Annotated in this window: 48 protein-coding genes (1 of these 48 running past the window's edge); 27 read left to right on the forward strand and 21 right to left on the reverse strand. The window is 72.4% G+C overall.

Annotation, left to right across the window (positions count from 1 at the left end):
- Positions 1-65 precede the first annotated feature (65 nt).
- Positions 66-1,124 (reverse strand): hypothetical protein, encoded by a 1,059-nt coding sequence (locus AB0D99_RS06815; protein WP_362357724.1) that lies wholly within the window; start codon positions 1,122-1,124, stop codon positions 66-68.
- Positions 1,125-1,624: 500 nt separating this feature from the next.
- On the opposite strand from AB0D99_RS06815, the gene AB0D99_RS06820 reads away from it, so the two are divergent.
- The 16 genes from AB0D99_RS06820 to hypE all read left to right on the forward strand — a co-directional run bounded on the left by AB0D99_RS06820 (position 1,625) and on the right by hypE (position 18,112).
- Positions 1,625-2,866, forward strand: coding sequence for a serine hydrolase domain-containing protein (locus tag AB0D99_RS06820; RefSeq protein ID WP_362358157.1), 1,242 nt, complete (start codon positions 1,625-1,627; stop codon positions 2,864-2,866).
- A gap of 225 nt (positions 2,867-3,091) precedes the next feature.
- Positions 3,092-4,792: an enoyl-CoA hydratase-related protein gene (locus AB0D99_RS06825; RefSeq protein WP_362357726.1), complete on the forward strand. Its 1,701-nt coding sequence runs from the start codon at positions 3,092-3,094 to the stop codon at positions 4,790-4,792.
- Positions 4,793-4,849: 57 nt separating this feature from the next.
- Positions 4,850-5,932, forward strand: coding sequence for a hydrogenase expression protein HypE (locus tag AB0D99_RS06830; protein ID WP_362357728.1), 1,083 nt, complete (start codon positions 4,850-4,852; stop codon positions 5,930-5,932).
- A 90-nt stretch (positions 5,933-6,022) separates the two neighbouring features.
- Positions 6,023-7,807, forward strand: a complete 1,785-nt coding sequence (locus AB0D99_RS06835) for a nickel-dependent hydrogenase large subunit (protein WP_362357730.1) — start codon at positions 6,023-6,025, stop codon at positions 7,805-7,807.
- Entirely contained in the window at positions 7,804-8,364 is a 561-nt protein-coding gene (locus tag AB0D99_RS06840) for a hypothetical protein (protein WP_362357732.1), read from the forward strand. Before AB0D99_RS06835 ends, AB0D99_RS06840 begins: the two co-directional genes overlap by 4 nt.
- Positions 8,361-9,017: a DUF5947 family protein gene (locus AB0D99_RS06845; protein ID WP_362357734.1), complete on the forward strand. Its 657-nt coding sequence runs from the start codon at positions 8,361-8,363 to the stop codon at positions 9,015-9,017. Before AB0D99_RS06840 ends, AB0D99_RS06845 begins: the two co-directional genes overlap by 4 nt.
- Entirely contained in the window at positions 9,014-9,652 is a 639-nt protein-coding gene (locus tag AB0D99_RS06850) for a DUF6084 family protein (protein WP_362357736.1), read from the forward strand. The genes AB0D99_RS06845 and AB0D99_RS06850 overlap by 4 nt, the downstream gene beginning before the upstream one ends.
- Entirely contained in the window at positions 9,649-11,046 is a 1,398-nt protein-coding gene (locus AB0D99_RS06855) for a hypothetical protein (RefSeq protein ID WP_362357738.1), read from the forward strand. Before AB0D99_RS06850 ends, AB0D99_RS06855 begins: the two co-directional genes overlap by 4 nt.
- Positions 11,043-11,558, forward strand: a complete 516-nt coding sequence (locus AB0D99_RS06860) for a hydrogenase maturation protease (RefSeq protein WP_362357740.1) — start codon at positions 11,043-11,045, stop codon at positions 11,556-11,558. The genes AB0D99_RS06855 and AB0D99_RS06860 overlap by 4 nt, the downstream gene beginning before the upstream one ends.
- Complete coding sequence (locus tag AB0D99_RS06865; protein WP_362357742.1) at positions 11,555-11,695, forward strand: hypothetical protein; 141 nt, start codon at positions 11,555-11,557, stop codon at positions 11,693-11,695. The genes AB0D99_RS06860 and AB0D99_RS06865 overlap by 4 nt, the downstream gene beginning before the upstream one ends.
- Before the next feature lie 169 nt (positions 11,696-11,864).
- Positions 11,865-12,260 carry a hydrogenase maturation nickel metallochaperone HypA gene (locus AB0D99_RS06870; protein WP_362357744.1) on the forward strand — a complete coding sequence of 132 codons (396 nt, stop codon included), beginning with the start codon at positions 11,865-11,867 and terminating at the stop codon, positions 12,258-12,260.
- Between the two features lie 2 nt (positions 12,261-12,262).
- A complete protein-coding gene (gene hypB, locus AB0D99_RS06875; RefSeq protein WP_362357746.1) occupies positions 12,263-12,958 on the forward strand; it encodes a hydrogenase nickel incorporation protein HypB in 696 nt (231 codons plus the stop codon).
- The gene (gene hypF, locus AB0D99_RS06880) at positions 12,955-15,570 is read left to right on the forward strand and encodes a carbamoyltransferase HypF (RefSeq protein WP_362357748.1); all 2,616 of its coding nucleotides are present in this window, start codon (positions 12,955-12,957) and stop codon (positions 15,568-15,570) included. Before hypB ends, hypF begins: the two co-directional genes overlap by 4 nt.
- Before the next feature lie 10 nt (positions 15,571-15,580).
- Positions 15,581-15,898, forward strand: coding sequence for a HypC/HybG/HupF family hydrogenase formation chaperone (locus tag AB0D99_RS06885; protein ID WP_362357750.1), 318 nt, complete (start codon positions 15,581-15,583; stop codon positions 15,896-15,898).
- Positions 15,895-17,034, forward strand: a complete 1,140-nt coding sequence (gene hypD, locus AB0D99_RS06890; RefSeq protein WP_362357752.1) for a hydrogenase formation protein HypD — start codon at positions 15,895-15,897, stop codon at positions 17,032-17,034. Before AB0D99_RS06885 ends, hypD begins: the two co-directional genes overlap by 4 nt.
- Before the next feature lie 37 nt (positions 17,035-17,071).
- Complete coding sequence (gene hypE, locus AB0D99_RS06895; RefSeq protein WP_362358158.1) at positions 17,072-18,112, forward strand: hydrogenase expression/formation protein HypE; 1,041 nt, start codon at positions 17,072-17,074, stop codon at positions 18,110-18,112.
- A 3-nt stretch (positions 18,113-18,115) separates the two neighbouring features.
- Here hypE and AB0D99_RS06900 read toward each other — a convergent pair whose 3' ends face one another.
- A complete protein-coding gene (locus AB0D99_RS06900; protein WP_362357754.1) occupies positions 18,116-18,343 on the reverse strand; it encodes a hypothetical protein in 228 nt (75 codons plus the stop codon).
- Positions 18,327-18,572 carry a DUF6400 family protein gene (locus tag AB0D99_RS06905; RefSeq protein WP_362357756.1) on the reverse strand — a complete coding sequence of 82 codons (246 nt, stop codon included), beginning with the start codon at positions 18,570-18,572 and terminating at the stop codon, positions 18,327-18,329. The genes AB0D99_RS06900 and AB0D99_RS06905 overlap by 17 nt, the downstream gene beginning before the upstream one ends.
- Positions 18,573-18,886: 314 nt before the next feature.
- On the opposite strand from AB0D99_RS06905, the gene AB0D99_RS06910 reads away from it, so the two are divergent.
- Both AB0D99_RS06910 and AB0D99_RS06915 read left to right on the forward strand, forming a co-directional pair.
- The gene (locus tag AB0D99_RS06910; protein ID WP_362357758.1) at positions 18,887-20,968 is read left to right on the forward strand and encodes a SpoIIE family protein phosphatase; all 2,082 of its coding nucleotides are present in this window, start codon (positions 18,887-18,889) and stop codon (positions 20,966-20,968) included.
- Positions 20,969-21,048: 80 nt separating this feature from the next.
- A complete protein-coding gene (locus AB0D99_RS06915; protein WP_362357760.1) occupies positions 21,049-22,848 on the forward strand; it encodes a SpoIIE family protein phosphatase in 1,800 nt (599 codons plus the stop codon).
- A 49-nt stretch (positions 22,849-22,897) separates the two neighbouring features.
- Here AB0D99_RS06915 and AB0D99_RS06920 read toward each other — a convergent pair whose 3' ends face one another.
- Together AB0D99_RS06920 and AB0D99_RS06925 are read right to left on the reverse strand one after the other, a co-directional pair.
- Entirely contained in the window at positions 22,898-25,099 is a 2,202-nt protein-coding gene (locus AB0D99_RS06920) for a family 16 glycoside hydrolase (RefSeq protein ID WP_362357762.1), read from the reverse strand.
- Between the two features lie 2 nt (positions 25,100-25,101).
- The gene (locus tag AB0D99_RS06925) at positions 25,102-27,594 is read right to left on the reverse strand and encodes a ThuA domain-containing protein (protein WP_362357764.1); all 2,493 of its coding nucleotides are present in this window, start codon (positions 27,592-27,594) and stop codon (positions 25,102-25,104) included.
- Positions 27,595-27,790: 196 nt separating this feature from the next.
- Between AB0D99_RS06925 and AB0D99_RS06930 the strand changes: the two genes are divergently transcribed.
- On the forward strand, positions 27,791-28,816 hold the full coding sequence (locus AB0D99_RS06930; protein WP_362357766.1) for a multicopper oxidase domain-containing protein: 1,026 nt from the start codon (positions 27,791-27,793) through the stop codon (positions 28,814-28,816).
- 92 nt (positions 28,817-28,908) lie between these two features.
- On the opposite strand, the gene AB0D99_RS06935 is transcribed toward AB0D99_RS06930, so the two are convergent.
- Positions 28,909-29,394, reverse strand: a complete 486-nt coding sequence (locus AB0D99_RS06935; protein WP_362357768.1) for a VOC family protein — start codon at positions 29,392-29,394, stop codon at positions 28,909-28,911.
- Positions 29,395-29,691: 297 nt separating this feature from the next.
- Between AB0D99_RS06935 and AB0D99_RS06940 the strand changes: the two genes are divergently transcribed.
- Positions 29,692-30,432 (forward strand): type II CAAX endopeptidase family protein, encoded by a 741-nt coding sequence (locus AB0D99_RS06940; protein ID WP_362357770.1) that lies wholly within the window; start codon positions 29,692-29,694, stop codon positions 30,430-30,432.
- A 42-nt stretch (positions 30,433-30,474) separates the two neighbouring features.
- Here AB0D99_RS06940 and AB0D99_RS06945 read toward each other — a convergent pair whose 3' ends face one another.
- The 7 genes from AB0D99_RS06945 to AB0D99_RS06975 all read right to left on the reverse strand — a co-directional run bounded on the left by AB0D99_RS06945 (position 30,475) and on the right by AB0D99_RS06975 (position 38,969).
- Entirely contained in the window at positions 30,475-32,202 is a 1,728-nt protein-coding gene (locus AB0D99_RS06945) for an alpha/beta-hydrolase family protein (protein WP_362357772.1), read from the reverse strand.
- A 186-nt stretch (positions 32,203-32,388) separates the two neighbouring features.
- Positions 32,389-32,997 carry an alpha/beta hydrolase gene (locus AB0D99_RS06950; protein WP_362357774.1) on the reverse strand — a complete coding sequence of 203 codons (609 nt, stop codon included), beginning with the start codon at positions 32,995-32,997 and terminating at the stop codon, positions 32,389-32,391.
- Positions 32,994-34,274: an MFS transporter gene (locus AB0D99_RS06955; protein WP_362357776.1), complete on the reverse strand. Its 1,281-nt coding sequence runs from the start codon at positions 34,272-34,274 to the stop codon at positions 32,994-32,996. The genes AB0D99_RS06950 and AB0D99_RS06955 overlap by 4 nt, the downstream gene beginning before the upstream one ends.
- Positions 34,275-34,427: 153 nt before the next feature.
- Positions 34,428-35,342 (reverse strand): TauD/TfdA family dioxygenase, encoded by a 915-nt coding sequence (locus AB0D99_RS06960; RefSeq protein WP_362357778.1) that lies wholly within the window; start codon positions 35,340-35,342, stop codon positions 34,428-34,430.
- A 31-nt stretch (positions 35,343-35,373) separates the two neighbouring features.
- A complete protein-coding gene (locus AB0D99_RS06965; RefSeq protein WP_362357780.1) occupies positions 35,374-36,348 on the reverse strand; it encodes a quinone oxidoreductase in 975 nt (324 codons plus the stop codon).
- 51 nt (positions 36,349-36,399) lie between these two features.
- A complete protein-coding gene (locus AB0D99_RS06970) occupies positions 36,400-37,458 on the reverse strand; it encodes a 3-keto-5-aminohexanoate cleavage protein (protein WP_362357782.1) in 1,059 nt (352 codons plus the stop codon).
- Positions 37,459-37,943: 485 nt separating this feature from the next.
- Positions 37,944-38,969 (reverse strand): AraC family transcriptional regulator, encoded by a 1,026-nt coding sequence (locus AB0D99_RS06975; protein WP_362357784.1) that lies wholly within the window; start codon positions 38,967-38,969, stop codon positions 37,944-37,946.
- A gap of 213 nt (positions 38,970-39,182) precedes the next feature.
- Here AB0D99_RS06975 and AB0D99_RS06980 point away from each other — a divergent pair, with 213 nt between their 5' ends.
- Positions 39,183-40,676 carry a long-chain fatty acid--CoA ligase gene (locus tag AB0D99_RS06980; RefSeq protein WP_362357786.1) on the forward strand — a complete coding sequence of 498 codons (1,494 nt, stop codon included), beginning with the start codon at positions 39,183-39,185 and terminating at the stop codon, positions 40,674-40,676.
- 57 nt (positions 40,677-40,733) lie between these two features.
- Here the strand turns inward: AB0D99_RS06980 and AB0D99_RS06985 are convergent, their stop codons facing one another.
- From AB0D99_RS06985 to AB0D99_RS07000, 4 genes are all read right to left on the reverse strand, one after another.
- Complete coding sequence (locus tag AB0D99_RS06985; protein ID WP_362357788.1) at positions 40,734-42,134, reverse strand: M1 family metallopeptidase; 1,401 nt, start codon at positions 42,132-42,134, stop codon at positions 40,734-40,736.
- Positions 42,135-42,166: 32 nt separating this feature from the next.
- Complete coding sequence (locus AB0D99_RS06990; protein WP_362357790.1) at positions 42,167-46,075, reverse strand: Pls/PosA family non-ribosomal peptide synthetase; 3,909 nt, start codon at positions 46,073-46,075, stop codon at positions 42,167-42,169.
- A 178-nt stretch (positions 46,076-46,253) separates the two neighbouring features.
- Positions 46,254-46,580, reverse strand: coding sequence for a hypothetical protein (locus tag AB0D99_RS06995; protein ID WP_362358159.1), 327 nt, complete (start codon positions 46,578-46,580; stop codon positions 46,254-46,256).
- A 5-nt stretch (positions 46,581-46,585) separates the two neighbouring features.
- Positions 46,586-47,185 carry an RNA polymerase sigma factor gene (locus AB0D99_RS07000; protein WP_362357792.1) on the reverse strand — a complete coding sequence of 200 codons (600 nt, stop codon included), beginning with the start codon at positions 47,183-47,185 and terminating at the stop codon, positions 46,586-46,588.
- Between the two features lie 417 nt (positions 47,186-47,602).
- Here AB0D99_RS07000 and AB0D99_RS07005 point away from each other — a divergent pair, with 417 nt between their 5' ends.
- Positions 47,603-48,406, forward strand: coding sequence for an endonuclease (locus AB0D99_RS07005; protein ID WP_362357794.1), 804 nt, complete (start codon positions 47,603-47,605; stop codon positions 48,404-48,406).
- Between the two features lie 52 nt (positions 48,407-48,458).
- On the opposite strand, the gene AB0D99_RS07010 is transcribed toward AB0D99_RS07005, so the two are convergent.
- Positions 48,459-48,866, reverse strand: a complete 408-nt coding sequence (locus AB0D99_RS07010) for an ATP-binding protein (protein ID WP_362357796.1) — start codon at positions 48,864-48,866, stop codon at positions 48,459-48,461.
- Between the two features lie 349 nt (positions 48,867-49,215).
- Complete coding sequence (locus AB0D99_RS07015; RefSeq protein WP_362357798.1) at positions 49,216-49,974, reverse strand: GntR family transcriptional regulator; 759 nt, start codon at positions 49,972-49,974, stop codon at positions 49,216-49,218.
- A 361-nt stretch (positions 49,975-50,335) separates the two neighbouring features.
- Between AB0D99_RS07015 and AB0D99_RS07020 the strand changes: the two genes are divergently transcribed.
- Complete coding sequence (locus tag AB0D99_RS07020) at positions 50,336-51,484, forward strand: substrate-binding domain-containing protein (protein ID WP_362357800.1); 1,149 nt, start codon at positions 50,336-50,338, stop codon at positions 51,482-51,484.
- Positions 51,485-52,082: 598 nt separating this feature from the next.
- Here the strand turns inward: AB0D99_RS07020 and AB0D99_RS07025 are convergent.
- Positions 52,083-52,739: a response regulator transcription factor gene (locus tag AB0D99_RS07025; protein WP_362357802.1), complete on the reverse strand. Its 657-nt coding sequence runs from the start codon at positions 52,737-52,739 to the stop codon at positions 52,083-52,085.
- Positions 52,736-53,932: a histidine kinase gene (locus tag AB0D99_RS07030; protein ID WP_362357804.1), complete on the reverse strand. Its 1,197-nt coding sequence runs from the start codon at positions 53,930-53,932 to the stop codon at positions 52,736-52,738. The genes AB0D99_RS07025 and AB0D99_RS07030 overlap by 4 nt, the downstream gene beginning before the upstream one ends.
- A 123-nt stretch (positions 53,933-54,055) precedes the next feature.
- Here AB0D99_RS07030 and AB0D99_RS07035 point away from each other — a divergent pair, with 123 nt between their 5' ends.
- The 4 genes from AB0D99_RS07035 to AB0D99_RS07050 form a co-directional block, all read left to right on the forward strand.
- Positions 54,056-54,715 (forward strand): response regulator transcription factor, encoded by a 660-nt coding sequence (locus AB0D99_RS07035; RefSeq protein ID WP_362357806.1) that lies wholly within the window; start codon positions 54,056-54,058, stop codon positions 54,713-54,715.
- Positions 54,716-54,900: 185 nt separating this feature from the next.
- Entirely contained in the window at positions 54,901-56,118 is a 1,218-nt protein-coding gene (locus AB0D99_RS07040; RefSeq protein WP_362357808.1) for an amino acid decarboxylase, read from the forward strand.
- A gap of 278 nt (positions 56,119-56,396) precedes the next feature.
- On the forward strand, positions 56,397-57,164 hold the full coding sequence (locus AB0D99_RS07045; protein WP_362357809.1) for an MHYT domain-containing protein: 768 nt from the start codon (positions 56,397-56,399) through the stop codon (positions 57,162-57,164).
- A 25-nt stretch (positions 57,165-57,189) separates the two neighbouring features.
- Positions 57,190-57,671, forward strand: the start of a protein-coding gene (locus AB0D99_RS07050; protein WP_362357811.1) for an ATP-binding protein. The gene runs 1,975 nt beyond the window's last position; 482 of the gene's 2,457 nt are visible here — the first part of the coding sequence; it begins with the start codon at positions 57,190-57,192; the stop codon falls past the right edge of the window.

Here is a 57,671-nt window from a genome sequence, read left to right on the forward strand (position 1 = left end):
TGCCGAACCGCACGGTTCGGCAGCCCCTCGGCCGTGATGCGGGCGCCGGCCTCGTCCGCGCAGCCTCAGCGCACGGTCACGCCGGTGGTCCGCTGTTCGGGAATCTGTCCGCCCACGGGGGCGTAGCGAGGGGCTCCGGTGTACCAGGCGTGCAGACCGGACAGGAAGCCTCGGGCTCCGTCGAGCCAGGCGTCGAGTGCGATCCGTTCGCCGTGGCTCAGCCCGGTCTGCTGGACGAGCGCGGGCAGTTCGCTCCGCGTGAGGTGCTCGAAGTGGGCCAGTCGGGCGGTCACCAGATCGGCGGCCGCATGCATGGCTTCCTGGACCGTGATGTCCAGGGACGTCTCGAGCACCACGACGAGGTTGTTGACGTCGTACTCGTCATGGACCTCGCGCTGGTAGGAGGCGATGTCGTTCGCGAGTCCCATGTAGTCCATGAAGGCGTCGAGCAGGGCGCAGACCGTGCGGCTCTGCCGGAGCCGTTCGGGGATCCGGGCGCCGGTGGCGAGTTCCACGGAGTACGGGGCGGTGTACGCGGCGAAGCTCTCCCGGCGGAACTGGGCGTACTCGATGAGGTCCGGGACGCGGCCGGTGAGGCTGTTGGCCAGTTCCTGGACTCCCGCGTCGATGTACTTGGCCAGTGCCTGGTTCAGTCCCTGTCGCCAGTGCGCGAGCCCTGGCGGGAACAGGCACCGCTGGAGGTCGGCCATGCCCCTCTCCACGGCGTTGACCGGCTCCGGCAGCCGGGCGCCCGGCTCCTGGGGCAGGAAGCCGTGCAGACGTGCGGTGAAGACCTGCGCTCCCGCGAGGTTCCCCGTCTGCTTGAAGGCGGAGGCGAAGTAGTCGTCCCAGGCGAGAGCCCAGAGGTTGAACCGGTGATTGAGCCGGAGGTCGGCGAGAGAGGCGTCGGGCAGGGTCCATGCCGTCAACTGGTCGACGGCCATGGCGTGGAACTGCGACCGGGTCCAGATCGCCCGGTGGCCGCCCGGGGCGTCGCCGCCGGCCACCATGCCCATCTCGCGCGCCCACGTCTCGGCCTCCTCGCGCAGGGCCGGAAGGTACGGATTGACCCGCACCGGGTACGGCATCCGCAGTGTCGGGAGTTCGATGTCCTGCACTGTCATGGGATCCCTACCTCCCTGTCGGCACCAAGCGAGGACGTGAGCGCGCCGTACTGTCGAAGGTCGTCACGGCCGACCGGGCTCGGTGCCGGAGGCCGACGGTCCACTGCCGCCCGGGGCGGAGGTCGAGCAATTCCCGCCATGGAGCGCCACGAACCTTCCCATCCCGTCCGATCCGCAATCCGGTGCTGTCGCCCACGGACTTCGATCAGACCAGTTTGTACAGAATGAAACGATCCTTCTGGTCGGGATTGGCTCAAATTCGATCCCGAAGCTGGCCATGCTCGGCCAGTAACGGCCAGCCGTCGCGGCGCGTCGGACATCGATCGGAACCACGACAGGCTCGACTCTGCGTGTCGGGAGCCTTGTCGACGCGTTGAGACTACTGATCCCTGGGGGCCGGAAGCTGCGCATGGATCGAGCCTTCGGGACGCGTTGCCTCATACCCCGGCCCCTGCGTCGCACCGGCACCACGACCAGGAAGAGAAGCCGAAGAAGTGAAGCTGCCACCCAGGCCCCACCGACGTCTCGTCGCGAGCGCCACCGTCATCGCCGCGCTCGTGGCCGGATTCGCTCCCGCCGCCGCGTCCGCCGCGCCCTCGCACCCGGCCGCCCCCGCCACGACCACCGAACGCGCCGCTCCCGCACCGGACATGGAGGGGGTGGTCGGTGCGCTGAAGGCGGCCATGGCCCACGGCGCACCGGGAGCGATGGCCCGCTTCACCGGCCCCGACGGCGCCAGGTCACGGACCGTGGGGGTCCGTGACCGCGTCTCGGGCGCGCCCATGGACACCACGGCACGCTTCCGGATCGGCAGCGTGAGCAAGACCTTCTCCAGCGTCGTCCTGCTGCAGCTGGTGGACGAGGGCGAGCTGGAACTCGACGCCCCCGTGAACCGGTACCTGCCGGCTCTGCTGCCCGACGAGCGGATCACGGTACGTCACCTCCTCACGCACCGCAGCGGGTTGCCCGACTACACGGAGAAGATGTTCGAGCGGACGGTTCCCGGCTTCGAGGCCGTACGGAACCGGGTGTTCGGCCACCAGGAGCTGGTCGACCTCTCCCTCGCCGAACCGCGCACCGTCGAGCCCGGCGCCGCCTACGCGTACTCGAACACGAACTTCGTGGTGGTCGGCATGCTCATCGAGCACGCCACCGGCAACCCGGTCGCCAAGGAGTACGAGCGCCGCATCATCAAGCGCCTGGGACTGCGCAACACCTCCTACGTGCACCCCGACACCCGGATCAAGGGAGTCCACGTGCGCGGCTACCTCCATCCGGACGAGGCCGGCGCCCCCGTCGTGGACTCCACGGAACAGACCGCGTCCTGGGCGCAGTCGGCAGGCGCCGTCATCTCCCACCCCGCGGACCTGAACACCTTCATGACCGCCCTGATGCGCGGCAGGCTGCTCTCGCCCCGCATGACGGAGGCCATGACCACGGTCACCCCGACCGACACCACCGGCACGCGCTTCTACGGGCTCGGCCTGCGCCGCTACGACCTGTCCTGCGGCACCCAGGTGTTCGGCCACACCGGCACCGTGCAGGGCTTCTACACCTACGCCTTCGCGACGCGTGACGGCCGGCGCAGCCTCGCCGCGACCGCGAACACCTCGAACCGCGGCGCCGCGAACACGGCGCTCGGCGGGACCCTGGAAGCCGCGTTCTGCGGGAAGAAGCCGCCGACGGCCCGCGGGTTCGCCACGCCGCCGACGGCGGAGCAGGACCTGCCCGAACGTCGCTGAGACGGACGGGGGCGCGCGACGCCGGTGCCCGGGCGCACGGGCGTCGCCGCCCCCGGTGACCGTGTCGAGGCCCGCCCGCCAATCGGTGGGACGCACGCCCCGAACGGGTGAGGTGAGGGCTCCGCCGCCCACGCCCGCGGCCGGCGGTGCCGGATGATCGCTGACGGTTCGGTGGACCGCCCTTCCCTGGGGGCGTACCGTCCCCAGCAACCCGGAAGGGCCGCCATGCGCATCCTGCTCATCGCCAGCAGCTTCAACAGCCTCACTCAGCGGGTCCTGGTCGAGCTGCGGGACCGCGGGCACACCGTGCCCGTGGAGGTCACGCCCGACGGACCCGCCGTGCGGGAGGCCGTCGCACGCCACGCGCCCGACCTGGTCGTCGCACCCATGCTCAAGGCCGCCGTGCCCAGGGACGTCTGGACCGCGCACCGTTGTCTGATCGTGCACCCGGGCCCCGTGGGCGACCGGGGTCCCTCGTCGCTCGACCGGGCCGTCCAGGAGTGCGTCGACGAGTGGGGCGTCACCGTCCTCCAGGCCGTGGAGGAGATGGACGCGGGCGACGCCTGGGCCTCCGTCACGTTCCGCGTACCGCGCGTCGGCAAGAGCGATCTGTACCGCAACGAGCTGTCCGACGCCGCCGTGACCGCCGTGCTCCTCGCCGTCGAGCGGGTCGCCGCCGGGGGCACGCCGCAACCGCAGACGGGTGCGATCCGGGCCCGTCCCGCCCTCCGTCAGGAACAGCGCTCGATCTCCTGGGCCGACGACACCACCGAGACCGTGCTGCGCATCCTGCGGGCCGCCGACTCACAGCCCGGGGTCCGTGACCACCTGCTCGGCGCCGAGTGGTTCCTGCACGGCGGTCACCCCGAGGACGGTCTGCGCGGCCGCCCCGGGGAGCTGCTCGCCACCCGGGCCGGCGCGGTCTGCCGCGCCACCGTGGACGGCGCGGTGTGGATCCCCGAGCTCCGGGCCCGTACCGGCGCGGGCCGGCCGCGCGCCTGCAAGCTCCCCGCCACCATGGCCCTCGCGGGGCGGTTGCCCGACATCCCCGAACTGCCGGCGCCGGTGGAAGCGGTGCCGGGCGGGCGGACCTGGTCCGACATCCGCTACCGGGAGCGGGGACCGGTCGGGACGCTGTCCTTCGCCTTCCCCGGTGGGGCGATGAGCACCGACCAGTGCCGCCGCCTGCTCGCCGCCTACGAGGCCGCCCTCACCCGCCCCACCTCCGTCCTCGTGCTCGGCGGGCAGCGCGACTTCTTCTCCAACGGCATCCACCTGAACGTCATCGAGGCCGCGGCCGACCCGGCCGCCGAGTCCTGGGCCAACATCAACGCGATGAACGACCTGGTCGAGGCGGTCCTCACCACGACCGACCGGCTCGTCGTCAGCGCGATCGGCGGCAACGCCGCCGCGGGCGGCGTGATGCTCGCCCTCGCCGCGGACGAGGTCTGGTGCCGGTCGGGTGCGGTGCTCAATCCGCACTACCGGCGCATGGGCCTGTACGGATCGGAGTACTGGACCCACACCCTTCCGCGCAAGGTGGGGGCCGCCCTGGCGGCACGGCTCACCGAGGAGGCCCGGCCGGTCTCCGCGGCGGCCTCGCTCGCCATGGGCCTGGTCGACCGGCTGGTCGACTGCGGACCGGCGGAGTTCGCCGACGAAATCACCCGGTTGGCCGCTCACCTGGCATCCCGTCCCGGCCTCCCGCTGCGTGTCGCGGAGAAGAAGGCGGAGCGCGAGCGCCGCGAGGCCCACACTCCCCTTGCCGCCCACCGTGAGCAGGAGCTCGTCCGGATGCGGCGGACCTTCGACGACCCCGCCGCGCCCTACCACGCACTGCGCCGGGCCTTCGCCCGAAAGGAGGCCGCGCGTGCGCCGTCCCCGGGCGGCCCAGGTGCGGACGCGGCCGGATCGGCCGACTGTTGAGCAAGACGTGGGCCCGCATGGAGGCCCTTCGCCCCATCCCTCCTCAGGAGGCGACTCATGAGCGCAGTAACGCCGACCCCGGTCGAGGACCAGGGTGCCGCTCCCGGCAGCGAAGAGAAGCCGATCCACATCCTCTGGATCAACGCGGGTCTGAGCTGCGACGGCGACTCCGTGGCCCTGACCGCCGCCATGCAGCCCAGCATCGAGGAGATCGCCCTCGCCGGGCTGCCGGGACTGCCGAGGATCGCGGTCCACTGGCCGCTGATCGACTTCGAGTGCGGACCGGTGGGCGGCGCCGACACGTTCATCGAGTGGTTCTTCAAGGGAGAGCGCGGCGAGATCGACCCCTTCGTGCTGGTCGTCGAGGGGTCCATCCCGAACGAGGCCATCAAGCAGGAGGGCTACTGGTGCGGCTTCGGCGACGACCCGGAGACCGGTCAGCCCATCACCACCAGCGAGTGGATCGACCGGCTGGCGCCCAAGGCGCTCGCGGTGGTCGCGATCGGTACCTGCGCGACCTACGGCGGCATCCACGCCATGGCGGGCAACCCGACCGGCGCGATGGGCGTGCCCGACTACCTCGGCTGGGACTGGAAGTCCCAGGCCGGCATCCCCATCGTGTGCGTGCCGGGCTGTCCCATCCAGCCCGACAACTTCGCGGAGACGCTGACCTACCTGCTCTACCAGGCGGTCGGCTCCGCCCCCATGATCCCGCTGGACGACAAGCTCCGTCCGACCTGGCTCTTCGGAGCGACCGTGCACGAGGGCTGCGACCGGGCCGGCTACTACGAGCAGGGCCAGTTCGCCTCGACGTACGACTCGCCCAAGTGCCTGGTCAAGCTGGGCTGCTGGGGACCGGTCGTCAAGTGCAACGTCCCCAAGCGCGGCTGGATGAACGGCGTCGGCGGCTGTCCGAACGTCGGCGGCATCTGCATCGCGTGCACGATGCCCGGCTTCCCGGACAAGTTCATGCCGTTCATGGACGAGCCTCCCGGCGGCAAGGTCTCCAGCACCGCCAGCGGCGTCTACGGCTCCGTCATCCGCCGGCTGCGGACCATCACGGCGAAGACCGTGGACAAGGAACCGAAGTGGCGGCACACCGGCGAGCGCATCACCACCGGCTACCGGCCGCCCTGGTGACCCGACGGTCACCGCACCACCCCCGCAAGACCCCCCATCCATCCCACTGTTCGCGAAGTCGAAGAGCTCACGAAGGGCACCGCAACGACCATGGCATCTCCGGCGAAGACGACGGGTGACGGCTCCGGACTGGTGGAGATGGCGTGGGACCCCATCACCCGGATCGTGGGCAGCCTCGGCATCCACACCAAGATCGATTTCAAGCAGAAGCGCGTCGCGGAGTGCTACAGCACGTCCTCCGTCTTCCGCGGCTACAGCGTCTTCATGCGGGGCAAGGACCCCCGCGACGCGCACTTCATCACCAGCCGCATCTGCGGCATCTGCGGGGACAACCACGCCACGTGCTCGGTGTACGCCCAGAACATGGCGTACGGAGTGAAGCCCCCGCACCTCGGCGAGTGGATCATCAACCTCGGTGAGTCCGCGGAGTACATGTTCGACCACAACATCTTCCAGGAGAACCTGGTCGGGGTCGACTACTGCGAGAAGATGGTCCGCGAGACGAACCCCGGGGTCCTGGAGCTCGCCGAGCGCACCGAGGCCCCGCACGCCGCCGAACACGGCTACCGCACCATCGCCGACATCATGCGCTCCCTCAACCCCCTCGAGGGCGAGTTCTACCGCGAGGCGCTGCAGGTCAGCCGCTACACCCGGGAGATGTTCTGTCTGATGGAGGGGCGTCACGTCCACCCCTCCACGCTCTACCCCGGCGGTGTCGGCACGGTCGCGTCCGTGCAGCTCTTCACCGACTACATGAGCCGGCTCATGCGGTACGTCGAGTTCATGAAGCGGGTCGTGCCGCTCCACGACGACCTCTTCGACTTCTTCTACGAGGCGCTGCCCGGCTACGAGGAGGTCGGCCGCCGCCGTGTCCTGCTCGGCTGCTGGGGCGCGCTCAACGACCCCGAGCACTGCGACTTCACCTACGCCAACATGACCGACTGGGGACGGAAGATGTTCGTCACCCCGGGCGTCGTCGTCGACGGCAAGCTGGTGACCAACGACCTCACCGAGATCAACCTCGGCATCCGCATCCTGCTCGGCAGCTCGTACTACGAGGACTGGCAGGGCCAGGAGCAGTTCGTCACGCACGACCCGCTCGGCAACCCCGTCGACCCGCGCCACCCGTGGAACCAGCACACCATCCCGGCCCCGCAGAAGCGGAACTTCGACGACAAGTACAGCTGGGTCATGTCCCCCCGGTGGTTCGACGGCAAGGACCACCTCGCGCTGGACACCGGCGGCGGTCCCATCGCCCGCCTCTGGTCCACCGCCCTGTCCGGCCTCGTCGACATCGGCTACGTCAAGGCCACCGGGCACAGCGTCGTCATCAACCTGCCCCGCACGATGACCAAGCCGGAGACCACCTTCGAGTGGAAGATCCCGCAGTGGAGCAACGCCCTGGAGCGCAACCGGGCCCGGACCTACTTCCAGGCGTACGCGGCGGCCGTCGCCCTGCACTGCGCCGAGAAGGGCCTGGAGGAGGTCCGCGCCGGACGCACCCAGACCTGGGAGAAGTTCGAGGTCCCCGACGAGTCCATCGGCGTCGGCTTCACCGAGGCCGTCCGGGGCGTCCTGTCGCACCACATGGTCATCCGCGACGGCAAGATCGCCAACTACCACCCGTACCCGCCCACGCCGTGGAACGCCTCCACCCGGGACACCTTCGGCACCCCGGGACCGTACGAGGACGCCGTGCAGAACACGCCGATCTTCGAGGAGAACACGCCCGAGAACTTCAAGGGCATCGACATCATGCGCGCCGTGCGCAGCTTCGACCCCTGTCTGCCGTGCGGCGTGCACATGTACACGGGCAACGGCAGGACCGTGAAGCAGATGCACGTGCCCACCGGTCTGAGCGGTCTGGCCGGATGAGCGCCACCACCGCCGAACAGGCGGGGCGACGGGTCGAGGAGGTCCTGGACCGGCTGGCGGAGAACGGGGACGCCGAGGCGCACGCGGCCGCAGAGGAGGTCGTCCGCGTCCTCATGGAGTTCTACGGCACCGGGCTCGCCCGCGTCGTCGACCTCCTCGGCCGCCCCGCCGCCCGTCCGCCCGCCGACCCGCTCGGACCGCTGCTCGCGGACGAACTCGTCGCCAGCCTGCTCAATCTGCACGGACTGCATCCCGAGGACGCGCCGACCCGCGTCGACCGCGCCCTCTCGGCCCTGTCGCAGCCCGTGGAGATCGCCGGATTCGACGACACGACGGGGGTGCTGAGGCTGCGGGTCACCGCCTCGTCCGGCTGTGGCTGCCCCAGCACCCAGGAGTCCGTCCGGCAGGCGGCCGTGGACGCCCTCGCGTGCTTCGCCCCCGAGGTGACCGACGTGCAGGTGGACACCGCCGCTCCGCGCGAGCCGGCGCTGCTCCAGATCGGCCCCCGACCGTCGCTCGCGGGCGCGGACGGCCGCTCATCGGCCACCGCCTCGTGAACGGGCCCCCGAACGGCACCGTCCGCGCTCCGCGCCCGACGGGACTGCGCCGCTTCACCACCCCGCGTCCGCCCCGCGAGGAACGCTGCGAGATGTGCGGGGCCCGGCTGGCGGGCGAGCACCACCCCCATCTGGTGGACGTCGACAAGCGGGCCCTGGTCTGCGCCTGCGGCCCGTGCTCGCAGCTCATGGACCGCTCCGCCGGCTCCCAGGGCCGCTTCCGCGCGGTCCCCGGCCGCTTCCTGAGCGACCCCGGGCACCGGATCGACGACCGGACGTGGGAGACGCTGCGGATCCCCGTCTCGGTCGCCTTCTTCTTCCACAACTCCGCCCTCGACCGGCCGGTGGCGCTCTATCCGAGCCCCGCCGGCGCCACCGAGAGCGAGCTGGAGGAGTCGGCCTGGCGCTCCGTCCTCGACGCCACACAGCTCGCCGCCCACCTCGAAGCCGACGTGGAGGCCCTGCTGCTGCGCCGCCACGAGGGCCGCACCGAGTGCTTCCTCGTGCCCATCGACATCTGCTACGAACTGGTGGGCCGCATGCGACTGCTCTGGCAGGGCTTCGACGGAGGCGCCGAGGCGCGCGCCGACCTCGACGCCCTCTTCACCCGCGTACGCGACCTGGCGAGCGAGCCGCAGGGGAGCCGGCCGTGACCGAGTTCTCCTTCAGCTGCACCGACGTCCGCGCCGACCCCTACGCGGCCGGCCCCACCCTCGTGTTCCGGCTGCGGATCACCGCGACCGGCGGCACCCGGGTCCACGCCATGGCGCTGCGCTGCCAGATCCGCATCGAACCCGCCCGACGCGGCTACGACGACCACGAGGCCGAGGCCCTGGGCGACCTCTTCGGCGAACGCTCCCGGTGGGGCACCAGCCTCAACCCGGTCCAGTTCGCGCACGCGTCCGTCATGGTGCCCGGCTTCACCGGCGAGATCGAGACCGACCTCGTCGTGCCGTGCACCTACGACACCGACATCGCCGCGTCCCGCTACCTCCGGGCACTCTCCGACGGCGACGTACCGCTGCTCCTGCTCTTCTCCGGCACCGCCTTCACCGGAGCCGGCGGCTTCCACGTCGAACCCGTGCCCTGGGACAGGGAGGTCGCGCACCGGATGCCCGTGAAGGTCTGGCGGGAGATGATCGACCAGCACTTCCCCGGCTGCGGATGGATCCGGCTCCCGGGCGACGCGATGGACGCCCTGCTCGCCTACCGCTCGCGCCGCGCCCTGCCGTCCTGGCAGGCCACCGTCGACTCCCTGCTCGAAGCGGCGGGGGAGAGGACACGATGACCACCGTCGCCTTCACCCCCGGCACCGAGGCACGTTTCGCCGTCGCCCGGCACGTCGCCGACGCCGTCCTCTTCGAGGGGTACGTGCTCTACCCGTACCGCGCGTCCGCGGCGAAGAACCGGCTCCGCTGGCAGTTCGGGGTCCTGGTCCCACCGTCCTGGAGCGCCGCCTCCGAGGAGCACGCCTTCCAGCACACCGAGTGCCTGATCGAGCCCAGGGCCGGCGCCGAACTCGCCGTGGAGGTCCGCTTCCTGCGCGCCCAGCGCCGTGCCGTCGAGGAACTGCGCCCCGACGGAACCCATGTCCCGACCGGCGAACTCCGCCTGGACGACCGGGTCCTGGTCCCCTGGGACGAGGGCGTCGAGGAGCGGATCACCCTCGTCGTCCCGGTCGCCGACCTGGGCGGCGACGGCACCGCCCTGCCCTTCACCCTCCCCGCCGCCGAGGAGACGGAGGAGGTCACCGACGCCCAAGGACGCGCCCTCGGCCGGCTGCTGCGCCGGCGCGAGGAGATCAGCGGCACCCTGAGGATCTCGGCGGCCGAACTCGACGGCCCGTACCGGGTCCAGCGCCTCTCGGTCATGGTGGAGAACACCAGCACGTGGACCGCGGAGCCCGGCGCCGACCGCCACGCGGCCCTGCCGTACTCCCTCGTCGCCACGCACACGCTGCTCCGCCTCGACGGAGGATCGTTCCTCTCGATGACGGACCCGCCGGAATGGGCCAAGGGCGCCGTCGCCGGCTGCCGCAACCTGCACACCTGGCCCGTCCTCGCCGGCGAACCCGGCCGCGACGACCTGATGCTCTCCTCCCCCATCATCCTGGAGGACCATCCGGCCATCGCCCCCGAGAGCCCCGGCGCCCTCTACGACGCCACCGAGATCGACGAGATCCTCGCCCTGCGCACCGCCGCCCTCACCGACGAGGAGAAGCGCGAAGCCCGCGGGACCGACGACCGCGCCGCCGCGGTGATCGACCTCGCGGACACGATGCCGCCCGAGGTCCTGGAGCGCCTGCACGGAGCCGTACGCAGCCTCCAGAGCGTCACCGGGCCGAAGGCACCCGCCGGGAACGTCCTCGAACCGGACACCCCCTGGTGGGACCCGGGCGGCGACACCGGCGTCGATCCCGGCAGCGACCACGTCCTCGTCGACGGGCGCGCGGTCCGCGCCGGCAGCAGGGTCGTCCTGCGCCCGAGGCTGCGCCGCACCGACGCCCAGGACCTGTTCCTCGACGGCCGCGCGGCCCTGGTCGAGGCGGTCCTGCACGACGTCGACGGCGGGGTGCACATCGCCGTGACGGTGGAGGACGACCCGGGCGCCGACATCCGCCGCGAACAGGGCCGGTTCCTGTACTTCCAGCCCGACGAGGTCGCGCTCCCGGAGGACGCGTGACCGGCGCCGCGCCCGCGAAGGGGCGCACCCTGGTGGCCGGCGTCGGCAACATCTTCCTCGGCGACGACGGCTTCGGGGTCGAGACCCTGAGACGGCTCACCCGGGAGGACCTGCCGCCGACCGTCGAGCTGGCCGATGTCGGAGTCCGCGGCGTCCACCTCGCCTACCAGCTCCTCGACGGCTGGGACACCCTCGTCCTCGTCGACGTCACCGCCCGCGGCGGCGAACCGGGAACGCTGTACCTCATCGACGCCTCGGCATCCGGCGAACGGACGTCCACGGAGCCGCCCGCCCCGATCGACGGCCACCGGATGACGCCCGACACCGTCCTCGCCCTGCTCGACACCCTGTGCGCGGGAACCGGAGCCGCACCACCACGGCGCATCCACGTCGTCGGCTGCGAACCGGCCCACCTCGACGAAGGCATCGGGCTCAGCCCGCAGGTCGCCGCCGCGGTGCCCGAGGCCGTGCGCATGGTCACCGAACTGGTCCGCCAGGAAGCCGCCGTATGAAGACCGAAACGGAGAGCCCCATGCACAAGAGCGTCCTCGGCGCCACCGCCGCCGTCACCGCCGCCCTGGCCGTCGTGGCCGTCGTCGCGGGAGTCCTCCCCGACCTGCGCCGCTACCTGCGCATCAGCAGGATGTGACCCTCCGGGGCGGGGCGGTCCGGGCCGTGGCGCGGGCCGGATGGGCGCGGGAGCGGCTGCACCGAACGGACGACACCGCAGTACGGTCCCGGCGCGCCGGGCGGGCCCGCCCGGCCGCCCGGCCTCTAATGGCGCCCGAGGCCCACCCCCGCGCCCAGGACGGAGACCGATGCACGAGATGTCCCTCGCGGTCGCCGTCGTCGACCAGGTCGAGGCCGCGGCGACGTCCCGCGGGGCCGTCGGTGTCAGCAGCATCGAGCTGGACGTGGGCGAACTGGCCGGAGTCGTCCCCGACGCCCTCGCCTTCTGCTTCGACCTCGCCTGTGCCGGCACCGTCGTCGAGGGCGCCGAGCTGATCACCCGCACCGTCCCGGGCACCGCGCGCTGCGCGTCGTGCGCGGAGGTGTGGGCGGTCGGCATGCCGCCGGAGCTGCTCTGTCCCGGCTGCGGCGCCGCAGCCGACGCACTCGTCTCCGGCCGCGAACTGCGGATCCGGGAGGTCCGCTGGGCCGACCCCGAAGCGGCGAGCGACCGCGATCGCCAACCGATCACCGAGGAGAACTGAGCATGTGCCGAGCCGTCGACCTCCAGCGTGCCGTCCTCGCCAGGAACGAGGCCGCGGCCCAGATCCTGCGCACCGAACTCGGCGCCCGCGGCACCACCGTGGTCAACCTGCTGTCCAGCCCGGGGAGCGGGAAGACCGCCCTGCTGGAACGCGAACTCGGGCTCGCCGGCGAACGGGGCGTCAGCGTCGCCGCGCTCACCGCCGACCTGGCCACGGAGAACGACGCCCGGCGTCTGGCCCGTTCCGGAGTCCCCGTCAAGCAGGTGCTCACCGACGGCCTGTGCCATCTGGAGGCCGACATGGTCGCCCGGCACCTGCACGACTGGCTGCCCGAATCCACACGCCTGCTCTTCGTCGAGAACGTCGGCAACCTCGTCTGCCCCGCCGGCTACGACCTGGGCGAATCCCTCCGGGTCGTGCTGGCCTCGGTGACCGAGGGGGAGGACAAGCCGCTCAAGTACCCGACGGCGTTCGGTCTCGCGCAGCTGGTGATCGTCACGAAGACGGACATGGCCGAGGCGGCGGAGTTCGACGAGGCGGCCTTCCGCGCCCACGTGCAGCAGGTCAACCCCGGTGTGGAGGTCGTGCTCAGCTCCGTACGCGACGGCCGCGGCGCGGGAGCGCTCCTGGACCGGGCCCTCGCCGCGGCCGAGGGGAACCGCGTCCACACTCCGGTGATGGCCCAGGCCGGCGCGTGACCACGGCGCGGCCCGGAACCGCACCCGAGACGGCCGCGGCGCGCAGCCGCGTGGTCGTGCGCGGTGTCGTGCAGGGCGTGGGCTTCCGGCCCTTCGTCTACGCCCTCGCCACCGGGCTGCGGCTGTCCGGCCACGTCACCAACACGACGGACGGAGTCGTCGCGGAGGTCGAGGGCGCCGCCGAGGACGTCGCCGCGTTCTGCGCCCGGCTCGCGAGCGACGCGCCGCCGCTGGCGCGGGTGGAGTCGGTCGAGGCGGCCGAGATGACCGTGAGCGGGGGCAGCGGGTTCACGATCGTGCCCTCCCGGCAGGGCGGCGCCGTCCGTACGCTCGTCCCCCCGGACACGGCCACCTGTGTCGACTGCCTCGCCGAGCTCGCGGACCCGGCGGACCGACGTCATCTCCACCCCTTCATCACGTGCACCCACTGCGGCCCGCGGTTCACGATCGTCACCGGTCTGCCGTACGACCGGGTGCACACCACGATGGCGGACTTCCCGATGTGCCCGGAGTGCGCCCGTGAGTACACGGACCCGGCCGACCGGCGCTTCCACGCACAGCCCGTCGCCTGCCCGAGCTGCGGCCCCCGCCTGAGGCTGGTCCTGGCACGAGGAGGCCCCGGCCTCCCCGGCACCGGCCCGGCCCCGGACGCCGGCGCACGTGCCGACGGCGACGACCTCGGCACCGGCGCGGACGCCGGCGTCCGTTCCGACCGCGACGACCTCGGTACCGGCGCGGCCCCGCACCCCGGCGTCCGTTCCGACCGCGATGACCTCGGCACCGGAGCGGACCCCGGCTGGTGTGCCGACCGCGACGCCCCCGGAACGCTCACCGATGCGGGTGCCGATCCGGTCGCCGTCGCGCGCCGGATGCTCATGGCCGGCGCGATCCTCGCGGTCAAGGGCCTGGGCGGCTACCACCTGGCCTGCGACGCGACGAACGCCGACGCGGTCGCCGAACTGCGCCGTCGCAAGGCGCGTGGTGACAAACCGTTCGCGCTCATGGCGGCGGACCTCGCCGACATCGAGCCCCTCGTCCACCTCGGTCCGCTCGAACGGAAGCTCCTCGCCGGCACCGTCCGGCCCGTCGTCCTCCTGCGGCGCCGCGACGACGCCCGGCCGCGCGAAGGGGCCGCGCCCGCCCGGGCGGTGGCCCCGGGCAGCCCGGACCTCGGCGTCATGCTCCCGTACACCCCCGTCCACCATCTGCTCCTCGGACTCGGCGCGCCGGACCCGGCGGCGGGGCCCCGCCTGCTGGTGATGACCAGCGGCAACCTGTCGGGCGAGCCCATCGTCACCGACGACGCCGAGGCCCTGACCAGGCTCGCCGGCCTGGCGGACGCCTGGCTGCTGCACGACCGTCCCATCCACGTGCCCTGCGACGACTCCGTCGTCCGAGTCTGCGACGGCGAGCAGCTGACACTGCGCCGCTCCCGCGGCTACGCCCCGCTGCCGGTCACCCTGCCCGTGGACGTCGCCCCCGCGCTCGCCGTGGGCGGCGATCTGAAGAACACCTTCTGTCTCGGCGAGGGACGCCAGGCATGGCTCTCCGCCCACATCGGCGACATGGACGACCTGGCCACCCAGCTCGCCCTCGACTCCGCCGAGCGGCAGCTGGAGTCGGTCACGGGAGTACGCCCCGGGCTGCTCGCCGCGGACCGCCACCCCGCCTACCGGTCCACTCGCTGGGCCCGGCGGCATGCCGCGGGCAGACCCGTCGTCCCGGTGCAGCACCACCACGCCCACGTCGCGGCGGCGATGGCCGAGAACGGCCTCGACGGCACGCGGCCCGTGATCGGTGTGGCCTTCGACGGCACCGGCTACGGGCTCGACGGCGCCGTCTGGGGCGGGGAGTTCCTCGTCGCGGACTACGCCGGGTTCTCCCGGTTCGCGCACCTGGCCTACGTACCCCTGCCCGGCGGTGACGCGGCCGTGCGACGGCCCTACCGCATGGCCCTGGCCCATCTGCGGGCCGCCGGCCTCGCCGCCGATCCCGCGCTGCCCTGCGTGCGCGCCTGTGAGCCCGGAGAACTCGCCGTACTTGAGAGGCAGTTGGCGCGCGAGCTGAACTGCGCGCCCACATCCAGCATGGGGCGCCTCTTCGACGCGGTCTCCTCCCTCGCGGGAATCTGCCACCACGCCGGATACGAGGCGCAGGCCGCCATCGAGCTGGAGGCCGCGGCCCTGCGCGAACCCGGCGCGGCGGAGGACGGACGCTATGCCTTCCGGTGGGGCGCGCGGCGGACCGGGGTCCCGCTCACCGCCGACCCCGCGCCCCTGCTGACGGCGGTGGCCGCCGACGTGCTCGACGGCACCCCCGCGACCCTCGTCGCGGCGCGGTTCCACCGTGCCGTGGCACGGCTCGTACGCACGGTCTGCGCCGCCGCCCGCGAGGAGACCGGTGTGGGGACGGTCGCCCTGACCGGGGGAGTGTTCGCCAACACGGTGCTCTCCTCGGCCTGCGCCCACGGCCTGCGGGAGGACGGCTTCACCGTGCTGCGCCATCGCCTGATCCCGCCGAACGACGGCGGTCTGGCGCTCGGCCAGCTCGTCGTGGCCGCGCGGGTCACCGACCGGGCGGCCTCCGGCACACCACGACGAGAGCGACAGTGAGGAGACACCCATGTGCCTGGCGGTACCCGGAAGAGTGCTGGACGTGGAGGACCGGGACGGCACCCGGATGGCCACCGTCGACTTCGGCGGAGTGGTCAAGGAGGTGTGCCTGGAGTATCTGCCGGACCTGAAGCCGGGGGAGTACGCCATCGTCCACGTCGGGTTCGCCCTGCAGCGTCTGGACGAGGAGTCGGCCAGGAGGACGCTGGAGCTGTTCGAGACCCTCGGCATGCTCCAGGAGGAGTTCGGCGACCCGTGGGAGGCCGCCGAAGCGACGGGCGGCGAGCGGCCGGCGCAGGACGGCCTCGCCGGAGAGGTGACGCGGTGAAGTACATCGACGAGTTCCAGGACCCCGAGCTGGCCCGCCGGCTGCTCGACGAGATCCGGGCGACGGTGACCAGGCCCTGGGCGCTGATGGAGGTCTGCGGCGGTCAGACGCACACCATCATCCGGCACGGCATCGACCAACTACTGCCACCTGAGGTGGAGTTGATCCACGGACCGGGCTGTCCGGTGTGCGTGACGCCGCTGGAGGTGATCGACAAGGCGCTGGAGATCGCGTCCCGTCCGGGAGTGATCTTCTGCTCGTTCGGGGACATGCTCCGGGTGCCCGGGACGGGCCGTGACCTCTTCCAGGTCCGCGGGCAGGGGGGTGACGTCAGGGTCGTCTACTCGCCGCTCGACGCGCTGCGGATCGCCGAGCAGAACCCCGACCGCGACGTGGTCTTCTTCGGCATCGGGTTCGAGACGACGGCACCGCCCAACGCGATGACGGTGTACCAGGCGCGCAAGCTCGGCATCCGCAACTTCAGCCTGCTGGTCTCGCACGTCCGGGTGCCCCCGGCGATCGAGGCGATCATGAACTCGCCGGACTGCCGCGTCCAGGGGTTCCTCGCCGCCGGGCACGTGTGCAGCGTGATGGGCACGGAGGAGTACCCCGAACTGGCGGAACGCCACCGGGTGCCGATCGTCGTCACCGGCTTCGAACCGCTGGACATCCTCGAAGGCGTGCGGCGGACCGTGCTCCAACTGGAGCGCGGGGAGCACACCGTCGAGAACGCCTATCCGCGCGCCGTGCTGCCCGAGGGCAACCCGGCCGCCCGGGCGATGCTCGACGACGTCTTCGAGGTCACCGACCGCGCGTGGCGCGGGATCGGCGTCATCCCGCGGAGCGGCTGGCGGCTCTCGGAGCGGTACCGCGCGTACGACGCCGAGCAGCGGTTCTCCGTCGAGGGGATCGACACCCGCGAGCCGGCCGAATGCCGCAGTGGCGAGGTCCTGCAGGGGCTGCTCAAGCCCCACGAGTGCGAGGCATTCGGCACGACCTGCACGCCCCGCTCCCCGCTCGGCGCGACCATGGTCTCCAGCGAGGGGGCGTGTGCCGCGTACTACCTCTACCGCCGGCTCGACCTCGGCATCCCGTCGGTGAAGTCCACGGCCCTGGAGGGCAGTTCCGTTGTCTGATCTCACCCGCGTCACCCCTGCGGACCAGGCGCCCGACATGCTCTCCTGGACCTGCCCGGCGCCCCTGCGGGACCAGTCGCGCGTGGTGATGGGCCATGGCGGGGGAGGCGCGCTCTCCGCGGAACTGGTCGAACAGGTCTTCGCGCCCGCCTTCGGCGGACCCGCGCTCTCCGTCACCACCGACGCGGCCACCGTCGAACTGGGCGGCGCCCGGCTGGCCTTCTCCACCGACTCCTTCGTCGTGCGGCCCCTGTTCTTCCCCGGAGGCAGCATCGGCGACCTCGCCGTCAACGGCACGGTGAACGACCTCGCCATGAGCGGTGCCCGCGCCGCCTACCTGTCCTGCGGGTTCATCCTGGAGGAGGGCGTCGAGACCGAGGTGGTGACCCGGGTGGCGCACGCCCTCGGGGCGGCGGCCCGAGCGGCGGGCGTCCAGGTGGCCACCGGCGACACCAAGGTGGTGGAGGCGGGCCACGGCGACGGCGTGTACATCAACACCTCCGGAATCGGTCTGATCCCGCCCGGGGTCGACCTCCGCCCCCAGCGCGTCGTACCCGGCGACGTGGTGATCGTCAGCGGCCCCGTCGGCGTCCACGGCGTGGCGATCATGAGTGTGCGCGAGGGCCTGGAGTTCGGTGTCGAGATCGAGAGCGACTGCGCGGCCCTCGGCGGACTGGTCGAGGCGATGCTCGCGGTCACGCCGGACCTGCACGTGCTGCGCGACCCCACCCGGGGCGGCCTCGCGGCCTCCCTCAACGAGATCGCGGCCGCGTCGGGCACCGGGGTCGTCCTCCAGGAACGGGCCGTCCCCGTGCCCGCTCCGGTGGCCAACGCCTGCGCGGTGCTCGGCCTCGATCCGATGTACGTGGCGAACGAGGGGAAGCTGGTGGCCTTCGTCCCGCGCGAGCAGGCCGACGCCGTGCTCGCGGCGATGCGCGCGCACCCGCTGGGAGCCGGGGCGGCCGTGATCGGGGAGGCCGTCGAGGCGCACCCGGGCATGGTGGTCGCCCGTACCGGTCTCGGTGGCACGCGGGTGGTGGACATGCCGCTCGGCGAGCAGCTGCCCCGGATCTGCTGAGGGTCAGCCCCGGGCGCGGCGGTCGCGGGCGGTGTCGAGGGTCCAGGTGTGGGTGCAGTTCGGGCACTGCAGATGGACCCTGGGCCCCTTGTTGGCGATCAGGTAGCGCCAGTGCTCCGCGCAGTTGCGCCGGTCCGTGCAGGTCGCGCAGTCGCGGGCGTCGTCGCAGCCCGGGCAGGCCACCCAGGCGCGGCGGGCCCGGTCGGCGTGGGGGTCAATGGGAAGCCGCACGGCCCGGCTCCTGTCCGGGCAGCACGCCCGCCGCCACCAGCATGTCGTGGATCCGCTGCTGCTCGGCGTCCAGACCCGAGTAGAGCAGGGCGTACGCGGCCTCCTCCTCCCGCAGGACGGCCACGGGGTCCCAGTCGGGTCCCAGGGCCGCGACGACCTCGGCCCGTCGGCGGGCTTCCTCGGCGGTGAGGTCGATGGTGAAGGTGACGTGGTCGGGGGTGTGGCTCATGGCGGTGCTTTCGGCGGAATCGAACAGGATTCGCCACGTCTACCAGAGCGGGCGCCGGGTGCGGAAGGGGGGAGGGCCTGTGGAGACTGTGGCGCATCTCATGGGAAACCGGACAGACTCGCCGGTCCCGTCCCCGCTCGGCGGGCCGCCGCGCGCGGTGACGCCGGTCCGTACGGGGGCGCCGTCGGGCCTCCGGCGCGACGATGGGGGTGTGGGAAGCGCGACCGCGGGTCGTCCGGACCACGGCGGAAGCATCGTGCGGCCGGTCGCGCCCGAGGCGACGACCGGTCCCTGAGCGTGAAGGGAGGGCGCCGGTGAGTGAGCATCCGATCGAGGAGCTGATCAGCGTGGCCGCGCAGCACGCCGGCGGCTGGCTGGGCTCCCTCGCGGTGGCGCAGGTGGCCACCGCGGCCGACGGGACGGTGGTCCGCTGGAACCACGGCGCCCAGGAGCTCCTCGGCTACGCCCCGCCGCAGGTCGTGGGGCGGCACATCTCCGAGCTGCTGCATCCGGGCGCCGACCGCAGCCTCGGCCGCTCCCTGTGGGAGACGGCGTCCACCGGGCGCGGGGTGATGGGTACGGTCACCGCCTGGCACCACGACGACTACCCGCTGGAGCTGGAGATCTGGGCCTGCCCCGTCCCCGACCGGCGCCGCGGCGCCTCAGCGGTACTCATCTTCGCCGCGGAGGCGCACACGACCCGCCGGATCCGCGGAACCTCGGCGGTCTGGGACGGACTGTTCGCCCGCTCGCCGGTCGGCATCGGCCTGCTCGACACCGAGCTCCGCTTCCTGAGGGTCAACCCCGCGCTCGAGGAGATGAACGGTCTGACGGAGTCCGCCCATGTCGGACGGCGCCTCAGCGAGCTGCTGCCCGACGTCAACGCGGGCGAGATCGAGGAGGCGATGCGTCAGGCCCTGGCCTTCGGCGAGCCCGTACTGGACCGGCAGCGCACCGGCCGGACCCCGGCCGACCCCGACCACGACCACGTCTGGTCCTGCTCGTACGTCCGGATGCAGGACCCGAGCGGCCTGCCCATCGGCGTGGTCGCCACCCTCGTCGACGTCACCGCCCAGCACCGGGACCACGTGGAGGCGGAGGCCGGACGGCGCAGGCTCGCGCTGCTGAGCGAGGCCAGCTCCCGCATGGGAGCCAGTCTGGACATGGAACGCACCGCCCAGGAACTGGCCGACCTCGCCGTGCCGCAGCTGGGGGATGCCGTCACCGTCGACATCCTGGACAGCCTCGCCCGCGGCGACGAACCGGGCCCGGGGCTCGCCGGCGGCGTCGAAGTGCGCAGGCTGGGGAAGGCGCCGCTGGCCGGTACCGCGATCACGCGCCTCCTCGCCCCGCTCGGCCGCACGCTCACCTTCCCGGCCGGGGCCCCCTACACCCAGGCCATCAAGGCCCGCCAGCCGTATCTGATCGCCCACCTCGACGAGCAGTCGCTCGCCCATGTGAACCGGTACTCCAGCGTGCCCGCCCAGCTGGTCGGCAAGGGGGTGCACTCGTTCATGATGGTGCCGCTGATCGCCCGCGACCTCGTTCTCGGCGTGGCCACGTTCTGCCGCACCCGGCCCGGCGCGCCGTACGGTTCCGAGGACGTCACCCTCGCCGGCGAGCTCACCACCCGCGCCGCCGTCAGCATCGACAACGCCCGCCTGTACCAGCACGAGCACGAGACCGCCGTCGTCCTGCAGCGCAGCATGCTGCCGCAGCACCTCACACCGCCGCCGGGCATCGAGATCGCCCACCGCTACCTGCCCGCGAGCGACATCAACGAGGTCGGGGGCGACTGGTACGACGTGCTGCCGCTCCCCGGCGGCAAGGCGGGTCTGGCCATCGGTGACGTGATGGGGCACGGCATCGCCGCCGCCGCGGTCATGGGCCGCCTCTCGGCGACCGTGCGGGCCCTGGTACGCCTCGACATGCCCCCGGTCGACCTGCTGCACCAACTGGAGGCCACCCTCGCCGATCTCGCCGAGCCGATGCTCGCCACCTTCCTCTACGTGGTCTGCGACCCCGTCACGGGCCACTGCACCATCACCCGCGCCGGCCACCCGCCGCCGGCCGTCCTGGAGCCCGACGGCAGGGCCTACATCCCCGCGACCTCGTCCGGGGTCCCCCTCGGCGTCGGTGGGGTCGACTTCACGACGACCGAACTCACCTTGCCCGCGGGCAGCGTCCTGATCCTCTTCACCGACGGTCTCATCGAAGGCCGCGGCACCGATCTCGACGAACGCTTCGCCGATCTGACGCGCCTGCTCACCGAACCCCAGACCTCCCTGGACCACGTCTGCGATTCCCTGATCACCCGCCTGGTGCCCGGCTCGGCCGACGACGACATCACCGTGCTCGCGGCCCGCATGACGCCCCCTGTGACCAAGTCCCCTTAGCATCCGGTCCGTCGAGCCACGGAAGGCCGGTGCATGATGTGCACCAACAGCGGTCGAGTTCCTGTCTGGAGGCCGAACGAGTGAACGGTGGCAACGGGAGACGGCGCCTCACCAGCCGTGCCTCGGCCGGGAAGGGCGCCGCGTTCCTCCGCTCGGCCGGTGCCCGCGGCCGGCTCCGCGGGAGCGGCGGCGAGGTCCCCCTCGACAGGCTCACCACGCGCGGCCGACTCGCGTGGCTGAACTCCGCCGGGTCCAGGATCGGCACCACCCTGGACCTGGAGCGCACCGCCCAGGAGCTCGCCGAGTTCACCGTCCCCGGCTTCGCCGACGGAGCCGCCGTCGACATCCTGGAGAGCGTCCTGCGGGGTGACGAGGGCTCCCGGTGGACGGGTACGGGAGTCCCGCTCATGCGGGCCATCGCGCTGTGCTCCGTCGACGAACTGTCCTCCCTGGAACCCACGCCGGTGGGCGAGACCTTCGTCCGGGCCGAGGAGGCGCACGAGACGCTGCTCCACCGGTACTGCCTGCGCCAGGGCAGGCCCGTGCTGGTGAGCCGGATGCGGGACGCCGACTTCATCAAGGTCGCGCCGACCGAGAGCGCCGCGGCGCAGATGCGCGCCGCCGGGGTGCACAGCTACCTCGCGGTGCCGCTGATCGCCCGCGGGCTGCTGCTCGGCAGCGCGGACTTCGTACGCGGCCCCGGAACACGGCCGTTCACCTCCACGGACCTCGCGCTGGCGGAGCAGCTCGCCTCCCAGGCGGCCGTCTACATCGACAACGCGCGGCTGTACGGGCGCGAGCGTGCGCACGTCGTCTCCTTGCAGCGCAGTCTGCTGCCGCGCGCGACCCCGGTGACACCCGGACTGCGGGTACGGGCCGAGTACGCGCCCTCGTCGGCCCACCACGGGGTGGGCGGCGACTGGTACGACGTGATGGCGCTGCCCGGCGGACGCACGGCGCTCATGGTGGGCGACGTCATGGGCCACGGGCTGCCCGCCGCGGCCACCATGGGGCGCCTGCGGGCCGTCGCCCGCACCCTGATGACCCTGGACATGGCTCCGGAGCGCGTCCTGGGCCGGCTCGACCTCGCCACGCGCGACCTGGAGGACGAGCAGGTCGCCACCTTCCTCTGCGCCGTCTTCGACCCGGCCGACTCCACCTACACGCTGGCCAGCGCCGGACACCTGCCCCCGCTGCTCCTCGACGGGCAGGGCGCCGCCGAGTTCGTCGACGTGCCCACCGGCGCGCCGCTCGGGGCGGGAGTGATCCCGTACGACCCGATCCGGCTGAAGGTCCCGGCCGGCGGCCATCTGGCCATGTACACCGACGGCCTGGTCAAGTCCCGGCGGGAGGACCTGGACCACCAGCTGGAGCGCCTGCGGTGGGCGGCCGGCGGCCTGAAGCCGGAGGCTCTCGAAGGAGGCGGCCTCATCGACTGCGCCCCCGCCGACGCCTCCCGGTTCGACGAGGCCGTGCTGCTCGTCGCGACGACCGCCGAGGGCACCTGGAGCGACCTGAGCGAGTGGCAGCTGCCCACGGAAGGGCGCGCCGCCTCCGTCGCCCGGGGCCTGGTGACGGACCAGCTCGCCGCGTGGGACCTGACGGAGCTCGCCGACGTCTGCGAACTGGTCGTCTCCGAACTCGTGGGGAACGCCCTGCGGTACGGCAACGGGCCCGGCCGGCTCCGCCTGCTGCGCGGCGAGCGCCTCGTCGTGGAGGTGTCGGACACGGGGCCGGACCTGCCGCAGATCCAGCACGCGGACCTCAGCGACGAGGGCGGCCGGGGGCTCCAGCTCATCAACATGCTGTGCCGCAGGTGGGGTTCCTGTCGCACCGTCACCGGCAAGGTGGTCTGGGCGGAGCAGAACCTGCCCGACTGACCGGACGCACGAGGCCCCTCTCCCCAGGGGGAGAGGGGCCCCTCGCGGACTACAGCTCCTTCACCCGGATGTTGCGGTAGGAGATGACGTCCGTGGTGCCGTGGACCTGGAGGCCGATGTAGCCGGAGGCGTACCGCCGGCCGTCCGTGCCCGGGTCGTCGCCGCGCGGCGGCTGGAAGACCTGGCCACCGGTGTTGTCGAACTCGTTGATCAGCTTGCCGTTGCGGAAGACCGAGTAGTGCTGGCCCTCCACGCGGATCTCGTAGTCGTTCCAGGTGCCCTTGGGCGTCACCCCGGCGCCGGCGAGGCCGACCCGGTCGAAGCCGTAGACCGAACCCGTCTTGTACATGTCGCCGTCGGGCCGGTCGAGGACCTGGATCTCATGGCCGTACTTGATCGCGACCCACTCCGGGCGGGACTCCTCGGGGTTGCCGTGGACGTACGGGAAGCGGACGAACACACCGCCGTTGGCGTTGGCAGCGCCGGGTGCGTCGTCGCGCCACTGGAGCTTGAGCGAGAAGTCCCCGTACTGCCGCTGCGGGAACCACAGCATGCCCATGCCCGGCACGGTGGTGCTGCTGGTCATGGCCCCGTCCGCTCCGAGTGCGAAGCTGCCGCCGCCGACGTGCTGCCACTTCGAGAAGGTCGCCGCGGTGCCGTCGAACAGATCGCGGTAGCCCTCCGTGTGGCCCGGCTTGCCGATGCCCGACTGCTTGGCGGCGCGGTAGATCTTCTTGTGCTCCCGGGTGTCGATGACACCGTCGGCGAGCAGCCGGTCGATCACCGTGTCGACGTGCTTGAGGAAGAGCGCGTGCGAGGACCAGTCCTTCTCGTCCTCGATGAGCTCGTTGACGGTGCAGCGGCGGTTCGTCATCCGGTTGGGCACGCCGGTGTCGACGGTCCCGACGATGACGGTGGCCCGCTCGTCGAACTCGGGGCAGTCCGGCGCGGGCACTCCGCCGCCCTCGGCGACGGTGAAGGCGGTGTTCTCCGCCGCGGAGGTGTTGCCCGCCTTGTCCGTCGCCCGGTACAGCACCGTGTGGTGGCCGACGCGGTCGACGATCACCGGTGTGGTGTACGCGAGGTACGGGCCGCCGTCGAGCGAGTACTCGATCCGGTCGACGCCCGAGTCCGCGTCCGTCGCCGACAGGGTGACCGTGGCGCTGGTGATGTACGCGCCGTCGGAGTCGCGCACGCCCGCGACGGAGGCGGAGGTCTCGGGCGCGGTGGTGTCGGGGTCGGGCTGGGTCACGACGGTGAAGGCGACGGACTTCTCGGCCGCCGCGTTGCCGGCCTTGTCGGTCGCCTTGTAGCGGACGGTGTGGGCGCCCGCCTCGTGCACCATCACGGGGGCGGTGTACGGCTTCCAGGCGCCGTCACCGATCGCGTACTCGATGGTGTTGACCCCCGAGCCGGTGTCGGACGCGGTGACCGTGACCGTGGCCATGTCGAGGTAGCGGCCCTGGTCGTCCTGTTCGCCGGTCACGGTCGCCGAGGTCTCCGGCGCCGTGGTGTCGTCGGTGGGCGGGGCGACGACCGTGAACGACGCGGTCTTCTCGGCGGCCGTGTTCCCCGCCTTGTCGCCGGCCCGGTAGCGGATCGTGTGGGCGCCGACCTGGTCGACGACGACCGGGACGGTGTACGGCTGCCAGGGGCCGTCCGCGCCCACCGCGTACTCGACCTTGTCGACGCCCGAACCGGCGTCCGTGGCACCGAGCGTGACCGTGGCCTGGCCGACGTAGGCGCCGTCCGCGTTGCGGTCGCCGTCGACCTTCGCGGTCGTCTCGGGCGCGGTGGTGTCCTCGCCGCCGCCCTCGGTGACGGTGAGGATCCCCTGCATCTGGCCGTGGCCGGGGATCGTGCACTTGAAGAGGTACCGGCCCGGGGTCAGCGTCACCTCGGCCGTGTGCCGGCCGCCGTCGGCGTCGTTCGGGTTGGCCAGGATGTTGAGCGGGACGTCGTTGTTGTACTCGGGGTCGGAGACGTCGAACGTCAGGGTGTGCGGCATACCGGTCGTGTTGCCGGTGGCCGCGCTGTTCTCGAAGACGATGGTCGTCGGTCCGGCCACCGCCGTGGTGGGGAACTCCAGATAGCGGTCGATGGGGTCGCCGGCCTTCCAGGTCAGCACCTGGGCCGCGGCGTCACGTCGGGCGTCGTCGGACCTGCCGTAGGCGGACGCCGAGGTGAGCCCCACGATCATCGCCACGGCGGCCAGCAGCGCCGCCCACAGCCTCGCGCCTCTGTGTCTCATGGTCACCGCGCCGCCTTCCTTGCCAGCTGGTCCGCGGCCGGGGTGGGCCCGCCGCCCTTGTAGGTCACGCGCCAGAGCGCGGAGTCGGGATGCGAGGTGAAGAAGCCCCGCCCGTAGTCGAGGACGTACAGCGAACCGTCGGGTGCGAACTTCCAGTCCATCAGGTTGCGGATCCCGCCCTGGCCGACCGGGATGATCTTCTTCAAGGACTCGGCGTGCACGGGCAGTCCGCCCTTGCCGACGGTCCTCGGATCGGTCAGCACGGCATGCCGGGGCTGGTCCCCGTCGTAGAAGTCACCGACGAACCACTTGCCGTCCCAGTACGACGGCCATTTCACGGTCGAGTCGCTCGCCGCGTCGAAGCGGTAGAGCGGGCCGTTCATGGTCGCCTGTCCGCCGCCCTTGAGCCACGGGAGCAGCAGTCTCTGCTCCTCCTGCTTGTAGCTCGGGACGCCGTTCGCGTCCCTCGGGTAGTCCACGCCGCCGCCCTGGGGCGAGTACCAGATCGTGTTCGCCGTCACCGGCGGCAGGTTGACGAGCCCGTCGTTGTTGGGCGACTCGTTCTTCGGCGCGTCGCAGTCGTACCAGCCGAGCGGCTTGGCCGGATCCGTCAGGCCGCGGTCCCGGTAGGGCTGCTTGTTCCCCATGCAGTACGGCCAGCCGTGGTTGCCGGCCTTGGTGATCGCGGCGAACGTGTCGTACTTGGCGGGCCCCCAGGTCGTGGACGGCGCGCCGGCGTCGGGGCCGACCCAGCCCGCGTAGAGGATGTCGGTCTTCTTGTCGACGGAGATGCGCGCGGGGTTGCGTACGCCCATCACGTAGATCTCGCCCCGGGTCTTGCCGCCGCCCTCGTCACTCTCCTCCCCGGTGAAGAGGTTCCCCTCGGGGAGGGTGTACGTGCCGTCGTCCTCGGGGTGGATCCGGAGGATCTTGCCGTTGAGGTTGTTGGTGTTGCCGGCGGTGCGGCGCGCGTCCGCGAAGGCCACGCCCCGGAAGTTCGGGGCGGGGTTGTTGCCCGAATAACCGCCGCTGGAACCGGACGAGTTGGTGTCTCCGGTGGCGATGTAGAGGTTGCCCTTGGAGTCCCACGCCATCCCGCCGCCCGCGTGGCAGCAGCTGTGGATCTGGACCGGCCAGCTCAGCAGCACCTTCTCGCTCGCCAGGTCGAGCCTGTTCGTCGCGAGGTCGAGCGTGAAGCGGGAGACCCTGCGCTCGCCCATGTGCGCCTCGCGGTCGATGCGCGAGTGCGGGGTGTAGTGCAGATAGATCCAGCCGTTGGTCATGAAGTCGGGGTCGAGCTCGATCCCGAGCAGACCCTCCTCGTTCTTGACCAGCTCGTCCCCGCCACCCTTGTTGCCGAAGACGGTGAGCGTCCCCGCCTTGGTGACCTGCCTGGTCCTCGGGTCGTAGACGTGGACCTCGCCGTTGCCCTTGCCGATGTCCGGGTCGTTCCAGTCGGTGACCACCGGCACGCTCGAGTCGGCGCCACCCCGGCCGATGTAGAGGACGCGTCCGTCGGGAGCCGCGACCAGGCCGTGCGGCTCGCCGATCTGGTCGTTCTGGCCGGGCTGGTTGGGCTTCGTGACGCGTTCGGCGGTGTAGTTGGCGTCGATGGTCGCCTTGCAGTCCGCCCGGGAGATGCGGGCCGTCCAGGCGATCGCGCCCCGGAGGTGGTCGCGGAAGTCCGCCTCGGCGTAACTGTCGACGGTGCCGCCCATGGCGGTGTAGAAGGACCGGCCGCCGTCGTAGTCGCGGCACCAGGACACCGGGTGGTCCCAGCCGTTCGGCTTCGCCGCGGGCTGGTACGAGGCTTCCCGGACCCGTGCCACGGTGTGCACGGTGCCGGACGGGTTGCGCTCCCAGTTGAACCACTTGTCCGGACGCTTCCACTCCAGCGGGAGGGACGCGGTGGCCGGATGCTGCCGGTCGCCGACCTCCACCACCGCGCGCTGCGCGCTGCTCGGGGCGCCGGTGGGCCGTGCGCCGACGAGGCCGGTGAACCAGGAGGAGTACGGCTCGGTGCGCGCGGCCTCGTGGACGCCGAGGAATCCGCCGCCCGCCTCCATGTACGCCTCGAGGCCGGCTTCCTGCTCCGGGTCGAGCACATCGCCGCCCCCGGTGAGGAACACCACCGCGTTGTACTTGCCGAGCCGCTTGGCGTCGGTGAAGACCCCGGGATCGTCGGTGGCCTCCGTGCGGTAGCGGCCGGCGGCCGGCCCGGTCAGCCCGATGGTCTCGATCGCCGCGATGCCCGCGTCGACCGTCGGTGACTCCTCGGTCGCCGACCCGTGGAAGACGAGCACCCGGACGTTCGCGCCGCCCGGTGGAGACGGGAGGGACAACGTTGTCGAAGCCGTGGTCGACGGAGGATCCGGATAGGGTCTGGCGGAGGCGGGGTTGCCGCCGAGCAGTGATGCGGTCAGGGCTCCCGCCCCAAGTGCCGCCACCGCGAAGCCCGTTCTTGATCTCGCGTGGTGATGTGGTGTGCGCTTCATGGGTCACCCATCCCTCTGAGGTCACAACAACAGCCGTTGAAGCTAGACCTCTTTGCTCGGTTCGCCAATACCTATGACCGCGTGGGGACGAACTTTGTCCTGAGCGTGGAGAAACTGGAGCCGTCCGGCTACGGTGTGGGCCGTCCCCAGGGGCCCTTCACCCCGTCAATCTCCACCGAGAAGCGGAGAGTTCGGCATGGACAGACGCAGCTTCAACCGCCGCCTGCTCGCGGGCGGGGCCGTCGCCGCGACCGGCGTGACATCGTTGTCTCTCACCTCCGCCTCAAGCGCCGCACCCGGCGCAGCGACCCCACCGAGGACTGCCCCGGCCGGGGGCCAGGTACGCCGTCTCAGGCTGTACGCCGAGAAATTGGCCGACGGACGGATGGGGTACGGCCTGGAGAAGGGCAAGGCGTCCGTGCCCGGTCCGGTGATCGAGCTCAACGAGGGCGACACGATCCACATCGACTTCGAGAACCTGATGGACGTCCCCGTGAGCCTCCATCCGCACGGTGTGGACTACGACATCGACAACGACGGCACGCGGATGAGCGGCAGTCATGTCGAACCGGGCGCCACCCGCACCTACACCTGGCGCACGCACGCCCCCGGTCGCCGCTCGGACGGCACCTGGCGCCCCGGCAGCGCCGGCTACTGGCACTACCACGACCATGTCGTGGGGACGGACCACGGCACCGGAGGCATCCGGAAGGGGCTCTACGGCGCCCTGGTGGTACGCCGCAAGGGCGACATCCTCCCGGACAAGCAGTTCACGATCGTCTTCAACGACATGACGATCAACAACAGGCCGGCGGCGGAACCGCCCGACTTCCTCGCCACGGTGGGCGACCGGGTGGAGATCGTCATGATCACGCACGGCGAGTACTACCACACGTTCCACATGCACGGTCACCGCTGGGCGGACAACCGCACCGGACTCCTGTCGGGCCCGGAGGACGTGAGCCGGGTCATCGACAACAAGATCACCGGCCCTGCGGACTCGTTCGGCTTCCAGATCATCGCGGGCGAACACGTCGGAGCCGGCGCCTGGATGTACCACTGCCACGTCCAGAGCCACTCCGACATGGGCATGGCCGGTCTCTTCCTGGTGGCCAAACCGGACGGCACCGTCCCGGGGCACGGAGACCACGGGAGCCATGGCACGGGGGCCGCGGAGAAGAAACCGGCCGCGCGGACGGACGGCGGCGCCCACCAGCACTGAAGCGCCGTGGGGCCCACGGGAGTTCCCGCGAACGGGGGCGGCGGGCGGGGGAGCGTATGGTCCCCGCCCGCCGCCCCTCCCGGTCGGGCGGGTCAGCCGCCGTCCGCCGTGGGGTCCATGGACCGCATGGCCTCCGCGGCCCGCTTCTCCATCTCCTCCGCGGGAACGTCCTCGACATGCGTGGCGACGGTCCAGCGGTGGCCGAAGGGGTCTTCGAACTGCCCCGTACGGTCGCCGTAGAACTCGTTCGTGACCGGCGAGATCTCCGTCGCGCCGAGGGAGAGGGCCATCTCGAAGACGGAGTCGACGTCCTCGACGTACACATGCAGGGTGACGGGCGTACCACCGACCGACCTCGGCGAGCGGAACCCGATGTCCGGGTACTCGTCGGCGAGCATGACGATCGAGTTGCCCAGTTCCAGTTCGGCGTGGCCGATCCTGCCCCCGGGGGCGGGCATCCTCATCTTCTCGACCGCGCCGAGCACGGAGACGTAGAAGTCGATCGCCGCCGCGGCTCCGTCGGCGCAGAGGTACGGCGTGACCCGCGGATATCCCTCGGGAATGGGTTGGACGGTCATCGGGCTCCGGCCTTTCCGAACGGTGGCGGTCACCGCCGACCGCCGTGTCCGACCACTGATATCCCGGCCCCGTGGGGCGCGCTCCGCCGCCGCGCGGCAGCCCCGGACGGATGCCCCCGAAGGGCCCACGGCCCCGCCGCCTCCACATGCCACGGAGCGGCCGGGCTCGCGGCCGACGCGGATCACCCTCCGCGTCCGGTGCAGGCGTTCGCCCCTGGGGCGCGCCTCGAAGGAGCCCGGTAGCGTGGGCCGAGGGGAGGCGGAGACGAACCGTCGGCGGAGAGATGGGGAAGGCCGATGCCCCTCACCCCGGGAGCGCACCACCGGCCCTCTGCCGGGCACGACGGGATCGGCACCTGGCCGGCCGTGGGAATCACCCTGGTCGTCCTGATCGCCGCCAACCTGGCCACGCACCACTGGCCCGGCCTCCCCGGCCTGGCCACGGCGGTCGTGGCCGGCGCTCTGCTCCTGGGCGTGCTGAGGGCGGCCGGCGGCACCTGGGCGGACGCGGGCCTGGCGCCCGGCACGCTCGCCCGGGGCGCCCGGTGGGCGCTGGCCCTGATCGGTCTGGTCGCCGTCGTCTATCTGGCCGGAGCTCTGCTGCCGGCCACCCGCACCCTCTTCGAGGACCGGAGGTACGCGGGCCTGAGCGGCGGCGAGCTGATGTTCCGCGTCCTCGTGCTGGTCCCCGTCGGTACGGTCCTGCTGGAGGAGATCGCCTTCCGGGGAGTGCTGTACGGCCTCGTGCTCCGTGTCCGTGGGACGGTGTGGGCGACCGCCGTGTCGAGCCTGCTGTTCGGCCTGTGGCACGTGCTGCCGTCGCTGCGCCTCGCGACCGAGAAACCCGCCCTGACCACCGTCTTCGGCTCCTCCGCGCCGGGTGCCGCGCTGGCCGTCCTCTCGGCCGTGCTGTTCACGGCGGCGGCGGGTGTGCTCCTGTGCGAACTGCGCCGCCGCAGCGGGAGCCTGCTCGCTCCCATGGGTCTGCACTGGGCGGTGAACGCGCTGGGCTACCTCGCCGGCCATCTGCTGCGCTGAGCGCACGACGGCGCGGACACCGGTGCGCCGTGCCGACGGGGTTCAGCCCTCCTGCCGGACGATCTCCTTCAGCCGGTCCAGGTCCTCCGCCGTGAAGCCGGTGGGCCGCATGACGTCGTTCCAGCCGTCCACGTACGCCACCTTGTACGTGTGGCCGTGGCCGTCCGGGACACCTGTGGAGAACGGCAGGTCGGCGGTGACCTGCCAGAAGGTCACGAAGGGAATCCAGACCATCGCCTCCAGCACGTCATCGCCGGGAGCGTCGCCGATCCAGTCGGGCTCGCCGAGGACCAGGTCGGGGCTCCACCAGACGATCGGATCGGAAGGGTTCATCAGATAGAGCACGCGGGTGCCCTCCCAGGGCCGGTCCGCCGGTGGCGACCCGGAGGCGGGGTCGTCGGTGAACCGGACCGTCCGCCCCTCCTTGTAGACGGGCTCGATCTCGGGACTTCCGGCGTCGCGGTGGTCGCTGAACGTGCGGAACAGGGCGTTGAAGTTGGGCGGGCCGGCGAACAGGGTGCCGGCCGTCCGGTTGCGCAGGTCGTACTCTCCGCTGAAGGCCGTCTCACCGCCGAACGACCCCAGGCTCTCGCCGGCCACGAACAGCCGGGGCCGCTGGTCCTGGGGCAGTTTGGACCAGGTGTCGTACACCGCGTCGAACAGTTCGCGCCCCGCCTCCCGCGCCTTGGACTGGTCGACGAGGTAGGACAGCCATGACGGCAGGTAGGAGTACTGCATCGCCACGGTGGCCGCGTCGCCGTTGCCCAGGTACTCGAACGACTCGACCGCCGCGGGATCGACCCAGCCGCTCCCCGTCGTGGTCATCACCAGGAGGTTCTCGCGCTCGAAGCCGCCGGCCCGCCTCAGGTCGGCGACGGCCCGCGCGGCCCGGGTCTCCGCGTCGTCGGCGCTCGCGAGCCCCGCGTAGGCCCTGATGGGCTCCTCGGCCGTGCGGTGGGTGAACGCGCCGATGTCCCGGGCCGACGGGCCGCTGCCGGTGAAGGCCCGGCCCTCCCTGCCCAGCGAGTCCCACGGCACGACGGACCCCGGCCCGCCCGAGCGCAGGGACGACGTCGGCTGGTGCACACCCTCCGGGGTGTGCGTGTCACGCAGCGAGAAGGTCTCGTTGGCCGCGCTCACCAAGCCCTGCAACAGCACCCCGGTGAACACGGACCACGCGAGCCCGGCCACCACCAGCCAGCCGACGACCTTCGTCGCGCGCTCGCCGATCCAGCGCCCGAGGAGCCGGGTGGTCCAGTGGTACAGCCGCCGCAGCCCCCGACCGGCCATGAGCAGGAGCCAGAAGACGAGGGCGGCGACGAACGGGCAGGCGACGGTGGCGAGGACGCTGTAGTCCGTGACCCCCATGAGCCGGCGGATCTCGTGCTGCCAGTACTGACCGAGCCCGAAGGAGAGGCCGAACAGCACGACCGCGCTGACGAGGAGGACCAGCCACGACCTGCGCGAGGGGCGTCGCGCGTCCCGGTCGGCGAAGGCGCGCCACACGTACGCCGCGACGACCCCGAGTCCGTAGCCGATGGCGGCGCCGATGCCGCACACGAGCCCCTGGAGCACGCCGCCGCGCGGCAGCAGCGACGGGGTGAACGACAGACACGCGAGGACGAGCGCACCCCAGCAGCCGGGCAGGGTGAGCCGGAACATCCGGCGGCGCCTCCCGCCCGCGTCCGCGCCCTCGGGCCGGTCCACCCGGCGGTCGTTCTCGCTCGGTGTGGGTCCCTCCGAGGGGGACAACGGCGGGTCGTGCGTCATGGCGGTCCTCCGGGGACAAGGATCCCAAGGCTCGGCCGACCCTGCCATTCCGAGCCGCCTCCGGCCACCGGGCCGCGCCGACGGCGGTGGTGGCCGCCCGCGCCACCACCGCCCGACCGGTTTCCACGGTCGTCGGCCCGCCGTCCCCGTCCGCCGGGCGAACCCCGCCGCACGGGGTCCGGCCGGCTACCGGGCGGTCCGTGGAGCCGTCCGCCGCCGACCGCGTTCGAGCACCTCGACGAGTTCCGCCGCCCGGGGCCACGGACCGTGTCCGGAAGCGGGGTTGAGGTGTCCGACCGGGCCGAGCTCCACCAGTCGGCTCCCCCAGTCCCGGGCGACGCCGGCGGCGTGCCCCGGTGATCCCAGAGGATCGTTCGAACCGGCCGCGACGACGCTGGGGAAGGGCAGCCGGCGCCGGGGTACCGGCGTCCAGCCGTGCGTCGCCAACTCCTGGGGGGTGGGGTAGCCGTCCGGCAGCGGTGTGCCGAAGTCCGGGGGCGCCGCCAGCAGGGCGCCCCGGACGTCCCCGGCATGCCACCGGGCCCAGTGGACGGTGGTCATGACGCCCGCGCTGTGGGCGACGATGGTCACCGGCCCGGTGACCCCCGTCATCACCTCGACCAGGTTGGCCACATGGGAGGCGCGGCCGAGCCGGTCGTGGAGCGGCGGGGGGACGACGCGGACCCCGCGGCCGGCGGCGCGGAGCTCCTCGGCAAGAACGGTCTGCCAGTGGTCCTCGACGTGTTCCCGCATCCCGGGGACGATCACGACCGTCGGCACGACGGTTCCGGTCATGAGACCACCCCCGCGGCCCGGGGCTCCACCGGCACGACGGGCGCGGTGAGGCGTCGCAGATCCCGTGCGTACCATCTGCGCCCGACGAGGAAGGCCGCGGTGGCGGCGAGCGCCACCAGCGGGACCAGCCGGAGCGCGCCGAGCAGGCCGAACCGGTCCGCGAGCATTCCCGTGACCGCGGGGCCGGGGGCGAGCCCGAGGAGACTCTGGGCCAGCGTGAGGGTGGCGAACGCCGTCGCGGCGATGGCCGCCGGGGTCAGGTTCGCCACCATCGCCGCCCCCGGCCCGGCCGTGCCGGCACAGAGGAGGGCTCCCAGCGCCAGCACCAGCAACTGCGCCGGGCCTGCGGGCAGCCGGAACGCGGCCGTCAGCAGGACGAGGGAGCCCACGCTGCAGCAGATGGCGACGGACCACGTGAGGATCGGGTCGCGGCGGCTGAACCGGTCGGAGGCGAAGCCGCCGGCGATCATGCCGACTCCGATCACCAGGGCGAAGAGCCCCGCGGTGGCACCGGCCTTCGCGGTCGGCATCCCGTAGTAGCGGTCGAAGTAGCTGGGCAGCCAGGCGATCAGCGCGCCCGCCACGAACAGCTGCAGACCGCTGCCGATGTAGGCGCTGACCACCGAGACGGAGGAGAACAGCCGCGGCAGCAGCACGCGGAGCCGTTCGCCGGTGCCGGCGGCTCCGTCCTCGGCCGCTTCCGTCCGTGGGGCGAGCCTCTTCTCCGTGACCACGACGGCGTAGACGCCGGCGAGCACCAGGCCGAGGACGCCCATGACGCCGAACGCCCAGCGCCAGCCGTACGCCTCGGCCACGGCACCGCCCAGCGAGATCCCGAGGACCGAGCCGAACGCCCCGCCGGCGATGAAGGCGCCGGAGAGCGTCGCTCGCAGGGCGGGCGGGAAGACGCTGAGGACCACGGCGATGCCGACGCTGCCGTACGCGGCCTCACCGATGCCGACGAGGAGCCTGCCGGTGAACATCTGGCCGTAGCTCGCCGCCACCGCACAGCCCAGGGTCGCCAGGCTCCACATCGCCGCCGCGATGACGAGGGATCGCACCCTGCCCCACCGGTCGGCCAGCAGGGACAGGGGGAAGGTGAGCAGACCGACCATCAGCGCCACGACGCCGCTGAGGGAGCCCAGCCGGGCGTCCGACAGGAGCCAGTCGGCCTTCAGCATCGGGAAGACGGCGTTGAGCACCTGCCGGGACATGTAGTCCGAGAGCAGGAGTCCGAAACTCAGGGTGAAGACCACCCAGGCGTAGCTCCGGGACACGGGCCATTCCGAGGAGCGGGATCCGGTACCGGTTCTCTCCGGGGTGGGTGTCGCAGTGGTGAGAAACCCCATTGTCATCACCTCGACTGCTGTTGACGGAAAGGAAGGGGGAGGTGGGAGGGAGGGGCCGGAAGGCCGGCCGGGGGTGGAGGGTCAGAACGGCCTGTCGCCGACGATCCCGGCGCGCTCCATCTTGCGGACGCCGGGCCAGTAGTCCTGGACGGCGTAGTGCTGGGTGGAACGGTTGTCCCAGATGGCCACGCTGTTCTCGCTCCAGCGCCAGCGGACCTGGTACTCGGGCACCGACGCCTGACTGATCAGGTAGGTCAGGAGGTTGGCGGCGCCCGGGGCGTAGTCCTGGCCGAAGCGGACGTTGTCGGGCGTGTGGTAGTTCACGAAGTGGGTCGTGAAGGCGTTGACGAAGAGGATCTCCTCGCCGGTCTCGGGGTGGGTGCGCACCACCGGGTGCTCCGCGTCCGGGAACCGGGCGGCCAGTGCGTGGCGCCGCTCCGCGGGCAGCATCGCGCCGAAGGTCGCCTCGATGCTGTGCCGGGCGCGCAGGTCCTGGATCTGCGTCCTGATGTGCTCCGGCAGGCGGCGGTGGGCCTCGACCATGTTGACCCAGATCGTGTCGCCGCCCACGGGGGGAGACTCCACACAGCGCAGGACGGCTCCCATGGAGGGGTTCTCGCGCCAGGTGCCGTCGGTGTGGAGAGCGTTCTCGTAGTGCTCCGGCGCGCTGTCCAGGTCCTTGTAGATGCGGACCAGGCCCGGGTGGTCCGGGTCACTGCCGGCCACCGGGTGGTCCTCCAGCGGCCCGAAGCGTTCGGCGAAGGCGACGTGGTCGGCGCGGCTGATGTCCTGGTCGCGCAGGAACAGCACCTTGTACCGCAGCAAGAGGCTCTTGATCTCGCGGAAGAGGTCGTCGTCCCGGGCCGCGTCGGCGAGGCTCACGCCCGCGAGCTCGGCGCCGATGGTGCAGGTCAGCGGCTGGACGCCGAGCGAGCTACGGAGCGCGTCCGGCCGCACGAGGGCCGGGGTGTGCGCCGGGGGGAGGGTCTTGGGCATTGCTCACTCCTGGGGTGGGGTGGGGGTGGCCTCAGAGGACGAAGACGGAGGATCCCGTGGTCCGTCCGGCTTCCAGATCGCGATGTGCCCGTGCCGAGTCCTCGAGGGCGTAGCGCTGATGGATCTCGATGGTGATGCGCCCGGAGGCGACGTGACCGAAGAGTTCACCGGCCAGGGCGTCCCGCTCCGCCGGTTCGGCGATGTAGTCGGCCAGCGCCGGGCGGGTGACGAAGAGCGAGCCCCGCACGGCGAGTTGCATGGCGTCGATCGGTGGCACCGGACCGGAGGCCGTACCGAAGCAGACCAGCAGTCCGCGGCGCGACAGGGAGGCGAGCGAGCCGGCGAAGGTGTCCTTGCCGACGCTGTCGAGGACGACCGGGACTCCGGCGCCGTCGGTCAGTTCGCGCACCCGGTCGGCCACGTTCTCGCGCCGGTACTGGATGGTGTGCGCGCAGCCGTGGGCGCGGGCGATCTCCGCCTTCTCCTCGCTGGACACCGTTCCGATCACGGTGATGCCGAGGAGCTTCGCCCACTGACTGACGATCAGACCGACGCCACCCGCCGCGGCGTGCAGCAGCACGGTGTCGCCGGCCCGCAGCGGATGGATACGGCGCAGCAGGTACGCCGAGGTCAGGCCGCGCATGGTCATGGCCGCGGCGGTCTCGAAGCCGATCTCGTCCGGCAGCTTGATCAGGTGGGACGCGGGCATGACCCGCTCCGTGCTGTACGCCCCCAGCGGGCTGCCGGTGTAGGTGACACGATCGCCTTCGGCGACGTGGGTGACGCCCTCGCCGACGGCCTCGACCACCCCGGAGCCCTCCACACCGATGCCGTCGGGCAGCCGGACCGGGTAGAGCCCCGTACGGAAGTACGTGTCGGCGAAGTTGAGTCCGACGGCGACGTGCCGGACGCGCGCTTCGCCCGGACCCGGATCGCCGACGGCGACCTTCTCCCAGGTCATGACGTCGGGTCCACCGGTCTCGTGGAAGCGGACGGCGTGGGCCACTGGTTGCTCCGATCGCTGGTGTGTGGCGGGGGTGGGTGGGGGTGTGTCGGCTCAGCTCTCGACGCCGCGCAGCATGAAGCCGCGCTGCCCGGGACGGCGGTTCGGGACCATGCCGAGGCGGGCGATGGTCTCGTCGGCGTCGGCGTAGTGCTCGCCGATCCGGTAGATCTCCCTGGCCTCCCGGCCGTCGGCGATGTCCCGCCCCAGGGCGTCGGCGATCCGGACCATCTGCTCGACCTGCTCCACGGAGGACATCCGCTCGCCCTTGCGCCGCCAGAGGTTGTCCTCGTTGCCCACGCGTACGTGCACGCCGAGCGCGATGGCGATCGCGTTCATCGGCGCGACGGCGCGCATGGAGCTCTCGATGGTGAGGACCGCTCCGTCCGGGACGCGGCGGATGAACTCGATCAGATCGGCGGGGTGCCGCCCGGCGAAGCCGCCGCCGATCGCGACGTAGTTGAGCACCACGGGGCCGGTGTGGACGCCGGACCGGACGAGCCGCTCGACGGTCTCGAGCTGGGCCATGGTGGCGAGTTGGAAGTGCGGCTGGATGCCGCTCGCGCGCAGCCGTTCGAGGTGTTCGAGGTAGAACTCGGGACCGGCCTCGACGACCATGTCCCGGTAGGCCCGGTAGTACTCCGGCTTCGCGATCGAGGTGCCTGCCAGATCGTCGTCGGTCATGATCTCGACGATGTTCATCTGGCTGGTGTTGATCGCGATGGTCACCTGGTCGGGTGCCGGCGTGACCTCGGCCAGGAGGTGCCGGGTGTCGTAGGAGAGCCACTTGGCGTCGGCGCCCTCGCCCTCGGGGGCGAAGGAGATCGAGCCACCGATCTGCAGCACCATGTCCGGGACCGCCTCGCGCAGCCGGCCCATCAGCTCGTTGAACATGGACATCCGCTTGGAGCCCTTGCCGTCGAGTTCGCGGACGTGGATGTGGAGCACGGTGGCACCGGCGTTGTAGCAGTCGACCGCCGCCTGGACGTGCTCGTCCATGGTCAGGGGCAGGTCGTCGGCGTCGCCGGGCAGCCACTCGGGCCCGTACGGCGCGGCCTGGATGACGAGCTTCTCCTGGTTCTCGGGGAAGAGCGAGTCGTCGTGGAAATGCATGGTGCTTCTCCTTCGCGTTGCGGGTGATCGGCCGCCGCGGGTGGTCGGCTGCCGCCGAGCCGGAGCAGGAGCCGGAGTCGCGCACGGCGGGGACCGACGCGGGCGGGCGGGTCGGGGAGAACGTCGGGCGCACGGCCCGGAGGGCGATCGACCTGTCGTGGGCCGAGCGAGCCCCGGGGCGATGTCCGACGGCTCACCTCCGCCCGGCCGGCGACCTGGGCGGTGCAGCCAACGTAGGGCGGGGCGGGCACGGTTGCTTGACCCGTGGTGACGGGAGACTTGTCATTTCGGGACAGTCGCGCGCGGCGCCGTCTCTTCAGCGCCGTGAGGGTCAGGGGAACCGAGCGACGGACGCGCCGTCCGTGGCAGGAGCAGGAGCAGGAGCAGGAGCGGGAACCCAAGGCGGAGCAGGAACCGAAGCTGAAGCCGGAGCCCCCCAGCGGGAGCCGGAGCCGGAGCCGGAGCCGTACCCCTCGCCCAATCCGTCAGCCGAGTCCCGGGTCCTGCTCGCGTGCCTTCTCCTTGCGCCACTCCCTCGGGCTGCACCCGAACTGCTGGTGGAACCAGCGGGAGAAGGCGCTCAGGGACGAGAAGCCCAGGAGGTCGGAGATCTCCGTCAGGGAGCGGCGGGGACTGGCCACGAACTGCTCGGCGAGCCGCGCCCGGGTGGTGTTGAGGAGCGACGAGAACGTCTCTCCCGAGTGGGTCAGACGGCGGTGGACGGTGCGCCTGTCGACCCCGAGGCTGCGGGCGACCTGCTCGATGGAGCACCGGCCGGTCGGCAGCAGCGCCTCGATGAGTTCGCGTACCCGGTCCGCCACCGAGGTGTCCCTCGGCGTGGCACCGAGGGCGTCCAGGTACTGCCGGGCGTAGTTCCGCAGCTGCGGGTCGGCCATCGCGTTGGGGGCGTCGAGGTCGTCGGCGTAGAAGACGATGCCGTCGAACTCGCGGTCGAACTCCAGACCGGTGCCGAACATGCGGCGGTGGGCGGAGGTGTCCGCCGGGGCGCCGTGGGCGAACCACACCGACAGCGGCTGCCACCGGCTGTCGAGGAACCCCCGCAGAATGCGGGTGAACGCACCCACGACCAGTTCCGTGGCCTGCCGGGCCTGCGCCGTGTCACCGAGCCGGAGGTCCACCTTGATGGTGGCCAGGCCGTTGCGCTCGGAGAGCCGCGTGTGCAGGAGCTCGTTGTACATGTGCTCGTGGCGCAGCAGCATTCCCAGCGCGCTCCGGACGTCGGGCTCCTCGCGGACGACCAGGCTGATCGGGCCGAGGTTGGAGAAGCGGCGCTGCTCGGCCATGCGCAGGCCGAAGTCGTCGCGGTGGGCGGCTGCGGCGGAGAGTTCCAGGAGCCGGACGGCGGCCGGCCCGGAGATCCACCGGTCCTGGACGGCGAGGTCGGCCGTGTCCAGACCCACGCGCTTCATCAGCGCGCGCGGGTCGATGCCGAGGGAGCGGCTCAGCTCGACGTATCCGTTCAGCGCCGCCGTGCGGACGAGGGGCCTCATGACCACGCTCCTGGAGGTTCGGTCCCCAGAAGTTAAGTTTCCCGTCCCCTTACGTCAAGCATCGGGAGCGCCCCCGCCCTAGCATCCCTTCCACGCGACCCCGGCGAACGGCGCAAGGCGGCGTGTACGTGCCCCGTTCCGCGGATATCGGTGGACGCGACCGCCGCCCGCACCGGGCCGGACGGCCGAGACGAACAGAAGGAGACCGCCGGCATGACCAACCTCGCCGCGCTTCTGGTGAACTCCGCGGCGGCACGCCGTGATCAGGACGCCGTGCGCCACGACGACACCGTCCTCACCTATGCCGAACTGGACGACGCGAGCGCCAGGTTCGCCGCGGTGCTGCGCGACCGCGGCATGCGGCCGGGCGACCGCGTGGCCATGACGATGCCGAACGTGCCGCTGTTCCCCGTCGTCCACTACGGGATCCTGCGGGCCGGGGGAGTGGTCGTCCCGCTGAACCCCCTCCTCAAGGCCCGCGAGGTGGCCTACGTCCTGCGCGACTCCGGGGCCCGGATCGCGGTGACCTTCCCGCTCTTCGCGGAGGAGGTCCGCAAGGCCGCCGCCGAGGTGGGGGCCGACTGTCTGGTGACCGCGCCCGAGGGCTTCCACGATCTGCTCGCCGCCGCCGAACCGCTCGCCGGCGTCGTCGACCGCGCGGCCGGGGACCCCGCGCTGATCCTCTACACCTCGGGCACCACCGGCGCGCCCAAGGGAGCGGAGCTCACGCACGGCAACCTGGTCTCGAACACGGCGACCACCGCCGAGACGCTGCTGCGGCTCGGACCCGACGACGTCCTCTTCGGCGGCCTGCCGCTGTTCCACGCCTTCGGGCAGACCTGCTCGCTCCACACCTCCGTCGCGGCGGGGGCGACGCTGACCCTGCTGCCCCGGTTCGATCCGCGGCGGGCACTGGAGGTCATGCGGCGTGACGGGGTGACCGTGTTCCTCGGCGTACCGACGATGTACTCGGCGCTGCTCCACGCCGAACTCCCCGCCGGCTTCGACGCCTCCCGGCTGCGCCTCGCCGTCTCGGGAGGAGCCGCGATCCCCGTCGAGGTGCTGCACGGATTCGAGGAACGCTTCGGCGTCACCGTCCTGGAGGGCTACGGCCTGTCCGAGACCTCACCGGTGGCCGCCTTCAACCACCCGGACCGCCCGCGCAAGGCCGGCTCCATCGGGACGCCGATCCGGGGGGTGGAGATGAGGCTGGTCGCCGATGACGGGTCCGAGGTGGGCCCGGGCGGGATCGGCGAGATCGCGATCCGCGGCGAGAACGTGATGCGGGGCTACCTCAACCGCCCGGAGGAGACCGCGGAGGCGATGCGCGGCGGCTGGTTCCACAGCGGCGATCTGGCCCGTGTCGACGAGGACGGCTACTACTTCGTCGTCGACCGGAAGAAGGACCTGATCATCCGTGGTGGCTACAACGTGTACCCGCGGGAGGTCGAGGAGGTCCTGTACGAGCACCCCGCCGTGGCCGAGGTCGCGGTCGTCGGCGTGGAGCACGATGTGCACGGCGAGGAGGTCGCGGCGGTGATCGTCCTCCGCAAGGGCGCCGAAGCGACGGCCGAGGAGATCCGCGCGTACGTCAAGGAGCGGGTGGCGGCGTACAAGTACCCCAGGATCGTCACCTTCCTGGACGACCTCCCCAAGGGCCCCACCGGGAAGATCCTCAAGCGCGAGATCGTGGTCTCGCCCTCGTGAGGCGCCGGACGGACCGGGTGGGTGCCTGTGCCCCGCCCGCCCGGTCCGTCCACGCCGCTAGGCGGAAGCCCTGCCCGCGGCGCCGCCGTTCGTGGGCGGATACGCGGGGCGCCGCGGTATCGGCGCGGAGCCGTGCGGCGAGGGCAGGGGCGGAAGCGACGGCTGGTACAGCCAGGCCGTGAGCAGCTCGTCCACCGGCTCGTCGGCGTACCGCGTCACATGGGCGGTGAAGCCCGCGGTGGTCACCACCCCGTGGCGGTGCGCGGTGGCCCAGTCGCGCAGCATCCGGAAGAAGGCGGCGTCGCCGAGGGCGCAGCGGACCGCGTGCAGGGTGAGACCCCCGCGCTCGTACAGCCGGTCGTCGAACATCAGCTTGCGCCCGGGGTCGGCCAGCTTCAGGTCCTGCGGAAGTCCGGCCAGCATCCGGTGCGCGACGGCCGCCAGTTCGTGTGCGGTCCGGCCGCCCGAGCGCTCCGACCAGAGCCACTCGGCGTACTTGGCCAGGCCCTCGTTCAGCCAGATGTGCCGCCAGTCGGCGATCGTCACGCTGTTGCCGAACCACTGGTGCGCGAGTTCGTGGGCGACCAGACGCTCGGAACCCCGCGCGCCGTCGACGTGGTTGGTGCCGAAGAGGGAGAGCCCCTGGGCCTCCACCGGGACGTCCAGTTCCTCGTCGGCGACCACCACCGCGTACTCGCCGAACGGATAGGGACCGAAAAGCTCCTCGAACAGCAGCATCATGGCGGGCTGCCGGGCGAAGTCGCGGGAGAAACGGGGCAGGAGGTGCGCCGGCACATGAGCGCTCTGCGGTACACCACCGAGCCCGGGGTCCCCGAGCAGCACCGTCTGGTGCATGCCGATGGAGAGACCGACCAGATAGCTGGAGGTGGGCGCGGACTGCTCGTACACCCAGGTGGTCGTGGAGGCCCTGGTCGTCCGGGTGAGCAGCCGGCCCCCCGCCACCACGGTGTACGCGGAGGGCGTGTTGACCGAGATCTGGTACGAGGCCTTGTCGGCGGGCCGGTCGTTGCAGGGGTACCAGGAGGGCGCGCCGACGGGCTGGCTGGCCACCAGCGCGCCGTCGGTCAGCTCCTCCCAGCCGAGCCCGCCCCACGGGCTGCGGACCGGCTTGGGGTTGCCCGCGTAGTGCACCTCCACCGTGAACGCGGCGCCCGCGGGCAGCGGCTTGGCGGGTCGGACACGCAGCCTGCCGCCACGGTGGGCGTAGTGCGGCACCCGGCCGTCCACGAGGATCCGGCCGATCCTGAACTCGGCGAGGTTCAGATGGAACTCGGTGAGCGGCGCCCGTCCGGCGATCGCGCTGAGCCGGGCCGTCCCGGCCAGCCGGTTGGGGACGGGCCGGTACTCCAGGGCCAGCTCGTACCGGTGCACGCGGTACCGCGAGTCGCCGTGGTCGGGAAAATACGGGTCCGCCGCCGTTGTCCGCTCGCCGCCCACTGCCGCTCCTGCCCTGTGCCCGCGCCGCCCGTTCAGGCCCGCCACGCCTCGATCGGATTGCCCAGCCAGCGGGTGTCGTCGGGGACGGATTCCCCGGCCATCACGAGGGAGGCGGGACCCAGCGTGGAGCGGGCACCGACCGTACTGCCGGGCAGGACGATTCCGCCCGGGCCCAGAGTGGCGCCCTCGCGGAGGACCACAGTATCCGTCCTCAAGATCCGGTCGTGGAAGAGGTGCGTCTGCAACACACAGCCGCGGTTCACACTGACCGCGTCGCCCAGCGCCACCAGATCCGTCTCCGGCAGCCAGTAGCTCTCGCACCACACGCCCCGGCCGATCCGTGCCCCGAGCCCACGCAGCCACAGCGCGAGCAGCGGAGTTCCCGGGACCGAGCCGATCAGCCAGGGCACGGCCAGCACCTCGACGAAGGTGTCGGCCAGCTCGTTGCGCCACACGAAGCCGGACCAGAGCGGGTGCTCGCCAGTCCGGTGCCGGCCCACCAGCACCCATTTGGCGGCCATCGACACCAGGCACCCGGCCGCACCCGCGGCGAGGAGGACCGCCCCGGACAGCAGCGCCGCGCCCCCGACCCCCAGGGCGGTGGTCGCCAGGGCGCAGAGGGCCGCCACGGTCAGCACCGCGAGGGCGGCCGAGCAGAACACCGGAACGAGCCGGCACAGCTCCACCAGTCCACGCGCCCAGAGCAGCCGCGCCGGCGGGTCGTACGTCCGGCTCAGGTCGGAGTCGGCGGCGGAACGGGGCAGTTTGACCGGGGGCAGACCGAGGTACGAGCCGCCCTTCTCGGCCTTCTTCGGCGTCGCGGACAGGACGCCGACCAGGCCGTCGTCCGGCACCGTGCGGCCGGGCGCGGTCATGCCGGAGTTGCCGAGGAACGCCCGGCGACCGATCTCCGAAGGCCCGATCCGCACCCAGCCGCCGCCCAGTTCGTACGGAGCCGTCAGGGTGTCGTCGGCGAGGAACGCGCCCTCGCCGACGGTGGTCAGGCTCGGCAGCGCGAGCACCGTCGACACCTCCGCGCCCCGGCCGACCCTCATCCCGAGCAGTCGCAGCCAGACCGGGGTGATCAGCCCGGCGTAGAGCGGGAAGAGCGTCCCCCGTGCCAGGTCCATCAGCTGCGTGACCGTCCATGCCTGCCAGGCGACACGGCTGTGCGTCGGATGGCTTCCGGTGCGCAGCCCGAGGCTGAGCAGCCGCACCGGGACCAGGACCAGCGACGCGTACGCGAGACCGTAGGCGAGCGCCCCGGGCACCACGGCGAGCAGCGCCCCCGTCAGCACGTCGGCGAGCCCGGCGTCGGCCGGGACGAAGGCGCTCACGACCAGCAGCGCGGGCAGGGCTGCGAGCACGGGCAGGACGGTGAGGAGGACCCCGGTCGCGCCGTACACGGCACGCCAGCGCACCGGGCGCGCCGGCCGCTCCTTGGGCCAGTTCCGTTTGGCCTTGCCGAGCTTGCCCGCGGGCGCTCCGGCCCAGCGCTGTCCGGTCGGGATCTGTCCGGTCACGGCGGATCCGGGAGCCACCTCGGCCCGCTTGCCGACCCGCGCCCCCGGGAACAGCAGGCTGCGGGTGCCGACCACCGCGCCCGCGCCGACCTTGACCGGGCCGATCACCAGCCGGTCCCCGTCCAGCCAGTGGCCGGAGAGGTCCACCTCGGACTCCACGGCGCAGCCGCGGCCGAGCTTGAGCATGCCGGTGACCGGGGGCAGCGAGTGGAGGTCCACGTCGGGACCCACCTTGGCACCGAGAGCCCGCGCGTAGCGTTCCAGCCAGGAGCCGGTGAGCGAGGTGGCGCCGACGCACTCGGCGAGACGCTCGGCCGTCCACAGCCGCAGGTGGACGCTGCCGCCGCGCGGATGGTGGCCCGCCCTCACCCCGCGCAGCAGCAGCCGTGCGCCGCCGGCGGCGACGGAGAGCCGGCCGGGCGGGGTGAAGAGCAGTGCCGCTCCGGCGGCGACGAGCCACCAGGAGGCGGTCGGCGCCCACGGGCAGCTCCCGAACCGGTGCAGCACGTTGCCCAGCGCGAGGAGCCCGACCGTCCAGCGGAGCCCGACCACGGTGAAGAGCGGCAGGAGCAGGACGGTCTGCGCGAGCCCGGTCCGCGGCGGAACCGGTGCGACGGTGCGGACGGCGCCGTCGTCCTGGACGGACTTCTCCAGCCGCCGGGCCAGCTTGCGCAGGGTGGGCTGCTGGTAGATGTCGACGACGGCGGCGCTCGGATACCGGGTACGCAGCCGGGTGGTGAGCTGGGCGGCGGCGAGGCTGTTGCCGCCGATCGCGAAGAAGTCGTCGGTCGCGCCGGTGACGGCCACTCCGAGGGTCTCGCTCCACTGCTCGGCCAGCCATGCCTCCGTGCCGTACAGCTGCTCGGCCGGGCCGGTGGGCCCCGCATCGGGGAGCGGCCAGGGCAGCGCGTCGCGGTCCACCTTGCCCGACGTACGGGTGGGCAGCTCGGGGACCGGAGCGAGCAGCGGCACGAGGGCCGCGGGCAGTTCGGCGCGGAGCCGCTCGACGGCCGCCGCGTGGTCCCAGCCCTCCTGGGTGACGAGATAGCCGACCAGGAGCTGATTGCCGCTGCGCGCGGTGCGGACGGCCGCGGCCGCTCCGGCGACACCGGGCAGGGCCTGCAGCGCGGCGTCCACCTCGCCGAGTTCGATGCGGCGGCCGCCGAGCTTGATCTGCTCGTCGCCGCGGCCCAGGAAGACCAGCCCCTCCGGCTCGGCGCGGACCAGGTCCCCGCTGCGGTACGCGCGCTCCCAGCCGAGGGACTCCAGCGGGGCGTACTTCTCGGCGTCCTTCTCCGGGTCGAGGTAGCGGGCGAGTCCGACGCCGCCGATCACCAACTGGCCGCTGCCGCCCATCGGCACCGGCTCGCCGGACTCGTCGACCACGGCCAGCTCCCAGCCGTTCAGCGGGAGCCCGATCCGGATGGGCTCCTCACCGGTCAGCAGGGAGGCGCAGGCGACGACCGTGGCCTCGGTGGGGCCGTAGGTGTTCCAGACCTCGCGGCCCTCGGTCACCAGACGCTGGGTCAGCTCGGGCGGGCAGGCCTCGCCGCCGAAGATCAGCAGCCGGACCTCGTCGAGCGACTCCGGCTCCCAGAGCGCGGCGAGGGTCGGCACGGTGGAGACCACGGTGATCTCCTGGTCCACCAGCCAGGGACCGAGGTCGGCGCCGCCGCGCACCTGGGAGCGGGGGACGGGCACGAGGCAGGCGCCGTAGCGCCAGGCCAGCCACATCTCCTCGCAGGAGGCGTCGAAGGCGACGGAGAGCCCGGCCATCACCCGGTCGCCGGGTCCGATGGGCTCCTCGACGAGGAAGAGCGCGGCCTCGGCGTCCACGAACGCGGCGGCGCTGCGGTGGCTGACCGCGACGCCCTTGGGCCTGCCCGTGGAGCCGGAGGTGAAGATGATCCACGCGTCGTGCTCGGGTCCCGGGCGGGCGGCGGGGGCGCGGTCCCCCTCGCGCGCGGTGACGTCGATCCGCTGCCCCGCGCCGAGGACGGCCCGCACGCCCGCCTCGCCGAAGACCAGCTCGGCCCGCTCGTCCGGGTCCTCGGCGTCGACCGGCACGTAGGCGGCGCCCACGGCGAGTACGGCGAGGATCGCCGCGTACAGCTCGTTGGTCCCCGAGGGCACGCGGACGCCGACCCGGTCGCCGAGCCCCACCCCGGCGGCCGCCAGGGCGCGCCGCCGTCGCTCGACGTCCGAGGCCAGCGCCCGGTAGGTCAGCCTGCTGCTGCCGTCGTCCAGGGCGAGCTCGTCGGGGTGGGCCCGTACGGACGCCTCGAAGATGTCGACGAGCGTGCGCACCGGAGCGGCGGGCCCGGCGGTGAACCGGGCGGACTTGTCGGGCTCCTCCTCCCACGCGCCGCCCCCGTCGTCGAGCAGAGTGACGTCACCGCGCTCTGGTGTGGCTGCCATCGGACCTCGCGTCTCGTTCCCGGCAACGTCCGGGTCGCCGGCGGAGCCCGGGTCTGCCCGGGTTGTTCCGATCCGGCGCCAAACAGCCCGTCAGTCTACTGTGTGGGCAAGGATTCTCCCGTTCATGTCTTGCGCGTGGCCGGTAAGGAGCGGTATGGGGGCGTCGGCCCCGAGGCGGTCAGGAACCGTCGGCCGACGCCTGCCGCGCCGGGGTGAGGGTGCAGACGCCGTCCTCGCAGTTGCGCTCCAGACGGCCCCGGGAGACGGCCTGCACCAGCCCCACCAGCCAGCAGGTGGGGCAGCCCCGGAAGGCGATCAGCGCGAGCGGGGCCGCCAGCAGGACGAGCGGGCCGGTGACCGGCAGCAAGGCGATCGGGCCGATGACCAGCCCGAAACCGATGGCGCCGCGCGCCAGGTGGCGCGGCACGGACGTGGCGGCGACGTTCGTCCCGAGCGCCCCGGACGGGGCGGCGGACCGGACCCTCGCTCGCCGCGCGGGCTTCACGGTGCTCACTGCGGTACCTCTTCTCCTGAGGGGTGGCCGACGGTGCGACCGGGTGACGGCTCGTTCGCCGCCAGGGAGTGACGGAGCGCCGCGCGGGCGCGGTGCAGCCGTGACTTCATCGCGGCGGTGCTCAGACCGAGCGCGTGGGCGACGGTCCTGCCCGGCAGGCCCTGGACGTCCCGCATGACCAGGACCTGCCGCTGGTCGCGGGGCAGGGCGGCGACCGCGGCCGCGATCCGCTCCGCCTCCAGCCCGCGCAACACCGCGTCCTCGGCGGACGGTTCCGCGGACCCCTCCGCTCCGTCCGGATCCGGGTCGCTCCGCGAGACGAGCAGACGTACCTGCCGGAGGCACTCGTTGCGCACGATCCGGAACATCCACGAGGCGAGCGCGCCGGTGGCCCGCAGGGTGCCGATCTTCCGGTAGAGGATGATCAGCGCCTCCTGTGCCGCGTCCTCCGCGTCCTGCGGCGAGGCGCACAGGGACCTGGCGAACTTGCGGACATGGGGCTGCGATTCCACGACGACGGTCGCGAGCGACGTGACGTCACCGTCCTGGGCGGCCTGGATCAGCCGCTCGTCCGGCCAGCGGAAGCGTGCGTTCATGAACTCCTCGTCTCGGTGGGACGGTGCCCGCTCGCGGGCCCGGTCAACGCCGGCTCCTGTAACGCCGCGTCAGGTGCCAGACGCAGGCGCCCGTCAGCAGGGCTCCGATCACGACGAGGCCGGTGACCATCATGGGGGTTCCTCCAGGTTCCACCGGCGCGTTCGGCCGGTTCGCAGATAGGAGGCGGGGAGGTCCGGAAAGGATTCGCCTCCGGCCGGAACTTCTCCTCACCGGCGCGGTCCGGCGGCGGTCGCGACCGTATGCGAGAACGTCACGGAAAAGCCTTCTCCCGGTTACACGGCCGACCGCGCATCCGTGCCACGCTCCCGGTGGCCGAAATCAACACGCGTAGAACGCGCCATCGTTGAGCCACACCTCCCGCCCGGCACGGCCGCTCCCAGGAAAGGACACCCCCCATGTCCGTTGCACAGATAGGCAGATGGAAGGCGAAGGCGGCAGCCGTGGGCGCCGTCGTCCTCGGCCTCATGCTCCCGACGGTCGCCGCACCCCCGGCGAGCGCGACGACCACCGCCTACGACAGCACGTACTACAAGAACGCGATCGGCAAGACCGGGACGAGCCTGAAGTCCTCGCTGCACACCATCATCAGCAGCCAGAGCAAGATCTCGTACGACGCGGTCTGGAACGCGCTGAAGGCCACCGACCAGGACCCGAACAACAGCGCCAACGTGATCCTGCTCTACAGCGGCACCTCGCGCAGCAAGTCCCTCAACGGCGGCGACGTGGGCGACTGGAACCGCGAGCACGTGTGGGCCCAGTCGCACGGCAGCTTCGGCACCTCGGCCGGCCCCGGCACCGATCTGCACCACCTGCGTGCCGCGGACGTCCAGGTCAACAGCATCCGGGGCAACAAGGACTTCGACCATGGCGGCAGCGCCGTGAGCGGCGCGCCCGGCAGCTACACGGACTCCAACTCCTTCGAGCCCCGCGACGCGGACAAGGGTGACGTGGCCCGCATGATCCTCTACATGGCCGTCCGCTACGAGGGTGGCGACAGCTGGGCCGACCTGGAGCCCAACGAGTCGACCAGCAACGGAAGCGTCCCCTTCCACGGCCGCCTCTCGATCCTGAAGCAGTGGAACGAGCAGGATCCGCCGAGCGCCTTCGAAGAGCGCCGCAACGACATCATCCACGGCACCTACCAGGGCAACCGCAACCCGTTCATCGACCACCCCGAGTGGGTCGAGGCGATCTGGTAGAGGCTTCCGGCGGTCGCCGGGCTCCCGCCACGGCCGGGGAGCGCGGCGACCGTCAGGCGGCGTGGACCTGGAACCAGACCCACTTGCCCCGGTCGCCCACCGTGGCCACGCCCCAGGCCCCGGCCACGGCGTCCAGCAGGTCCAGCCCCCGGCCCGTCTCCAGCTCCGTCTCGTCCGTGTCCGCCTCGTCCCGGCTCGACCGAGCGCCCGCACCCATCCGCGGGTTCGCGTCGAAGACGGCCCCGGTGACCACACCGGCGCCCCGGTCGTAGCCGACGGCGACCTCGATGGCCGGTCCGTCCGCGTGGCGGACCGCGTTCGAGACGACCTCGCTCAGGAGCAGGGCGGCCATGTCCACCTCGTCGTGGCCTTCCGGCGCGACGCGGCCGAGGACGTGGCGGGCGTCGGCCGCGGCGCGGGGGTGGCGGGGCAGGACGGCGATGCCGCTGTGTGCGTTCACGATGAGCTCCCGGTCTGGTGCGCCCCTGACGGGCGGTACGGCCCCCTGGCCCCGATCCGGTCGCTTCGTCGTCCGCGGCGGACCCGAGGATCCGAGCCGGTCGGTCGAACGAGCTTCCGGGGGGCGGCGCCGCCCTGCCGAGGAGGGGAGGAGGAGGGCGGTGCCGCGCCACCACTCCATCGTCCCGGCGTTTCCGGGCCCGCCAGGCTGTCGATCGTCGGTGTCCGAGGTGACGAAAGTAGGGGGTCGGGGCGCTCCTCTGCCGACCGGGCCGCTGCCCCGGCACACGTCCGGCCTCGACGACCGCGTCGGCCGGGGCCGTCGGCCGGGGCCGTCGAGGCCGGGCGGGTCAGGAAGGAAGCACGAACGCGTAGTCGAGTTCCCCCCGCCGGGGGTTGATCCGCAGGTCGGTGAGTTCCAACGGTCTGTCGAACTGGTCGTGCACGAACTGCCGGACGGCGAGCCACATCCGCTCGCATCCCGATCCGTCGACCCGGACCCGGTCCCGCCGGACGGGATGCAACCCGGACTCGGTCATCCACAGGTACAGATGGCGAAGGTCCGGATCGGACTGCGCCGCGCGCGTACGCACCCTCCGCACCCGTCTGCCCAGCCGGGGCACATGGGCGAGCGCGGTGGGTGAGAAGTACGAGACCGCCTCCTGGACGGTCTCCCCGCACAGCAGGGTGAGCTCGTGCCGGTGGACGAGCGTGGGCCGCTCGGGGGAGAGACCGAGCAGCGCCTCGACCGTCGGCGGCACCGGCTCGTACGAGAGACGGGCGCGGGAACGGACGGCCACGCCGCCGAAGCTCCCGCCGACGGGGAACAACGGCTGGGGTCGTGCCCGCGCGACCGGTCGAGCCGGGGCTCCGCGTCCGGTGTAGGTGTAGGTGCCCGACCGGTCCGTGTGCACCAGACCGCGTGCACGCAGGTGCTCCAGGGCGCGCCGCAGGGTCTGACGGTTGACCCCCAGCGAGGCGGAGAGCACGCGTTCGGCGGGAATCCGTCGCAGCCCCGAGGTGTCACCCCCGGCGCGCCGGGCGTCCTTGATGATCTGTTCGGCCACCCGCATGTACAGCGGTACGGCACCCTGCGGCGCGCCGGGCACGGACGTCCTTTCGATGTCGAGGGGAAGGTGTGTCAACCGGCGCGGTGGCCGGGGTGGAGCACGATCCCGCCGTCCCGGCTACCTGCGGGACGGACGAGGCGCTCCGAGGCGCGTGCGCCGGGTGGTGACGGCGCCGGGGCGGGAGCCGTCGGGAGAAGGGGCTGGGGACGACGAGGAGTAGCCGCCCGCTCGTGCGCCGGAGCGCTGTGCGGGAGCAAGGCGGTCATGGCGCGACCATATTGATCGATCATTCGCTCGTCAAGATCGATTAACCAATCGATCGAAAGCGCACATTCTGATCGGACGAGTAGGGTGACGTGCCTGGGGCGGAGTGCGACAACAGGGACGAACGGGAGTCGGTGTGCGGTACACGGTGGACGAACGCCATGAGCGGATCGTGGAGCTCGTGCGGGAGTACGGCAGCCTGCGCGTGGCCGACCTCGCCGAGCACCTCGGGATCTCCACCGTCACCGCGCGCCGGGACGTGGAGGCCCTCGCCTCCGAAGGGCGCCTGGACCGGGTCCGCGGCGCCGTCCACTGGCCGGGCACTCCCGCGCCCCAGGGGCGTACGCGGCACCCCCTCCCCGAGCCCCGCCCCGTCGAACGCGCGCCGGAGCCGCGTGACGTGGTGATCGGCATGGTCGTTCCGCAGTCCAGGCACTACTTCGGGGAGATCATCCGAGGGGCGAGGGAGGCCGTCACGGCGGCCGGTGGGCGCCTCGTGCTCGGCTACTCCAACTACCAGCCCGACCACGACGCCGCGCAGGTCCGGCGCATGCTCGAGGCGGGCGTCCACGGCCTGCTGCTCACGCCGAGCTGGCCGAGCGGGACCGGGGGTTCGGGGGACGAGGGCGACATCCCCGTGCCCGCGGTCCTCCTGGAGCGCCGGGGCGAGGTCGGGTCCCGGGCCGCCGCTCTCGACCGGGTCTGCACCGACCACGCCGGCGGTGCCGGGCTGGCGGTGCGTCATCTCGTCGATCTCGGGCACGAGAGGATCGCCCTGGTCGCCGGGGACAGCCCGACGACGGTGCAGATGCGGGCCGGGTACGAGGACGCGCTGCGGGTCTTCGGGGTGACCGCCCCGGCGGTCGAGCCCATCGTGCTGGAGCCCGGGGACCGGGCCCCGGACAGCATCGACGCCGCCGCGCGGCGCCTGACCGAGCTGGTGGCGGAGGGCGAGGTGACGGCCGCGATCGTGCTGAGCGACACCGACGCGATCCTGCTGCTCCAGAGTCTGCGGGGCCTCGGGGAGCGGATCCGGGTGCCCGAGGACCTCGCCCTGGTCGCGTACGACGACGACGTGGCGGCCCTCTCCGACCTGCCGCTGACGGCGGTGGCGCCGCCGAAGTTCGAGGTCGGGGAGACCGCGGCCACCCTGCTGCTGCGGCGCGTGCGCGAGCGGGCCGCCGGCGCGGCCGGCGGTGCGCGGCAGCACCTCGACCTCCTGCCCGAACTACGGGTGCGCGCCTCCTGCGGTGAGTCGGCCGTGGAGACCCGCGAGGGAATCTAGCAACCCACCCGACCGATCGCTCTGATCGATGGATCGCAATATCGATCCATCTCCTTGACTTTGATCGCTTCGACCGTCAGGATTCGATGCGTCGCACCGGGCCATCGCCATGCGGCCCCGGACGATGTCGTCCCACATCGCCGGGGCAGGTGGATGCCCGCGTGCCACCGGAGCCGAACACGAGCGAGCCGCTCGCCGCTCGAAGGCGTCCGTATCCCTTGTCCGCACCTCTCCCGGAGGAATGCACGTTCCTCTTCCCACCCGGCATCATTCCGAGCTTCCCCGTCGTCCACACGCTCGGACTGCGCGACACCTTGGGGGGCACTCGTCCTGCCCGTCGTCGTCAACGCCTTCAACCTGAGGGGTGTGCGCGGCTTCTTCCAGGAATTCCCGAATGACTCCGCGAGGCCGCCCGACTCGACGGAGCGGGCGAGATCCGCACCCCTCTTCCGGGATCGTTCTTCCGCTTTCCCAGGCGGTCATTCGGCGTGGTCGGACTTTTCTGCGCCGTGGGGTGGGGAATCGTTTCGCTGTGGGGTGGGGAATCGTTCTCTCTTTCACCACGGCGTCCCCATCGGAGAGGTTTCGCGGGCTCCGGTCAGTCGGTGTCCAGACCTGCCCGGTAGGCCGTCCGGGCCGCCTGAACCCGGCTGTCGGCGTCCAGCTTCGCCAGGACGGCGCTCACGTACCCCTTGACGGTCCCTTCCGTGGTGCCGAGTTCGGTCGCGATCTCGCTGTTGGTGAGCCCCCGGGAGAGCAGCCGCAGGACGTCGAGCTCGCGGGCGGTGAGCGAGTCGAGCCGGGCCCGCTCCTCGGGGGCGAGCGCCGGTGAGCCGTGCGCGAGGCCGTCCACCAGGCGCCTGGCGACCGGCGGCCCCAGGACCGCCCGGCCCTCGGAGACGTCGCGGATCGCGCGGAGCAGGTCGTCGGGCGGGGTGTCCTTGAGCAGGAATCCGGAGGCCCCGGCCCGCAGCGCCGTCCGGACCTGCTCGTCGTCGTGGAAGGTGGTGAGCATCAGCACCTTCGGCGGTCTCGCGAGCGCCAGCAGCCGGGGGAGCGCCGCCAGCCCGTCGGCCCCGGGCATCCGGATGTCGAGCAGCACCACGTCCGCCCCTGTCTCCTCGGCCACGACGAGAGCCTCCTCGCCGTCCGCCGCCTGGCCGCACACCTCGATGTCACCACTGGCGTCGATGATCCACAGCAGACCGCGACGGGTGATCTCGTTGTCGTCGGCGATCAGGACCCGGATGCTCATGACGCTCCTCGTGACGATGCCGCCCGGCCGTGGGGCACGAAGGCCGAGAGCAGGAAGCCGCCGTCCCGCGGCCCGGCGGTCAGTGTCCCGCCGAGCAGGGCGACGCGCTCGGTCAGGCCCACCACTCCGTGCCCGCCGCTGGGCAGATCGGGTGAGGTGGGGCGCGTGGGCGCCGTGTTCGCGACATCGAGGTGCACGCCGTCGGCCCGGCAGGCCACATCCACCCGCACGGTGGCCCCGGGAGCGTGCTTCGCGGCGTTCGTCAGTGCCTCCCGCACGATCCGGTGCAGGGCCCGTTGCACCGGGAGCGGCAGGATCTCCGGATGGCCGTTCACCCGCAGCTCCACCTCCTGACCGCGGTCGCGGGCGTGCGCCACGAGGTCGGACAGGGCCTCCGCGTCGGGCGCGGGCGGCACCGCGGCCCGTACACCCGCCGTCCCGGCCGGCTCTCCGGTCGACACCCGCGAAGGGGCGAGCACACCGAGGATCTCGCGGAGTTCCTCCAGGGCCTGCCGGCCGTCGGTCCGGATCAGCTCCGCCGTCCGCGCCGCCTCCGGCACCGCCGAGGCCGGACCCGCCTCCAGGGCGCCGGCGGCCAGCACCATGTTGCTGACCCGGTGCCCGACCACATCGTGCATCTCGCGGGCGATCTCGGCCCGCTCCTCGGCCCGGGCCCGCTCGTCCAGAAGCCGGTTCTCACGCTCCAGGACGGCCACGCGGGCCTGCACGGCCGCCGTCAGATCGCGCCGTACACCCACCGCGTACCCGACGGCCAGCGGTCCGACGATCGCGGCCAGGGAGTACGCCGCCTCCCGGATGCCCGCGGTCGGCAGCCCCCCGTGCAGCCCGACGAGACCGGCGACGAACCCGGCCACGCCGTAGGCGAAGAGGACCCTCAGGCGGCGGTCCAGGCTGCCGACCGTGTACATGGCGGCGGCCAGCGCCACAGGGGTGAAGGACACCACGTGCATGACCGTCACGAACGCGGCCACCAGATGGGGCCGACGCCTGCGCCACCACAGACTGAGGCCGACCGCCGCCGCGCAGGCGGCGATCACGGGCGTCGGCAGACCGGTCAGCAGACCGCTGGACGGCTTCACCCAGGAATCGGCGATGCCGAGCGCGACGACCACCGCGGTCACCACGGCGTCGACGCGCCGCGGCGGCCAGCGGGAGAGCGGCGTGGCGGCCATGTCGCCACGGTAGTCAGCGAGGGTGGCCCGGGCACGGCGAGAGGCCGCGCGCCTCACCCGTCCGATCCGTCCCGTCGCCCGCGTCCGCGATCCGGGCGAGCATGGGGCCATGAGGCTCAGCTCATGATCACGGTCCTCGTCGCGGACGACGACCCGGCCGTACGCGACGGGCTGCGGGCGATCATCGACGCCGCGCCGGACCTGCGGGTGATCGCGGAGGCGTGGGACGGGCACACCGCGGTCGACCGGGCTCGCCGCCTGCTGCCCGACGTCGTGGCCATGGACGTGCGGATGCCCGGGATGGACGGGATCGCCGCGACCCGACGGCTGAGGGAGCTGCCGTCACCGCCCGCCGTCCTGATCCTGACCACCTTCGGCCAGGACGAGTACGTCGAGCGGGCCCTGGCGGCCGGAGCGGTCGGCTTCCTCGTCAAGGACACCCCGCCGGCGGATCTGCTCGGAGCCCTGCGCAGCGTGGCCGAGGGCCACGCCGCGTTCGGCTCCGCAGTGACCGGCCACGTCATCGACCTCACCACGCGCGACGGGAGCCGGGAGACCCCCCAGGAGGACCCGCGCGTCGCCGCCCTGACCGGCCGCCAGGTCGATGTGCTGCGGCTGCTCGGGCGGGGCCTGTCCAACGCGGACATCGGGTCCGAACTGGGCATGACCGAGGGCACGGTCAAGGCGCACGTCACCCAGCTCCTCGCCCGGCTCGGGGTGTCCAACCGCGTCGAGGCCGCCCGCATCGCGTACCGCACGGGCCTGTCCACCGACGACGCCTAGCGGGTGCCGGAGCCCGCTCCGACCTGTCGAAGGTCAGGGGTCGGGCCCCACCTACGACAGGCGGGACGCCGCCGCACCCGGGATGACGATGGAACGGATGCCGTGCGGAACGCGTCCCCCCGCCCGTCCGCACGGCATCGCCCGTACACGGCGGCACGCATCGGTGGGGGAGAAGCCCGGTCGACATGTCCCTCACGGAAATCCCGGCGGCGCGCAGGACCTGGGTCCTGACGCGCGGCGGCCCGCTGAGCCACTGCATCACCGGCCTGATCGTGCCCGCGCTCGGCGGCACCGCTCTCGTCCAGCGGGACGCCCCGGCCTCCCTCTTCGACGGTCTGGTCGTGTCCGGCCTGGACGCCCGCTCACTCCCGCCGGTCCTCGACCCGGAGCAGGGGATCGCGCACTGCGTACGGTCCGAGGACCTGGCCGCGGCGGCCGCGGAGCGCACCGACGTCGCCGCGGCCCTGGTCGTCTCGCCCACGCGCTATGGCGCGGTGGCCGACATCCGGGCGCTGGCCGACGCGGCCCACGCTTCGGGCGTTCCGCTGATCGTGGACGAGAGCCGGCGCTCACCGGTCTTCGGGAGGCACCCCGGACTCCTGCCCGACGCCCTCGCGTACGGCGCGGACCTCTCGGTCTCCGCCGGCCCCCCGCCCGTGCTGCGGCTGGGCGACGGACCCCATGCCGAACTGCTGCGGCCGCTGGTCGAGCGTGCCGTGGACCTCACCCGCCAGACCAGCTGCGACATCCTCCCCGCGCGCTCGCTCGCCCAGGACTGGGACCAGGTCCTCGTCTCCCTGGAGACGGCCGCGGCCATCGGCGCGGGTGTCCGCAAGGAGAGCCGATTCTCGCTGGTCGCCGACGGCTTCGGCGACATCCCCGGAATCGCCGGCGCCGACCCCTTGCGGATCGCGATCAACACCGACGTCGGAGGGGTAACGGGGCGGGAGGCCCACCGGGCCCTCGACCGGGCGGGCTTGGGCCGCGCGGTCGTGGGCGCGACGCAGACCGTGATCACCCTGACCCCGGGCGACGGCACCGAACCGGACGCGGAGCGGTTCCTGGACGTGCTGCACGCCCTTCCGGCGGCGGCCGGGGGCACGGAGGATCCCCTGCGTCTCGCCCTCCCCGAGCCCGGCCCCCGCCGGCTCACCCTCCGGGAGGCGTTCTTCGGCCACCACCGCGTGGTGGACTGCGCCGAGGCGGTGGGCCTGGTCTCCGCCTCCAGGGTCACCGCCTGTCCGCCCGGCGTCCCGGTGCTGCTGCCCGGCGAGGTCGTCACGGCGGAAACCGTCGCGTACCTCCGGCTCCTGGCCCGGTCGCGGGGAGGGCGGATCCAGGGGGCCGCCGACGCGGGCGCCACGACGCTCGGGGTGGTGCAGGAGCCGACCGGCCTCTGGTGAGCCCCGGAGCGGAACGCCGCCTTCCGAGCCGTCAAGCCTCCGTGGTCCCCCTCGAAGGGAAGTCGCCTGGAATTCCCGTGATCCACATCACGCGTTGAAGCGGCCCATGGCGCGCGGGAATTCCGGCGCGTCCGAATGACACGCATAGACCGTCACCGAACTCACGAGTAGGGCAGCACGCCGTACCGCGCGTCCGTTCGTATCACGGTCGGGAAACATTTCGCCGAATTCCCGTTGCCGATACCGAGTGTTAGCGTCCATCGCCGCGAAGCCGAACGATGAACGGAGGGAATGTGGCGCACCTGCACCATTTCGGCGCGGGATGGATTTCCCCGGTCCTCGCCTATGCGATGGCCTGTGTCGGATCCGCCCTCGGACTGCGCTGCACCGTCCGGGCCCTGGCCACCGAAGGCCGCTCGCGCCGCAATTGGCTGCTGACGGCCTCCGCCGCGATCGGTTCGGGAATCTGGACCATGCATTTCATCGCCATGCTCGGCTTCGGCGTCGCCGGATCCGCCATCCGCTACGACGTGCCGCTGACCGTCCTCAGCCTTCTGGTGGCCATGGCGGTGGTCGGGGCGGGGGTCTTCACCGTCGGCTACGGCCGCTCCCGTTCGCGCTCCCTGCTGCTCGGCGGCCTCGGGACCGGCATCGGCGTCGGAGCCATGCACTACCTCGGGATGGCGGCGCTCAGGCTCAACGGCAGCGTCGGCTACGACCTGCCCATGGTGGTCCTGTCCCTCGCCATCGCCGTCGTGGCGGCGACCGCCGCACTCTGGGCGGCACTCGCGGTCCAGGGCACCTCCGGTGCCGTGATCGCCGCGCTGGTCATGGGCGCCGCGGTGAGCAGCATGCACTACACCGGCATGGCCGCCGTGCGGATCACGATCGGCCCGACCCGCACGGTCCTCGACGGCGTCACGGCGATGGACTTCGTCTTCCCCCTCGCCGTCGTCCTCGGCTCGTTCCTCTTCCTGGCCTCCGCCTTCGTCGCCCTGTCGCCGACGACGCGGCAGGCCGCCGTGACCGCAACTCCCCGCCCCTGACTGTTTCGAGGAACTTCGAGGAACGATGAGCGCACTGCTGGTCCCCCGCTCGATCCGGGCGAAGACCGTCTGCCTCCTGATGGTCCCCGCCGTGTCCCTGATGGCGCTGTGGGCGTTCGCGACCGTCACCACCGCACGCAGCGTGTCGGAACTGAACGGCTTCAAAGAGGCCAACACCACACTGCTGAAGCCCGTCGACGCCGTCGTCACCGCCGTACAGACGGAACGCGCCGGGGCCCTGCGCCGGTTCGCCGGGGCGAGCGCGGAACGGGCGGAGTCGCAGGAGCGCCGCGAGCGCGACACCGACACCGCCGCCACCGCGCTGCGCCGGGGTGCCGGTGAGAGCACCCTCGACGTCCGGAGCATCGACGGCGACTTCGCGGGGCGGATCGACCGGCTCGTCGCGGACCTCGACGGCCTCGGCGCACTGCGCGAGCGGACGCGGGCCCCCGGCGGCGAGTGGAAGGACGTCTACGACGCCTACGGCACCGTCATCGAACACGCCCT

Source organism: Streptomyces sp. NPDC047971, assembly GCF_040653355.1.
Classification (GTDB): Bacteria; Actinomycetota; Actinomycetes; order Streptomycetales; family Streptomycetaceae; genus Streptomyces.

Excerpts from the sequence above, each read along its gene's own strand:
- AB0D99_RS07000 (WP_362357792.1), bottom strand. The coding sequence starts at position 47,185 with ATGAACGCACGCTTCCGCTGGCCGGACGAGCGGCTGATCCAGGCCGCC.
- AB0D99_RS06950 (WP_362357774.1), bottom strand. The coding sequence starts at position 32,997 with ATGACCGGAACCGTCGTGCCGACGGTCGTGATCGTCCCCGGGATGCGG.
- AB0D99_RS06815 (WP_362357724.1), bottom strand. The coding sequence starts at position 1,124 with ATGACAGTGCAGGACATCGAACTCCCGACACTGCGGATGCCGTACCCG.
- AB0D99_RS07035 (WP_362357806.1), top strand. The coding sequence starts at position 54,056 with ATGATCACGGTCCTCGTCGCGGACGACGACCCGGCCGTACGCGACGGG.
- AB0D99_RS07045 (WP_362357809.1), top strand. The coding sequence starts at position 56,397 with ATGAACGGAGGGAATGTGGCGCACCTGCACCATTTCGGCGCGGGATGG.
- AB0D99_RS06990 (WP_362357790.1), bottom strand. The coding sequence starts at position 46,075 with ATGGCAGCCACACCAGAGCGCGGTGACGTCACTCTGCTCGACGACGGG.
- AB0D99_RS06865 (WP_362357742.1), top strand. The coding sequence starts at position 11,555 with ATGAAGACCGAAACGGAGAGCCCCATGCACAAGAGCGTCCTCGGCGCC.
- AB0D99_RS06855 (WP_362357738.1), top strand. The coding sequence starts at position 9,649 with ATGACCACCGTCGCCTTCACCCCCGGCACCGAGGCACGTTTCGCCGTC.
- AB0D99_RS06825 (WP_362357726.1), top strand. The coding sequence starts at position 3,092 with ATGCGCATCCTGCTCATCGCCAGCAGCTTCAACAGCCTCACTCAGCGG.
- AB0D99_RS06840 (WP_362357732.1), top strand. The coding sequence starts at position 7,804 with ATGAGCGCCACCACCGCCGAACAGGCGGGGCGACGGGTCGAGGAGGTC.
- AB0D99_RS06885 (WP_362357750.1), top strand. The coding sequence starts at position 15,581 with ATGTGCCTGGCGGTACCCGGAAGAGTGCTGGACGTGGAGGACCGGGAC.
- AB0D99_RS06980 (WP_362357786.1), top strand. The coding sequence starts at position 39,183 with ATGACCAACCTCGCCGCGCTTCTGGTGAACTCCGCGGCGGCACGCCGT.
- AB0D99_RS07005 (WP_362357794.1), top strand. The coding sequence starts at position 47,603 with ATGTCCGTTGCACAGATAGGCAGATGGAAGGCGAAGGCGGCAGCCGTG.
- AB0D99_RS06925 (WP_362357764.1), bottom strand. The coding sequence starts at position 27,594 with ATGAAGCGCACACCACATCACCACGCGAGATCAAGAACGGGCTTCGCG.
- AB0D99_RS06870 (WP_362357744.1), top strand. The coding sequence starts at position 11,865 with ATGCACGAGATGTCCCTCGCGGTCGCCGTCGTCGACCAGGTCGAGGCC.
- AB0D99_RS07040 (WP_362357808.1), top strand. The coding sequence starts at position 54,901 with ATGTCCCTCACGGAAATCCCGGCGGCGCGCAGGACCTGGGTCCTGACG.
- AB0D99_RS07025 (WP_362357802.1), bottom strand. The coding sequence starts at position 52,739 with ATGAGCATCCGGGTCCTGATCGCCGACGACAACGAGATCACCCGTCGC.
- AB0D99_RS06940 (WP_362357770.1), top strand. The coding sequence starts at position 29,692 with ATGCCCCTCACCCCGGGAGCGCACCACCGGCCCTCTGCCGGGCACGAC.
- AB0D99_RS06960 (WP_362357778.1), bottom strand. The coding sequence starts at position 35,342 with ATGCCCAAGACCCTCCCCCCGGCGCACACCCCGGCCCTCGTGCGGCCG.
- AB0D99_RS06905 (WP_362357756.1), bottom strand. The coding sequence starts at position 18,572 with ATGAGCCACACCCCCGACCACGTCACCTTCACCATCGACCTCACCGCC.
- AB0D99_RS06830 (WP_362357728.1), top strand. The coding sequence starts at position 4,850 with ATGAGCGCAGTAACGCCGACCCCGGTCGAGGACCAGGGTGCCGCTCCC.
- hypB (WP_362357746.1), top strand. The coding sequence starts at position 12,263 with ATGTGCCGAGCCGTCGACCTCCAGCGTGCCGTCCTCGCCAGGAACGAG.
- AB0D99_RS06945 (WP_362357772.1), bottom strand. The coding sequence starts at position 32,202 with ATGACGCACGACCCGCCGTTGTCCCCCTCGGAGGGACCCACACCGAGC.
- AB0D99_RS06970 (WP_362357782.1), bottom strand. The coding sequence starts at position 37,458 with ATGCATTTCCACGACGACTCGCTCTTCCCCGAGAACCAGGAGAAGCTC.
- AB0D99_RS06930 (WP_362357766.1), top strand. The coding sequence starts at position 27,791 with ATGGACAGACGCAGCTTCAACCGCCGCCTGCTCGCGGGCGGGGCCGTC.
- AB0D99_RS07030 (WP_362357804.1), bottom strand. The coding sequence starts at position 53,932 with ATGGCCGCCACGCCGCTCTCCCGCTGGCCGCCGCGGCGCGTCGACGCC.
- hypE (WP_362358158.1), top strand. The coding sequence starts at position 17,072 with ATGCTCTCCTGGACCTGCCCGGCGCCCCTGCGGGACCAGTCGCGCGTG.
- AB0D99_RS06935 (WP_362357768.1), bottom strand. The coding sequence starts at position 29,394 with ATGACCGTCCAACCCATTCCCGAGGGATATCCGCGGGTCACGCCGTAC.
- AB0D99_RS06975 (WP_362357784.1), bottom strand. The coding sequence starts at position 38,969 with ATGAGGCCCCTCGTCCGCACGGCGGCGCTGAACGGATACGTCGAGCTG.
- AB0D99_RS06835 (WP_362357730.1), top strand. The coding sequence starts at position 6,023 with ATGGCATCTCCGGCGAAGACGACGGGTGACGGCTCCGGACTGGTGGAG.
- AB0D99_RS06920 (WP_362357762.1), bottom strand. The coding sequence starts at position 25,099 with ATGAGACACAGAGGCGCGAGGCTGTGGGCGGCGCTGCTGGCCGCCGTG.